Annotated in this window: 37 protein-coding genes, 2 pseudogenes and 1 riboswitch; of the genes and pseudogenes, 28 read left to right on the forward strand and 11 right to left on the reverse strand. The window is 74.8% G+C overall.

Annotation, left to right across the window (positions count from 1 at the left end; all coding sequences use genetic code 11):
* From VKA29_RS13605 to VKA29_RS13625, 5 genes are all read left to right on the forward strand, one after another.
* Nucleotides 1-285 (forward strand): flavodoxin-dependent (E)-4-hydroxy-3-methylbut-2-enyl-diphosphate synthase (locus tag VKA29_RS13605; RefSeq protein ID WP_324785750.1); only part of this gene is annotated, 285 nt, incomplete at its 5' end.
* A gap of 26 nt (nt 286-311) precedes the next feature.
* Complete coding sequence (gene dxs, locus VKA29_RS13610; protein ID WP_324785751.1) at nt 312-2,231, forward strand: 1-deoxy-D-xylulose-5-phosphate synthase; 1,920 nt, start codon at nt 312-314, stop codon at nt 2,229-2,231.
* Nucleotides 2,228-3,613 (forward strand): aspartate aminotransferase family protein, encoded by a 1,386-nt coding sequence (locus tag VKA29_RS13615; protein WP_324785752.1) that lies wholly within the window; start codon nt 2,228-2,230, stop codon nt 3,611-3,613. The genes dxs and VKA29_RS13615 overlap by 4 nt, the downstream gene beginning before the upstream one ends.
* A 99-nt stretch (nt 3,614-3,712) precedes the next feature.
* A complete protein-coding gene (locus VKA29_RS13620; protein WP_324785753.1) occupies nt 3,713-4,342 on the forward strand; it encodes a helix-turn-helix domain-containing protein in 630 nt (209 codons plus the stop codon).
* Nucleotides 4,339-4,458, forward strand: coding sequence for a DUF6126 family protein (locus VKA29_RS13625; protein WP_324785754.1), 120 nt, complete (start codon nt 4,339-4,341; stop codon nt 4,456-4,458). Before VKA29_RS13620 ends, VKA29_RS13625 begins: the two co-directional genes overlap by 4 nt.
* Before the next feature lie 43 nt (nt 4,459-4,501).
* Here the strand turns inward: VKA29_RS13625 and VKA29_RS13630 are convergent, their stop codons facing one another.
* A complete protein-coding gene (locus VKA29_RS13630) occupies nt 4,502-5,299 on the reverse strand; it encodes a tyrosine-protein phosphatase (protein WP_324785755.1) in 798 nt (265 codons plus the stop codon).
* 511 nt (nt 5,300-5,810) lie between these two features.
* A riboswitch (cyclic di-AMP (ydaO/yuaA leader) is annotated at nt 5,811-5,989 on the forward strand.
* Between the two features lie 4 nt (nt 5,990-5,993).
* Here VKA29_RS13630 and VKA29_RS13635 point away from each other — a divergent pair.
* From VKA29_RS13635 to VKA29_RS13650, 4 genes are all read left to right on the forward strand, one after another.
* Nucleotides 5,994-7,034, forward strand: a complete 1,041-nt coding sequence (locus tag VKA29_RS13635) for a LysM peptidoglycan-binding domain-containing M23 family metallopeptidase (RefSeq protein WP_324785756.1) — start codon at nt 5,994-5,996, stop codon at nt 7,032-7,034.
* Between the two features lie 224 nt (nt 7,035-7,258).
* Nucleotides 7,259-8,044, forward strand: coding sequence for an SGNH/GDSL hydrolase family protein (locus VKA29_RS13640; protein WP_324786067.1), 786 nt, complete (start codon nt 7,259-7,261; stop codon nt 8,042-8,044).
* Nucleotides 8,045-8,177: 133 nt separating this feature from the next.
* Complete coding sequence (locus VKA29_RS13645) at nt 8,178-9,071, forward strand: PhzF family phenazine biosynthesis isomerase (protein WP_324785757.1); 894 nt, start codon at nt 8,178-8,180, stop codon at nt 9,069-9,071.
* Between the two features lie 145 nt (nt 9,072-9,216).
* Complete coding sequence (locus tag VKA29_RS13650) at nt 9,217-10,410, forward strand: MBL fold metallo-hydrolase (RefSeq protein WP_324785758.1); 1,194 nt, start codon at nt 9,217-9,219, stop codon at nt 10,408-10,410.
* Between the two features lie 17 nt (nt 10,411-10,427).
* Here the strand turns inward: VKA29_RS13650 and VKA29_RS13655 are convergent.
* Nucleotides 10,428-10,541: pseudogene (locus VKA29_RS13655) on the reverse strand (IS5/IS1182 family transposase); the annotation flags it as partial.
* A 689-nt stretch (nt 10,542-11,230) separates the two neighbouring features.
* On the opposite strand from VKA29_RS13655, the pseudogene VKA29_RS13660 reads away from it, so the two are divergent.
* Nucleotides 11,231-11,326, forward strand: a pseudogene (locus VKA29_RS13660) (helix-turn-helix domain-containing protein); the annotation flags it as partial.
* A 122-nt stretch (nt 11,327-11,448) separates the two neighbouring features.
* Nucleotides 11,449-13,005 (forward strand): ABC transporter substrate-binding protein, encoded by a 1,557-nt coding sequence (locus tag VKA29_RS13665; RefSeq protein WP_324785759.1) that lies wholly within the window; start codon nt 11,449-11,451, stop codon nt 13,003-13,005.
* Nucleotides 13,006-13,065: 60 nt separating this feature from the next.
* Here VKA29_RS13665 and VKA29_RS13670 read toward each other — a convergent pair whose 3' ends face one another.
* A complete protein-coding gene (locus tag VKA29_RS13670; RefSeq protein WP_324785760.1) occupies nt 13,066-14,616 on the reverse strand; it encodes a N,N-dimethylformamidase beta subunit family domain-containing protein in 1,551 nt (516 codons plus the stop codon).
* Between the two features lie 428 nt (nt 14,617-15,044).
* On the opposite strand from VKA29_RS13670, the gene VKA29_RS13675 reads away from it, so the two are divergent.
* From VKA29_RS13675 to VKA29_RS13690, 4 genes are read left to right on the forward strand one after another with little or no spacing between them, the layout of a single operon-like run.
* The gene (locus tag VKA29_RS13675; protein ID WP_324785761.1) at nt 15,045-21,299 is read left to right on the forward strand and encodes a non-ribosomal peptide synthetase; all 6,255 of its coding nucleotides are present in this window, start codon (nt 15,045-15,047) and stop codon (nt 21,297-21,299) included.
* A 51-nt stretch (nt 21,300-21,350) separates the two neighbouring features.
* Nucleotides 21,351-28,667, forward strand: coding sequence for a non-ribosomal peptide synthetase (locus VKA29_RS13680; RefSeq protein ID WP_324785762.1), 7,317 nt, complete (start codon nt 21,351-21,353; stop codon nt 28,665-28,667).
* Nucleotides 28,664-29,947, forward strand: a complete 1,284-nt coding sequence (locus VKA29_RS13685) for a cytochrome P450 (protein ID WP_324785763.1) — start codon at nt 28,664-28,666, stop codon at nt 29,945-29,947. The genes VKA29_RS13680 and VKA29_RS13685 overlap by 4 nt, the downstream gene beginning before the upstream one ends.
* A gap of 46 nt (nt 29,948-29,993) precedes the next feature.
* Nucleotides 29,994-31,247: an MFS transporter gene (locus VKA29_RS13690; protein ID WP_324785766.1), complete on the forward strand. Its 1,254-nt coding sequence runs from the start codon at nt 29,994-29,996 to the stop codon at nt 31,245-31,247.
* Nucleotides 31,248-31,416: 169 nt separating this feature from the next.
* Here the strand turns inward: VKA29_RS13690 and VKA29_RS13695 are convergent, their stop codons facing one another.
* The 4 genes from VKA29_RS13695 to VKA29_RS13710 form a co-directional block, all read right to left on the reverse strand.
* Nucleotides 31,417-32,250 carry an oxidoreductase gene (locus VKA29_RS13695; protein WP_324785767.1) on the reverse strand — a complete coding sequence of 278 codons (834 nt, stop codon included), beginning with the start codon at nt 32,248-32,250 and terminating at the stop codon, nt 31,417-31,419.
* A gap of 273 nt (nt 32,251-32,523) precedes the next feature.
* Nucleotides 32,524-35,439, reverse strand: coding sequence for a helix-turn-helix transcriptional regulator (locus VKA29_RS13700; RefSeq protein WP_324785768.1), 2,916 nt, complete (start codon nt 35,437-35,439; stop codon nt 32,524-32,526).
* 179 nt (nt 35,440-35,618) lie between these two features.
* Complete coding sequence (locus VKA29_RS13705; protein WP_324785769.1) at nt 35,619-35,816, reverse strand: hypothetical protein; 198 nt, start codon at nt 35,814-35,816, stop codon at nt 35,619-35,621.
* A gap of 126 nt (nt 35,817-35,942) precedes the next feature.
* A complete protein-coding gene (locus VKA29_RS13710) occupies nt 35,943-39,167 on the reverse strand; it encodes a type 2 lanthipeptide synthetase LanM family protein (protein WP_324785770.1) in 3,225 nt (1,074 codons plus the stop codon).
* Between the two features lie 544 nt (nt 39,168-39,711).
* Between VKA29_RS13710 and VKA29_RS13715 the strand changes: the two genes are divergently transcribed.
* Together VKA29_RS13715 and VKA29_RS13720 are read left to right on the forward strand one after the other, a co-directional pair.
* Entirely contained in the window at nt 39,712-40,323 is a 612-nt protein-coding gene (locus VKA29_RS13715; protein ID WP_324785771.1) for a helix-turn-helix transcriptional regulator, read from the forward strand.
* Entirely contained in the window at nt 40,320-41,006 is a 687-nt protein-coding gene (locus VKA29_RS13720; RefSeq protein WP_324785773.1) for a helix-turn-helix transcriptional regulator, read from the forward strand. Before VKA29_RS13715 ends, VKA29_RS13720 begins: the two co-directional genes overlap by 4 nt.
* Before the next feature lie 201 nt (nt 41,007-41,207).
* Here the strand turns inward: VKA29_RS13720 and VKA29_RS13725 are convergent, their stop codons facing one another.
* The 3 genes from VKA29_RS13725 to VKA29_RS13735 all read right to left on the reverse strand — a co-directional run bounded on the left by VKA29_RS13725 (nt 41,208) and on the right by VKA29_RS13735 (nt 43,131).
* Nucleotides 41,208-41,948, reverse strand: a complete 741-nt coding sequence (locus VKA29_RS13725) for a peptidase E (RefSeq protein ID WP_324785774.1) — start codon at nt 41,946-41,948, stop codon at nt 41,208-41,210.
* Nucleotides 41,949-42,104: 156 nt separating this feature from the next.
* On the reverse strand, nt 42,105-42,887 hold the full coding sequence (locus VKA29_RS13730) for a 4'-phosphopantetheinyl transferase family protein (protein ID WP_324785775.1): 783 nt from the start codon (nt 42,885-42,887) through the stop codon (nt 42,105-42,107).
* Nucleotides 42,880-43,131 (reverse strand): MbtH family protein, encoded by a 252-nt coding sequence (locus tag VKA29_RS13735; protein ID WP_420718486.1) that lies wholly within the window; start codon nt 43,129-43,131, stop codon nt 42,880-42,882. Before VKA29_RS13735 ends, VKA29_RS13730 begins: the two co-directional genes overlap by 8 nt.
* 282 nt (nt 43,132-43,413) lie before the next feature.
* Here VKA29_RS13735 and VKA29_RS13740 point away from each other — a divergent pair, with 282 nt between their 5' ends.
* From VKA29_RS13740 to VKA29_RS13790, 11 genes are all read left to right on the forward strand, one after another.
* Complete coding sequence (locus tag VKA29_RS13740; protein ID WP_324785777.1) at nt 43,414-45,738, forward strand: lantibiotic dehydratase; 2,325 nt, start codon at nt 43,414-43,416, stop codon at nt 45,736-45,738.
* Complete coding sequence (locus tag VKA29_RS13745; protein ID WP_324785778.1) at nt 45,738-47,225, forward strand: amino acid adenylation domain-containing protein; 1,488 nt, start codon at nt 45,738-45,740, stop codon at nt 47,223-47,225. The genes VKA29_RS13740 and VKA29_RS13745 overlap by 1 nt, the downstream gene beginning before the upstream one ends.
* A complete protein-coding gene (locus VKA29_RS13750; RefSeq protein ID WP_324785779.1) occupies nt 47,222-48,379 on the forward strand; it encodes a threonine ammonia-lyase in 1,158 nt (385 codons plus the stop codon). The genes VKA29_RS13745 and VKA29_RS13750 overlap by 4 nt, the downstream gene beginning before the upstream one ends.
* A gap of 32 nt (nt 48,380-48,411) precedes the next feature.
* Nucleotides 48,412-48,672: an acyl carrier protein gene (locus tag VKA29_RS13755; RefSeq protein WP_324785780.1), complete on the forward strand. Its 261-nt coding sequence runs from the start codon at nt 48,412-48,414 to the stop codon at nt 48,670-48,672.
* Nucleotides 48,673-48,780: 108 nt separating this feature from the next.
* The gene (locus tag VKA29_RS13760; RefSeq protein ID WP_324785781.1) at nt 48,781-51,138 is read left to right on the forward strand and encodes a lantibiotic dehydratase; all 2,358 of its coding nucleotides are present in this window, start codon (nt 48,781-48,783) and stop codon (nt 51,136-51,138) included.
* A gap of 60 nt (nt 51,139-51,198) precedes the next feature.
* Entirely contained in the window at nt 51,199-52,032 is an 834-nt protein-coding gene (locus tag VKA29_RS13765; RefSeq protein ID WP_324785782.1) for a DUF429 domain-containing protein, read from the forward strand.
* A gap of 478 nt (nt 52,033-52,510) precedes the next feature.
* On the forward strand, nt 52,511-54,562 hold the full coding sequence (locus VKA29_RS13770; RefSeq protein ID WP_324785783.1) for an ATP-binding protein: 2,052 nt from the start codon (nt 52,511-52,513) through the stop codon (nt 54,560-54,562).
* An 83-nt stretch (nt 54,563-54,645) separates the two neighbouring features.
* Nucleotides 54,646-55,080 carry a roadblock/LC7 domain-containing protein gene (locus VKA29_RS13775; RefSeq protein WP_324785785.1) on the forward strand — a complete coding sequence of 145 codons (435 nt, stop codon included), beginning with the start codon at nt 54,646-54,648 and terminating at the stop codon, nt 55,078-55,080.
* A gap of 2 nt (nt 55,081-55,082) precedes the next feature.
* Complete coding sequence (locus tag VKA29_RS13780) at nt 55,083-55,454, forward strand: DUF742 domain-containing protein (RefSeq protein WP_324786071.1); 372 nt, start codon at nt 55,083-55,085, stop codon at nt 55,452-55,454.
* Nucleotides 55,432-56,031, forward strand: coding sequence for a GTP-binding protein (locus VKA29_RS13785; protein ID WP_324785786.1), 600 nt, complete (start codon nt 55,432-55,434; stop codon nt 56,029-56,031). The genes VKA29_RS13780 and VKA29_RS13785 overlap by 23 nt, the downstream gene beginning before the upstream one ends.
* Before the next feature lie 58 nt (nt 56,032-56,089).
* Nucleotides 56,090-56,668: a GAF domain-containing protein gene (locus VKA29_RS13790; protein WP_324785787.1), complete on the forward strand. Its 579-nt coding sequence runs from the start codon at nt 56,090-56,092 to the stop codon at nt 56,666-56,668.
* Nucleotides 56,669-56,740: 72 nt separating this feature from the next.
* Here VKA29_RS13790 and VKA29_RS13795 read toward each other — a convergent pair whose 3' ends face one another.
* A complete protein-coding gene (locus tag VKA29_RS13795) occupies nt 56,741-57,373 on the reverse strand; it encodes a GOLPH3/VPS74 family protein (RefSeq protein WP_324785788.1) in 633 nt (210 codons plus the stop codon).
* Nucleotides 57,374-57,671 lie beyond the last annotated feature (298 nt).

Consider the following 57,671-nt stretch of genomic DNA (forward strand, 5'->3'; position numbering starts at 1 on the left):
GTGTACAAGCTGGCGGAGGAGGTCACGGCGGGGCTGACCGGTATGGAGGTCCCGCTGCGGGTGGCGGTCATGGGCTGTGTGGTCAACGGGCCCGGTGAGGCGCGGGAGGCCGATCTGGGCGTCGCCTCCGGCAACGGCAAGGGGCAGATCTTCGTCAAGGGCGAGGTCATCAAGACCGTTCCCGAGTCGAAGATCGTCGAGACCCTGATCGAAGAGGCCATGAAACTGGCGGAGCAGATGGAGCAGGACGGCGCGTCGGGGGAGCCGGCCGTCACCGTGAGTTGAACAGCAGGACCGAAGGGGGCTCGAGCGTGACGATTCTGGAGACCATCCGGGGACCACGCGACCTGAAAGCGCTGGCTGAGCCGGAGGTTCGCGAACTGGCCGGAGAAATCAGGGAGTTCCTGGTGCACGCGGTCGCCAGGACCGGTGGTCACCTCGGACCCAACCTGGGGGTGGTGGAACTGTCCGTCGCGCTCCACCGGGTCTTCGAGTCGCCGGTCGACCGCATCCTGTGGGACACCGGCCACCAGAGCTACGTCCACAAGCTGGTGACGGGACGTCAGGACTTTTCCAAGCTGCGCGGCAAGGGCGGCCTGTCCGGCTACCCCTCGCGCGAGGAGTCCGAGCACGACGTCATCGAGAACAGCCACGCCTCCACCGCGCTCGGCTGGGCCGACGGGCTCGCCAAGGCGCGCCAGGTGCAGGGGGAGAAGGGGCACGTCGTCGCGGTCATCGGCGACGGCGCGCTGACCGGCGGCATGGCCTGGGAGGCGCTGAACAACATCGCGGCCGCCAAGGACCGGCCGCTGATCATCGTCGTCAACGACAACGAGCGTTCCTACGCGCCGACCATCGGCGGGCTCGCCGACCACCTGGCCACCCTGCGCACCACCGACGGCTACGAGAAGGTCCTCGCCTGGGGCAAGGAGGTCCTGCTGCGCACCCCGCTGGTCGGCCACACCGTCTACGAGTCGCTGCACGGCGCGAAGAAGGGCTTCAAGGACGCCTTCGCCCCGCAGGGCATGTTCGAGGACCTGGGCCTGAAGTACGTCGGCCCGATCGACGGACACGACATCGGGGCCGTGGAGTCGGCGCTGCGGCGCGCGAAGCGCTTCCACGGGCCGGTCCTCGTCCACTGCCTCACCGAGAAGGGCCGCGGCTACGAGCCCGCCCTCGCGCACGAGGAGGACCGTTTCCACACCGTCGGCGTGATGGACCCGCGCACCTGCGAACCGCTCACACCCGCCGACGCCCCGTCCTGGACCTCGGTGTTCGGCGACGAGATCGTCCGGATCGGCGAGGAACGCGAGGACGTCGTCGCGATCACCGCGGCCATGCTGCACCCGGTGGGCCTCGGCAGGTTCGCCGCCCGCTTCCCCGGCCGGGTGTGGGACGTCGGCATCGCCGAGCAGCACGCGGCGGTCTCCGCGGCCGGACTGGCGACCGGCGGGCTGCACCCGGTGGTCGCCGTCTACGCCACCTTCCTCAACCGTGCCTTCGACCAGCTCCTGATGGACGTGGCACTGCACCGCTGCGGGGTCACCTTCGTGCTGGACCGGGCCGGTGTCACGGGCGTGGACGGTGCTTCCCACAACGGCATGTGGGACATGTCCGTCCTCCAGGTGGTACCCGGACTGCGCATCGCCGCCCCGCGCGACGCCGACCAGCTGCGCGCCCAGCTGCGTGAGGCGGTCGCCGTCGACGACGCGCCGACCCTGGTCCGGTTCCCGAAGGAGTCGGTCGGACCGCGGATCCCGGCGGTCGACCGGGTGGGCGGCATGGACGTGCTGCACCGCGCGGACCGGCCCGAGGTGCTGCTGGTCGCGGTCGGCGTCATGGCGCCGGTCTGCCTCCAGGCGGCGGAGCTGCTCCAGGCGCGCGGCATCGGGTGCACGGTGGTGGACCCCCGGTGGGTCAAGCCGGTCGATCCGGCGCTGCCGGGGCTCGCCGCCGCACACCGCCTGGTGGCCGTCGTGGAGGACAACAGCCGCGCGGCCGGCGTCGGGTCCGCGGTGGCGCTGGCCCTCGGCGACGCCGAAGTCGACGTACCGGTGCGGAGGTTCGGGATTCCGGAGCAGTTCCTCGCGCACGCCAGGCGTGCCGAGGTGCTGGCCGACATCGGGCTCACGCCGGTGGAGGTGGCCGGGCGGATCAGCGCGAGCCTGGCCGCCAAGGAAGCCGCCGCCGACCCGGCGGGGGCCGCCCCAGTCAAGGAGAGGGCTGAATGAGCAAGGAGTTCGACCTCGGCGCACTCCTGGCCGAGCGCGGAGCCGAGCGCTACGAGCTGCACACCAGGTACCTCAACCACCAGCTCCCGCGCATGCTGCACACCATCGGCTTCGACAAGGTCTACGAGCGCGGCGAGGGCGCGTACTTCTGGGACGCGGACGGCAACGACTACCTGGACATGCTCGCCGGGTTCGGGGTGATGGGCCTGGGCCGCCATCATCCGGTGGTCCGCAAGGCGCTGCACGACGTCCTCGACGCCTCGCTCGCCGACCTCACCCGCTTCGACTGCCAGCCGCTGCCCGGGCTGCTGGCCGAGAAGCTCCTCGCGCACAGCCCGCACCTGGACCGGGTGTTCTTCGGCAACAGCGGCACGGAGGCGGTCGAGGGCGCGCTGAAGTTCGCCCGCTACGCCACCGGCAGGCCCAGGGTGCTGTACTGCGAGCACGCCTTCCACGGGCTGACGACGGGCTCGCTGTCGGTCAACGGCGAGACCGGCTTCCGGGACGGCTTCGCCCCGCTGCTGCCCGACACCGCCGTCCCCCTCGGCGACCTCGACGCCCTGGCGCGGGAGCTGAGCAAGGGCGACGTCGCCGCCCTGATCGTGGAGCCGGTCCAGGGCAAGGGCGTGTACGAGGCCCCGCCCGGCTACCTGCGGGCCGCGCAGGAACTGCTGCGCCGGCACAAGGCGCTGCTCATCGCCGACGAGGTGCAGACCGGCCTCGGCCGGACCGGCGACTTCTACGCCTACCAGCACGAGGAGGGCGTCGAGCCGGACCTGGTGTGCGTGGCCAAGGCGCTGTCGGGCGGGTACGTGCCCGTCGGGGCGACGCTCGGCAAGGACTGGATCTTCAAGAAGGTCTACTCGTCGATGGACCGCGTCCTCGTCCACTCGGCGAGCTTCGGGGCCAACGCCCAGGCCATGGCGGCCGGGCTGGCCGTGCTGTCGGTCATGGAGAACGAGCAGATCGTCGCCAACGCCCGGATGACGGGCGACCGCCTGAGGTCCCGGCTCGCGGCGCTGACCGACAAGTACGAGCTGCTCGCCGACGTCCGCGGCCGCGGGCTGATGATCGGCATCGAGTTCGGCCGGCCCAGGTCGCTGAAGCTGCGCAGCCGGTGGGCCATGCTGCAGGCCGCCCGCAAGGGGCTGTTCGCGCAGATGGTCGTCGTTCCGCTGCTGCAGCGCCACCGCGTCCTCACCCAGGTCTCCGGCGACCACCTGGAGGTCATCAAGCTGATCCCGCCGCTGATCATCGGCGAGCCGGAGGTGGACCGGTTCGTGGCCGCCTTCACGGAGGTGATGGACGAGGCGCACAATGGAGGCGGGCTGATGTGGGACTTCGGCAAGACGTTGATCAAACAGGCCGTCGCCAACCGCTAGCCCGGCCGCCGGTCGAGCAGTCCCTGCCACCGGCCGAGCACTCTTTGCCTCTGAGGCAAGAAATTTGCCCCAGAGGTAAAGCTGCGGCTCAATGGGGGTATGAGCTCCCCGGAAGCCGAGTTCGAGCAGCCGGCGGGACCGGTGGCAGATCTGCCCGCCGTCGCGCCGCAGCTCCGCGCCCTGCGCCGCCGCGCCTCCCTCACCCTGGAGGCCGCGGCCCGCGCGGCCGGACTGTCCCCGGCCCACCTCTCCCGGCTGGAGACCGGGCAGCGGCAGCCCTCGCTGCCGGTCCTCCTCGGGCTCGCCCGCATCTACGGTACGACGGTCTCCGAGCTGCTCGGCGAGACGGTCGCCGACCGTAACGCCGTGGTGCGCGCCGTCGACATGGAACCCACCGCCGCGGGTGGCTGGACCTACTGGCAGGCCGGCGCCTCCGGCCGGGGCATGCAGGCCCTGCGGGTCCACGCGCCGTACGGCACCCAGGGCGACATCGTGCGCGTGCATCCCGGGGAGGAGTGGCTGTACGTCCTCACGGGGCGGCTGTGGCTGCGCCTCGGGGACGCCACACACCGGCTCGGTCCCGGCGACAGCGCGCACTTCGACTCGCTGACGCCGCACCGCATCGCGGCGCTGGACCCCGAAGGGGTCGAGCTGCTGTTCGTCCACACCCTGTTGCAGAGTCCCACGGCCGCGCTGTGCCTGGGCCCGACCATCGGAGACATGCCATGAGCAATTACGAGGAGAAGTTCCCGCGCTCCCTGTGGATCCGCCTCATCATCTACATCGCGGCGGGCCACCTCTTCGCGGGCTTCATCTACCTGCTGTTCTCGGTGGGCGCCAAGTAGCCCGCCGCGTCCTGGGCGGCAGCCCGCCGCGTCCTCGGCGGCGTCAGTCGAGCAGGCGCTCGCGCAGCCGCTCCCGGACCGCCGGAGTGACGCCGAGTCCCTGCGCCAGGTAGGGCTCGACGCCGCCCCACGTCTCCTCGATGGTCTCGAAGGCCGCCGCCAGGTACTCCTCGCGCGCCTCGAACAGCGGGCTGAGCAGCTCCATGACCTCGGGGGAGTAGGCCGAGGCCGAGCTGTCGCCGCGCTGCACCCGGTAGCGGCGGTGCTTGGCGTTCGACTCCAGGTAGTCGGCGAAGATCGCATCCCGCTCCACGCCCACGGCGAGCAGCGTCACGGCGACGGACAGGCCCGCGCGGTCCTTGCCCGCGGCGCAGTGCATCAGTGCGGGCACGCTGTCCTCGGCCAGCGCGCGCAGCACGCGCGTGTGCTCGCCGGTGCGCTCCTTGATGAGCAGGCGGTAGGAGCCGATCATGCGGCCGGCCGCCTTGCCGCCCCCGAGTATCTCGCGCAGCTGGTCGAGGTCTCCGTGCCGGACCATCTTCCAGAACTCGGCGCCGTCCGCCGGGTCGCTCAGCGGCAGGTTCACATTGCGCACGCCCGGCAGCTCGACGTCCGGGCCCTCCAGCTTCTGGTCCGCCGCGTTGCGGAAGTCGAAGACCGTGTGCAGCCCCAGCGAGGCGAGGAAGGCGGCGTCCTCCGCGGTGGCGTGCGCGAGGTGGCCGCTGCGGAACAGCACTCCGTGGCGCACCCGTCGTCCGTCCACCGTCGGCAGGCCTCCCACGTCGCGGAAGTTGCGGACTCCTGCCAGCTCGGGCTCGGTCGACGGAATCTGCTGCGTCACGGGGGCTCCTCCCAGCCGTCCCCGCCGGCGCTGCTCGTCGACGGGCACCTCCTTGACGATACGACACGCACACCCCCGCTCAGCAGGGGTGTGCGGACTGCCCCCTGGGAGTCCATGGCGATTCCGTGGCGAGTCGGTGGCGAGAGTGCACGAATGCCGCGAAACGATTCATGTGTCCCGAAGGTGTTTCCCTGCCGCATCGCCCTTGTCTGAGTCTTCTGTCCGAATTGGCGCTTTGGGTGGATTTCATTCCAACTCGCTCCGGAATGAGGAATGCTGGCGCGAGGTCGCGTGAGCATCGTCATATCGGTCACCGTGAGTCGCCCGTCATGTTCACGTAATGCGTGGTGCTTTTCAAGGAATTTGGCTGCTGGAGCCGGCTCGGAATCGACGGAGGGTGACCGCGGATTCCGGTAAGGGATCAAGGGAAACGTGCGCCTGGCGCGACCTCTTGCTTGTCCCTTCGTGTCGTGGTCGCTTACGTTCGCCACGCAATCCGGGCGGACGCCGAATCCTGCCGCCGCCCGGAATCCCGCACACTCACCCGTGCACGGCAGGAGCGGGGGACCCACAGGTAGAACCGCCTGTCCGGTCTCCGGAACAGGCTTGGGGTCAAGTCGCGCCCACAACGCGGCCGGACATCTCCAGTCCGCACCCGACAGCTCACCTCGCAGGCGCCGGAGAGGAATTCGTCATGCCCGCGAAGGGTAAGCACCGCCGCCCCAAGTCCCAGCGCTTCACCCGCTCCATCGCCGTCGCCGGAACCGGCGGCGCCGCCCTCGCCCTCCCCCTGCTGGGGGCCACCGGCGCCCACGCCGACACCGGGCAGCCGGTTTCGCAGAAGACCGTGCGGTCCCTTTCCGGCGCCGAGAAGACGGCGGCCGAGGGGAAGAAGGCCGCGAAGGGGAAGGCCGCGAACAGTGCGCGGGTGCGGACCTATTCGGTGCGCGAGGGCGACTGCCTCTCGAAGATCGCCGAGGAGCGGGGCGTCCGCGGCGGCTGGAAGAAGCTGTACGCGGACAACCGCCAGGCCGTCGGCGACGACCCGTCGCTGATCCACCCCGGCCTGAAGCTCGTCATCGGCAAGAAGGCCACGAGCGGCGCCACCAAGTCGTCGTCCTCCTCGTCGTCCTCGTCGTCCTCTTCGTCGTCTTCATCGCCTTCGTCCTCTTCGCCGTCTTCGTCGGCCTCTTCGTCGGCCTCTTCGTCTTCGTCCTCCTCTTCGGCTCCCGCGCCTTCCGCCGGCTCCCCGTCCTCCTCCTCCGACGCGTCCTCCGCGCAGCAGGCGACGGTCACCCAGGCCGCCGAGTCCACCGGCACCTCCAGCGGTTACACCCTCCCGGTAGCCGGGTCCGGCGTCGGCACCGGATACCGCGTCGCGGGCAGCATGTGGTCCAGCGGCTACCACACCGGCATCGACTTCGTCGTGCCGACCGGCACCTCGCTGAAGGCCGTGGGCGCCGGCACGGTCGTCTCCGCGGGCTGGGGCGGCGCCTACGGCAACCAGGTCGTCATCCAGCTGGCCGACGGCTACTACGCCCAGTACGCACACCTCTCGCAGCTCTCCGTCTCGGCCGGCCAGACCGTCACCGCCGGCCAGCAGATCGGCCTCTCCGGCGCGACCGGCAACGTGACCGGCCCGCACCTGCACTTCGAGATCCGCACCACGCCGAACTACGGCTCCGACGTGGACCCGGTCGGCTACCTCCGCTCCAAGGGCGTCGCCGTCGGCTGACGGCTCCCCGACCGCCCGGCACGCCGCCGAGGGCCGGACCCCGATCCCCGGGTCCGGCCCTCGGCCGTCGCCGGGCGCGAGGACGGCTTATTCCGGGTTTGGCGAACAATTTAGGCGTGGCTTATCTCACCGTTCGTCAAGCCCTCCCTACGGTCGCGTAGGTCACATTGAACGGTGAATCATGACCTGCTGTGGCAGACGATTCGAAGAGTGACAGCAGATCAGTGATCGGGTCGTACGTCGCGGTGGGGGACAGCTTCACCGAGGGCGTCGGCGACCCGGGTCCCGGCGGGGCGTTCGTCGGCTGGGCGGACCGGTTCGCGGTGCTCCTCGCCGACCGGCGGCCCGAGGGCGACTTCACGTACACGAACCTCGCCGTGCGCGGCAGGCTGCTCGACCAGATCGTGGCCGAGCAGGTCCCGCAGGCCGTCGAACTCGCCCCGGACCTGGTGTCCTTCTGCGCGGGTGGCAACGACATCCTCCGGCCCGGCACCGACCCCGACGAGGTCGCCGAACGCTTCGAGCGGGCGGTCGCACGGCTCACCGAGGCCGTCGGCACCGTCATGGTGACGACGGGCTTCGACACCCGTGGCGTGCCGGTGCTCAAGCGCCTGCGCGGCAAGATCGCCACCTACAACGGCCATGTGCGGGCCATCGCCGACCGCTACGGCTGTCCCGTGCTGGACCTGTGGTCCCTGAAGTCCATCCAGGACCGCCGGGCCTGGGACCACGACCGGCTCCACCTCTCACCCGAGGGGCACACGCGGGTGGCGCTGCGGGCCGGGCAGGTCCTCGGCGTGGAGGTGCCGGCCGACCCCGAGCAGGCCTGGCCGCCGCTCCCGCCGCGCGGCACCCTCGAGATCCGGCGGGACGACGTGCAGTGGGCGCGCGAGTACCTGGTGCCCTGGATCGGCCGGCGCCTGCGGGGTGAGTCGTCCGGCGACCACGTCCAGGCGAAGGGGATGCTGTCCCCGTACGACATCAAACTGCGGATCGAGTCGGTCGCCTGACCCGGCGCTCCGGCGCGTCCCGGGCACGCGCCGCCGACCGGCGACTCCGTACGCAGTACCCCGTCACTCGGTACCCCGTATTCCGTACGGCCGGCCGGGAACAGCCGGTCGGCGGGCGGTGTTCTGCCCGTACATGACGACGAGCGACGCCACCGCGACGGGTGTGCTGCACTACACCGCCTTCTCCGACGACCCCGCCGGGGGCAACCCGGCCGGGGTCGTCCTCGACGCGAGCGGTCTCGGCGACGCCGCCATGCTCGCCGTCGCCGCCGAGGTCGGCTACTCGGAGACCGCGTTCCTGACCCCCGGTCCACAGCGGCCCGGCACCGACCCCGGACGGGTCTTCACCGTGCGGTACTTCAGCCCCAGGGCGGAGGTGCCGTTCTGCGGGCACGCCACGGTCGCGGCCGCCGTCGCCCTCGCCGAGCGGACCGGGCCCGGCGAGCTGCTGTTCGTGACGCAGGCCGGCGACGTCCCGGTGTCGGTGGCGGCCGGGCCGTCCGGCGCCCTGCGCGCGACCCTGACCAGCGTCGAGCCGTACGTCGCCGACGCGGCCGCCGACGACGTCGCCGAGGCCCTGGCCGCCCTGGACTGGCCCGCCGCCGACCTGGACCCGGCGCTGCCGCCGCGCATCGCCTTCGCGGGCGCCCGGCACCTGGTGCTGGCGGCGGCCGGCCGCGCCCGACTGGCCGCCCTGGACTACGACTTCGAGCGCCTCACCGCCCTGATGAACCGTCTGGACCTGACCACTCTGCAACTGGTCTGGCGGGAGCGCGAGGACGTCTTCCACGTCCGCGACCCGTTCCCCGTCGGCGGTGTGGTGGAGGACCCCGCCACCGGTGCGGCCGCCGCCGCGCTGGGCGCCTACCTGCGCACCCTCGGCGCGGTCGCCCCCGAGGCCCGCCTCACCCTCCATCAGGGCCATGACCTGGGGCGGCCGTCCACGCTCACGGTCGACCTGCGGGACGGGGACCCGCGCGTCCGGGTGAGCGGGACGGCGGTGCCCATGCCGGGGGCGCGGTCCTGAAGACGGCATCGCCGGCGGCGGCCGGTCCGTACCGGCCGCCGCATCTTTGGTCTTTCCTTGGAAAGCCCCCGCCGGGCCCGGTGAACCGGGCGTCGTCGGCGGGGCCGACCATAATGGAAGGCCTCCGATCCGACCTGGAGGTCCCGTGTCCGGTTCCCGTCATCTGCGCTCCGGGCTCCGCGCGCTGCGGCCCGCGGCCTTCGGCGCGGACCCGAGCGGTGAGCGCCTCGCGCGCATCCGCAGATCACCGCACTTCAAGGACGGCGTCTTCCAGAACCCCGGGGGTGTCGCGCGCACCCGGCCCTCGGGTTCGACGCTCGACTTCGCGAAGGTCTTCTTCGACCGGGACGAACGGCCCCGCCGCGCTCCCCGGGGCACCGTCCCGGTGCACCCCACCACCCTCGCCGACACCGCCGCGCCGCCCGCCACCGGACTCAGGGTGACCTGGATGGGCCACTCCGGCGTGCTCGCCGAGATCGACGGCCGGCGGGTGCTGTTCGACCCGGTGTGGGGTGCGCGCTGCTCCCCGTTCTCCTTCGTCGGTCCCCGGCGGCTGCACCCGGTGCCGTTGCCGCTGGCCGCCCTCGGGCCGGTCGACGTCGTCGTCGTCTCGCACGACCACTACGACCACCTGGACATGCCCACGATCAAGGCGCTGGCGGACACGGACACCGTGTTCGCCGTGCCGCTCGGCGTCGGCGCCCACCTGGAGCACTGGGGCGTCTCCGCGACCCGGCTGCGCGAGCTGGACTGGCACGAGGAGACGAGGGTGGGCGGGCTCACGCTCACCGCCACCCCGGCCCGCCACTTCTGCGGCCGCGGCCTGCGCAACACCCAGCACACCCTGTGGGCGTCCTGGGCCGTCGCCGGCGAGGAGCACCGGATCTACCACAGCGGCGACACCGGCTACTTCGAGGGCTTCAAGGACATCGGCGCCGCGCACGGCCCGTTCGACGTCACGATGATCCAGGTCGGCGCGTACAGCGAGTTCTGGCCGGACATCCACATGACGCCCGAGGAGGGCCTGCGGGCCCACCTGGACCTCCAGGGCGGCGCCCCGGACGGGGTGCTGCTGCCGATCCACTGGGGCACCTTCAACCTCGCCCCGCACGCCTGGGCCGAGCCGGGGGAGTGGACGCTGGCCGCGGCCGAGGAGGCCGGCCAGGCGGTGGCGTTCCCGCGGCCGGGCGAGCCGTTCGAGCCGAGGGGGAAGCTGCCGGTGGAGGCGTGGTGGCGGGCGGTGTCCGGTCCGATCGCCCGTCCGTGGCGCCGTCCCCGGAGTGCTCAGGGCGTGGTCGAGACGAGCAGGGGTGATCTCGACCTCGCGGGTGAGCGGTAACGTCGGCCGGGGACCAGCTCGGCCGGAGCGCGGATCTTCGCGTGGGACCGGTTCACCGCCTCCTGGCCCGCGGACAGGGTCTCCCCGCTGCCCCGGTGCGGGATGCGGACCCTGCCGCTGACGCCCCGGTAGGCCGGCCGCCCATCGGGCCCCGGCCGTCATGATCGTCCGCAAGGCCAACCGCCTTTGTGCCGTGCGAATCGTCGCACCGGAAAATATCCCCGCTCGCCTTCCACGGCCAAGCGCCGTGAAAGCACGACACCGGCTGCTTCCTTTCGCGGGTACGTGCTCACAAAAGGCGTTCCGGGCGAGGCGTATTCGGTTTTTCCGTCATCACGCTTCCGCGGCGATCCGGTTCTCGCCGGTGAGCTGCTGCTGAAAAGGGCGCAGCGTGGAATTCTCCGCCTCCGACGGCGTCGGAGGATCCGCCGGCCATTCTCCCGGCGTCCCCGGGGCCGGCTCGCACTGGCGGCCCGGATTCAGTGCCGCGGGGTCTCGGGGCTGACCCGGACCGGCGGCGACCTGTCCGGTCGTCGCCTCGGCCTGCGACCGGTGCAGCGCGACCGCGTCCGCCTCGAACCGCGGCCGACAACTCATCATGACCAGGAGATGTCCGTTCTCGGATCCTCGGGATCCAGTGTCTCGTGTGTCCGGGATCAGGAGTCAAGGCCCGTGGGCCCCGCCATGGCAATAGTTCCGGTCATAACAGAACCATCAGGCCCGGCATAAGACTTCACGCAAGAAGTACGACCTAGCCCCACAGGAATCGGCGCGCACGCATAATTCGCTTGCCGTTTCCGCCACACAGCGAGGTGTACTGATGGATCTGCGGCTGCGCCGCCTGCGCATGCTGTGCGCGATCGCGGACTCCGGGAGCGTGGGGCGCGCAGCGGCCGCGCTCGGACTCACACAGCCGCTGTCGGCGCGAGTTCCACCGCCGCAGAAATGGGCCGCATCCAGGCTGGGTGAAACCGTAAGGCGGATCCGGTGAGCTCCCGTTTCGATCGTGAACTTGAGACCCGGAGAGGGAAAATACCGATGAGAACGGCCCGTATACGCGTCCTCGCCGGCTTGCTCGCACTCGCAGGAGTCGCGGCGACAGGCTGGCTGCTGCTGCCGTCGGACGAGCAACCGGGAAAGGTGATCAAGGTCGGCACGACGGACGCCGCCACGTCCCTCGACCCGGCCGGCGGCTACGACGCCGGCTCCCTGGCCCTGTACAGCAACGTTTTCCAGACGCTGCTGACCCTCGAGCCCGGCGGCGCCGAGCCCGTACCGGACGCGGCCAAGAGCTGCGCCTTCGTCGCCGCGGACCTGCGCACCTACCGCTGCGAACTGCGCGACGGGATCACCTTCCCCAGCGGACGCGCCATGACGGCCGAGGACGTGAAGTTCTCCTTCGAACGCGTCAAGAAGATCAACTCCGACGTCGGCCCGTCGGCCCTGCTCGACACCCTCACCTCGGTGGAGGCCGAAGGACGCGTCGTCACCTTCAGACTGTCCGCCCCGGACACCACGTTCCCCTTCAAGGTGGCCACCGGGGCGGGCTCGATCGTCGACTCGACCAAATACCCGGAAGACGCCCTGCGCACCGGTGACCAGGTCGACGGCACCGGCCCCTACACTCTGAGCTCGTACGTCAAGGGCGAAAAGGTGGTGCTGTCGCCCAACACCCACTACAAGGGCGCCGCGAAGGAGTCCGGCCGGCCCATCGAGCTGCGCTACTACAGCACTCCCGGCGCCCTCGACAGCGCCTGGAAGAGCCGCAAGATCCACGTCGCCACCCGGCAGCTGCCCCCCAAAGTCCTCGCCGACCTGGATCCCAGCGACCCCGGACAACACGTATCGGAAACCACCAGCTCCGAGACCCGCAACCTCTATCTCAACGTCCGGGAAGGGAAACCACTGCACGACCTCAGGGTCCGGCAGGCCCTGGCCTGGCTGATCGACCGTCCCCGACTCGCGGCCACCCTCTACGGGGGCACCGTCGACCCGCTCTACTCACTCATCCCCGCGGGCCTCATCGGCCACACCACCTCCTTCTTCGACCACTATTCCAGTCCGGACATCGGCAAGGCGCGCCAACTGCTCACCGAGGCCGGTGTGACCCTGCCGGTGCACTTCACCTACAGCTATGCCGAGGGCCGCGGTGCCGCCGCCGAAGAGGCCGCGGAAATCAAACGGCAGCTGGAGACCGGCGGCCTGTTCAGAGTCAAGCTCAACGGATTGCAGTGGACTGAGTTCCAGAAGCGGTGGGCGGGCGGCACGCTCGACGCCTACGCGGTCGGCTGGGTCGCCGACTACCCCGACCCGGACACCTTCGGCAGCCAGCTCGTCGGCACAGGCGGCACGATGAACACCGGTTACAGCAGCGGGACCGTGGACCGGGCAATCGCCGTGAGCCAACGCTACGCCGACCGGGCCAAGGCCGACGACACCCTGAAAGAGCTGCAGGAGACCGTCGCTCGCGATGTCCCCGTCATCCCCCTGTGGCAGGCGAAGGAGTACGTCGTCACCAGTGAAGACGTCGGCGGCGGCCAGTACTTGTTGGACGGCACGGGCGCATTCCGCCTGTGGCGCCTGACCTGGCTCTGACCTGACAAGCCGGGCGGGCCCGCCGGCGACGACGCCGGGGCGGGTGACCGGGCCGGGCGGTCAGCTTCCGTAGACGCGGCTCACGTTGTCGCGCGGGGCGGGCCGGGACCTGCGGGCCGGTCCCGTGGCGAAGCCGTTCAGCAGGTTCTGCGTGACCTCGACGACGAACTTCCTGGTGCGGGTGTCCATCGAGTGGTCGCGGCCGCCCTCGGGGGTCCCCGCCATCAGCCCCTCCACCCAGCGCATCGTCCCCGTCGCGAAGACGCCCGCGCCGCTGGGCACCGTGTAGTACGCCGAGTCCGAATGGCTGTGGCGGCCCTTGCACACCAGCGGGGAGTGGGCCACGATCTCGATCGGCGCCGGAGTCGGGAAGCCCGGGCTGACCCGGTCGTACTCGACCCCGACCAGGTGCGCGAAGCTGTCGCCCTTCCGCACGCCGGTGCCCTGGAAGACCCAGTGCCCGGCGTTCTCCACCCGGTAGGGCGCATCGGTGGGGAAGCCCTCGTAGATCACGCCGGTCAGCGAGGACTCCGGGTCGGCACCGGGTCCGGCGCGGAAGTCGGTGGTGGCCATCGTCGGGTGCCGCTCGAGGTACGGATCGAGGAGGTAGTCGGTCTTGTAGCAGACCACCGTGCGGACACCGCCGTGCGGGCCGGGCTCCAGACGGACCCGCCGGAAGCAGGTGTTGGCGCCGAGGAAGGCCAGGTTGGTGCCCGCGTCACGGGCCTCCGTGACGTACCGGCGCTGCTCCGGCGTCCAGTACTCGTCGTGGCCGAGCGTCACCACCGTGGTCGCACCGCGCAGCACCCGGGGGTCGAGGTGGACGTCGATGCCGGTGGTGTACGCCAGGGGTATGCCCAGCCGCTCGGCCAGGACCACCGCTGCCCGCTCGTAGACCAGGAACTTCTCCGCGCCGGTCCGGTCGTACGGCCGGTCGAAGCTGACCGCCAGTGAGCGGGAGGCGTACGAACCGTCCGCGCCCTCGTAGAGGCTGTAACCGCCCCACCGGTTGTACGCCTGCCACGTCGCCGGGGCGTGCACGAGCAGGGTCCGGCCCACGGCCGTGGCGGAGCGGACGATCAACGGCACGTAGCGCTGGTGGCCGCTGTCGGCGTCCAGCCGCAGCAGGTAGGCGCCCTCCGGCCAGCCTTCGGCCCTGACCGTCAGGCTGCGCTCCCAGCCGGCCCGCACGGTCCGGGTGTCCCGGCTCACCTCGCTGCCGCTCTGGACCCGCCCGGGGGTCCGTCCGGACCGCCAGACCAGCCCCGCCTGCGCGCCGCCGTACCAGCCCACCCGGAACGCCGAGACGCGGAAACTCCGTGCGGTGGTCGACACGTACAACCCGAACTCCTCACCGGGCCGGACGCTGATCCGGTCCGCGTACCCCTGGACCGCGTCGGCCGGACCGGCCGACGCGAGCTGCCAGCCCGGCTCCGCCGCGGCGCTTCGCCGCACCGCACCGGGCCGGCGGGCACTCGGCGCGGCACGATCGCAGCCGCTCAGCACGGCGGCTGTCATCCCGGCGGCGCCCGCCGCCGCGGCACCGAGCAGGCGCCGCCGGCGAAGACCACCGGGACCCTGACGAGCCCGGTCCTCCGGATTGCCAGTCATCGCACCGATCCCGTCCGTTCCGTGCGCTTCCGTCCTGCCGTGACAGCCCGATCCTGTGTCAGCGCACACCACCGGGCAAACCCTGTCCCGGCCGTCCCGGCCGTGCGGCAGGCGCTGACCGGCGGGCCGGAGCCGGGGCGGGCCTTCCGGTTCACCCCTTCGGCCGCTGCCCGGTCGGCGCAGGCACGACCGGAGCGGTGCCGTGGCCGACCGGTCCCCGGGCGCGCCGCAGCCCGCGCGGTGGGCCGGCCGCGCCACCGGCGTACGGATCCCGGACGCCGCCCGGCCGGAACGGCAGGCCGGTCTGCCGGTGGTGCTGCGTCTTCTTCCCTATGGGCCGCGCCGGGCCGGCGGCAGTCTGCTGCCACGACTCGGCTGGGAGGCTCACAGTGACAACAGGCCCGGCCCCCAAGGGGGCACCGAACTACGTGGACACCCGCACGGCGTCCTTCGCCCAGCGCCGGCTGTGGTTCCTGGACCAGCTGGCGGGCTCCTCCACCGGATCGATGCTCCCGCTGGTGCTGCGGCTGCGCGGCCCCCTGGACGCGGGCCGGCTGGAGCGGTCGCTGTCCGGGATCGTGGACCGGCACGAGGTGCTGCGCACCCGGTTCACCGCCGTCGACGGCGAACCGGTGCCGGTCCTCGACCCGCCGACGGGCATGATCCTGGAACACACCGAGGCGACCGGCCCGGCCGACCTGTTCGACCGCTGCCTCGGCCGCCCCGTGGACCTGTCCGCGCAGGCCCCGATCCGGGCGACGCTGGCCCGGGTGACGCCCGAGGAGCACCTGCTGCTCGTCGAGGTGCACCACATCGCCGTGGACGGCTGGTCGTGGGGCGTGCTGCTGGACGAACTCGCCGCCGGCTACCGCGGCGAACCCCTCGCCCCGCCCGCCCTGCGGTACGCCGACCTCGCCCGCGCACAGGCCGAACGCCTCTCCGGCGAGCGCCTGGAGCGCCTGCTCGCCCACTGGCGGGACCGGCTCGCCGGACTCGGTCCGCTCGACCTGCCCACCGACCGGCCACGCCCCCGCGTCTGGGACGGCTCCGGCGACGTCGTCCGCTTCGACCTGCCCGCCGACCTGGTGGCCGCCGTCGACACGCTGGCCCGGTCCCGGCGCGCCACCCGCTACATGCTGCTGCTCACCGCCTACCAGGCACTCCTCGGCCACTGGTCGGGCCGCACCGACGTCGCCGTGTGCAGCACGCTCGCCGACCGCGCCCAGCGTGGCGCCGACACGCTGATCGGCCCGCTCGTCAACACCGTCGTCCTGCGTACCGACCTGTCCGGCAGGCCCGGCTTCGCCGCGCTGCTCGACCGGGTGCGCGCCCGGGTCCCGGCCGACCTCGCGCACGCCGAGGCCCCCTTCGACCTCGTCGTCGGCGCGCTCGGCGGCTCCCGCGACCTGTCCCGGCACCCGCTCGCCCAGGCCTCGTTCACCCTGCTCAACAACCCGATCCGCCCGATACGGATGCCCGGCCTGGAGGTGACCCTCGTCGAGCCGCCGCTCGCCGAGACCCCGCTGGACGTCTTCCTGGACCTGACCCTGCGCACGGACGGCAGCATCGCCGCCGTCCTGCAGTACGCCACCGCGCTGTTCGACGCCGGCACCATGCGCGCCTTCGCCCGCGCCTACCCGGCACTGCTGCGGGCCGTCCTGGCCGACCCCGACGCACCCGTGCAGGACCTGCTCCGCGACCTGCCCACCGGGCCCGGGGCGCCGGCCCGTCCGCGCCCCGAGTGGCACCGGGCCGCCGACCGGCCGTCCGGACCGCCGGCGCCGGTCGCCTTCGCCGGGCGGCCCGACGCGACCGCCCTGCGCTGCGGCGCCGACAGCGTCACCTACGCCGAACTGGACGCGATGACCGGCGGACTCGCCGTCGCGCTGCGCGCGGCCGGAGTCACCGCGGGCACCCCCGTGGGCGTGCTGCTGCGCCGCGGACCGTGGTCGGTCGCCGCCATCGAGGGCATCTGGCGGGCGGGCGGGGCATACGTCCCCCTCGACCCCGAACTCCCCGCCGAACGGCTTGAGTTCATGGCGCGGGAGGCCCGGCTCGGCTGTGTGGTCACCGACCCGGCGACGACCGGCGCCGCCGCCGGACTCGCCCCCGCCACGGTCGACGTCACCGCCGTCGCGGCCGCCGCGGACGGCCCCCGCCACCGGCCCGATCCCCGCGAACTCGCGCATGTCATCTTCACCTCCGGATCCACCGGCCGGCCCAAGGCGGTCGGCGTGGAGCACGCGGCGCTCGCCTCCCACGTCGCCGCCGCCCGGCGACGCCTCGGCATCACCGCCGCCGACCGGGTGCTGGCGTTCGCCTCCTTCTCCTTCGACGCCTCCCTCGACCAGGTGCTGCCCGCCCTCACCACCGGCGCCACCGTCGTCATGCGCCCCGACGAACCCTGGCTGCCCACCCAGGTCCCCGAGATCGTCCGCCGGCACGAGGTGACCGTCGTCAACGTGCCGCCCACCTACTGGTCGGAGCTGACGCTCTCCCTGGACCGCCGGCAGGCCGCGGACCTGGCCTCGCTGCGACTGCTGGTCCTCGGCGGCGAGGCGGTCCCGGCCGACACCCTCGCCGCCTGGCGCGCCGCCGTCCCCTGGGTACGCGTGTGCAACGCCTACGGCCCGACCGAGACCACCGTCACCGCCACCACGTACGACGCCGACGAGCCCCCCGAGGACAGCGTGCCCATCGGCAGACCCCTCGGCGACCGGCGGGTGTACGTGGTCGACGCCGACGGCGAACCCGTGCCGGTCGGCGTCTGCGGCGAACTCCTCATCGGCGGCACCGAAGTGGCCCGCGGCTATCTGAACCGGCCCGCGCTGACCGCCGAACGCTTCCTGCCCGACCCCTACGGGCCGCCCGGCGCCCGCCTGTACCGCACCGGCGACCTGGTGCGCTGGCGGGCCGGCGGAGACCTGGAGTTCGTCGGCCGCACCGACGACCAGGTCAAGATCCGCGGCTTCCGGATCGAACTCGGCGAGATCGAGACCGTGCTGCGCGCCTGCCCGCTCGTGGGCGCCGCGGCCGCCCGCCCCGACCGCGCCACCGGACGCAGCCTGACCGGCTACGTCGTACCGGCGCCGGACGCGCCGCGGGCGCCGGACCGGGCGGAGCTGCGCGCCTGGTGCGAGCGCCGGCTGCCGCACTACGCCATCCCCTCCGACTTCGTCGTCCTGGACGCGCTGCCGGTCGGCGTCTCCGGCAAGCTCGACCGCAACGCCCTGCCCGACCCGGTCCGCACCCGCGACGCCGGCGACCCACATCTCACCGCGCCGCGCGACGAGACGGAGCGGATCGTCGCCGAGGTGTGGGCCGACGTCCTGGGCGTGGACCGGATCGGCATCGACGACAGCTTCTTCGACCTCGGCGGGCACTCGCTGCTCGCCACCATGGCGGTCTCCCGGATCGCCCAGCGGCTGGGCCGCGACATCGAACTGCGCACCGTGTTCGAGCATCCGACCGTCCGCGGCTTCGCCCCCCGGGTGAGCGCCGCGCGCGCCTCCGGGGCGGCCGAACTGGTCCCGGTCGACCGCGACCGGCCGCTGCCGCTGTCCTTCGCCCAGGAACGCCTGTGGTTCCTGGACCGCACCTCCGACCGCGGCGACTCCTACCTGCTGTGGTACTGCTGGCGGGTGCGCGGCGGCCTGGACCGCACCGCCTGGCAGCAGGCCCTCGACGACCTGGTGACCCGGCACGAGGTGCTGCGCACGGCGCTGGTCGAGTCCGACGGGCGTCCCGTGCAGCAGGTGTGCGACCCGGTGGGCGTCCCGCTCCACTGGGAGCCGGCCCCCGCGGCCCCGGACGAGCCGTCCCGCCTGGAGGGGGTGCGCCGGGCCGCCGCGGCGCTCGCCACCCGCCGCTTCGACCTCGCCCGGCCGCCCCTGCTGCGGGCCGGCGTGTGGGAGCTGGCCGACGACGACCACGTCGTCCTGCTCGCCCTGCACCACGCCGTCACCGACGGCTGGTCCAAGGGCGTCCTGCTGGACGAACTCGCCCGGCACTACGCGGCCCGCCGCACCGGCCGCGGCGCGCAGCTGCCGCCGCTGCCCGTGCAGTACGCCGACTTCGCCGCCTGGCAGCGCGAGCGCGCCGACAGCGGTGGCCTGGAACCCCAACTGGCCTACTGGGAAAGCACACTGGACGGCGCGGCCGCCCTGGAGCTGCCCACCGACCGGCCCCGCCCGGCGGTGTTCACCGGCCGGGGCGGCGCCGTCGAGATCGACCTGCCCGCCCACCTCGTGGAGCGCGTGGACGCGCTCGCCCGCGCATGCGGCGCCAGCCGCTTCATGGTGCTGCTGGCCGTCGCCCAGGCGGTGCTCGCCCGCTGGACCGGACAGTCGGACGTGTCCGTCGGCACGCCCGTCGCCGGCCGCGGCCGGCTCGAACTGGAGCCGCTCGTCGGCTTCTTCGTCAACACCGTCGTGCTGCGCACGGACCTGTCCGGGCGGCCGACGTTCGCGGGCCTGGTGGACCGGGTGCGGGAGGTCGTCCTCGGCGCCTTCGACCACCAGGAGGTGCCCTTCGAACGGGTGGTGGAACGGCTGCGGCCGGAACGCGACCTGTCCCGCAACCCCCTGTTCCAGGTCATGGTGGACGTCCAGGACGCCTCCACCGGCGGCTCCGGCCTGCCGGGACTGGACGCGACCGACTTCACGCTGCCGTGGGGCTCGGCCAAGTTCGACCTGACCGCGACCTTCGTGGTCCGCCCGGACCGGTTCGCGCTCAACGTCGAGTACGCCGCCGACCTGTTCGACCCGGCCACCGCCGGCCGGTTCGCCCACCACGTCGGCCGGCTGCTGGAGGCGTTTCTCGCCGATCCCGCGACCCGCGTCGACGAGGCACCGCTGCTCACCGCCCCCGAACGCGACCGGCTGGTGACCGCGGCCGGGACGGACGCCGCGCCGGCGCCCCGGTTCCGCGTCACGGGCCGGGCGGACGCGACCGCCGTCGTCTGCGACGACACCACCCTCGACCACGCGCGCCTGGACGCCCTGACCGGCGGGCTCGCCGCGGCCCTCGCCGGCGCGGGCGTGGCCGCGGGCGACGCGGTGGGGGTGTGCGTGGGCCGGGGCGTGTGGTCGGTGGCCGCGATGCTCGCCGTGTGGCGGGCGGGCGGCGTGTACGTGCCGCTCGATCCGCGGCTGCCCGGGGAACGGCTGCGTCACATGCTCCGGGAGGCCGGCGTACGGCACGTGGTGTCCGACGCCCGCACCCGGGACACGGTGACGGCGCTCGGGGCGACGGCGGTCGACGTCCGCGACGTCCGGCCGGACCCCGACGGGCCCCGCCACGACCCCGACCCCGGCTCCCTCGCCTACGTCATCTTCACCTCCGGCTCCACCGGGCTGCCCAAGGCCGTAGGCGTGGAACACCACGCCCTGGACGCCCATGTGGCCGCCGCCCGCGAGAGGTTCGCGCTCACCTCGCGGGACCGGGTGCTCACCTTCGCCTCCACCTCGTTCGACGCCTCCCTGGAGCAGATCCTCCCGGCGCTGAGCACCGGGGCGACGGTGATCGTCCGCCCGGACGAGATATGGACCCCGGAGCAGCTCGCCGCCCGCGTCGCCCGGGAGCGGGTGACCGTCATGGAACTCACCCCCTCCTACTGGGCGGAACTGGTCGCCCGCCTCGACACCCTGGCGCCCCGCCTCACCTCGCTGCGGCTGCTGGTCACCGGAGGGGAGGCGCTGCCCGCCGACCCGCTGGAGCGCTGGTTCGCCCACCTGCCCTCGGTCCCGGTGGTCAACACCTACGGGCCCACCGAGGCGGTGATCTCCGCGACCGCCCACACCGTCGACGCCCCGCCGGCCGGCCGCGTGCCCATCGGCCGTGCCCTCGGCAGCCGCCGCACCTACGTGGTGGACCCCCTCGGTGAGCCCGTCCCGGACGGCGTCCCCGGTGAACTCCTCGTCGGCGGACCGGAGTTGGCTCGCGGGTACCTGGGGCGGCCGGCGCTGACCGCCGAGCGGTTCGTGCCCGACCCGTTCGGCCGGCCCGGCGGGCGCCTGTACCGCACCGGCGACGTCGTGCGCCGACTGCCCTCGGGGGAGCTGGAGTTCCTCGGCCGCAACGACGACCAGGTCAAGATCCGGGGATTCCGCGTCGAACCCGCGGAGGCCGAGGCGGCGCTGCGCCGGCACCCCGGGGTCACCGGCGCCGCGGTCGTCGTCCGCACCCTGCACGGCGAGGCCGCCCTGGTGGGATACGCCGCGGGCAGCGGACTGTCGGAGGAGTCCCTGGCCACGCACTGCCGGGCCCACCTGCCGCACTACCTGGTCCCGTCCGCGTTCGTGCTGCTCGACGCCCTGCCGCTGACCGTGCAGGGCAAGCTGGACACCGCGGCCCTGCCCGAGCCCGCCGCCCGCGCGCCGCGACGCTTCGTGGCGCCGCGCACCCCCGCCGAGACGGTCGTCGCACAGGTCTGGTGCGAGGTCCTCGACCTGCCCCGGGTCGGCGTCCACGACGACTTCTTCGCGCTGGGCGGCCACTCGCTGCGCGCGGTGGCGGTCGCCTCCCGGCTGCGCACCGCCTTCGACTGCCCGCTGGCCGTCCGCGACCTCTTCGAGCACCCCACCGTGGAGCGGCTGGCCGCCGAGGTGGAGCGCCGACTGCTGGAGCTGATCTCCACGATGAGCGACGACGAGATCGACCTGTCGCTCACCGCCGACTTCTGAGGGCGCCACCGCCCCGGCCCATTACCCCAGTTCCGAGATCGGAGTGCCCTCATGACCACATCCGACGTGCGACCCGGCCCCCTGTCCCCGGCGAACGCCCCGGCTCCGGCGAACGCCCTGTCCCCGGCCGCCCGACGGCTGCTGGAGCAGCGGCTGCGCGGCCAGGGCGCCGTACGGGACGACGGGCCCCGCCGGGTCCGTCCCCGCCCGGACCGGATCCCGCTGTCCGCGGCCCAGCAGCGCCTGTACTTCCTCGACCGGCTCGACCCCGGCGCCCACACCTACCTGCTGCCCGCCGCCTGGCGGCTGACCGGCCCGCTGGACGTCCCGGCCCTGCGCGCCGCCGTCGCCGACCTGGTCGCCCGGCACGAGCAGCTGCGGGTCGTCTTCCCCGAGCACGAGGGCATCCCGTACCAGCGCGTGCTGCCCGCCGGCCGGGCGGACCTCGACCTGGTGGAGGTGACCGGACCGGCCGGCGACGCCCGCGAGCGGCGCCTCGCGACCGCCGTGCACGCCGCCGCCACCCGCCGCTTCGACCTGGCCCGCGAACCCGCCTTCCGGGCCACCCTGGTCCGCGCCGCCGACGACGACCACGTCCTGGTCCTCGCCATGCACCACATCGTGTCCGACGGCTGGTCCCTCGGCCTGATCGTCCGCGACCTCACCGAGCTGTACCGGGCCCGCACCGGGGGCCGCAGCGCGCGGCTGCCCGAACTCCCCCTCGACTACACCGACTACGCCGTCTGGCAGCGCGAGAGCGACCAGTCCGCGGCGCTGGAGCACTGGCGCACCCGGCTGGCCGGTCTCACCCCGCTGGACCTGCCCACCGACCACCCCCGCCCCGACACCCCCGGCAGCCTCGGCGCCACCCACACCCTCACGCTGCCCGCCGAGCTGACCGAAGCGCTCGACGCCCTCGGCCGGCAGGCCGGCACCACGCCGTACATGACGGTGCTGGCCGCCTTCCAGGCCGCGCTGGCCTTCCACAGCGGACAGCACGACATCGCCGTCGGCACCGTCGTCGCCAACCGGGAGCGGGCCGAGACCGAGCAACTCGTCGGATTCTTCGTCAACACCCTCGTGCTGCGCGGCGACTTCTCCGACGACCCGACCCCGGCCACGCTGCTCGCGCGCACCCGGGACCGCGTCCTGGAGGCGTTCTCGCACCAGTCGCTGCCGTTCGAGCAGGTCGTCGACGCGCTCAGCCCGGACCGCGACCTGGCCCGCAACCCGCTCGTCCAGGTCCTCTACACGCACACCGACGCCACCGGCACGGACCTCGCCCTGGGCGACGCGACCGGGACGCCGTACCGGATCGACCTCACCACCGCCAAGTTCGACCTCACCCTGGACCTGCGCGACGGCGACGGGCGCACCGACCTCGTCCTCGTGTACCGGCCCGAGCTGTTCGACGAGGCCTCCGTCGCCGCCCTGGCCCGGCACACCGCCGCCCTGCTGGAGGCGTTCCGCGCCACCCCCGACCTGCCGCTCAGCGCCGTCGACCCGCTCACCCCGGCCGAACGCGCCCAGCTGCTCGGCCCCGACGGCCCCGCGAACACCGGCCACCGGCTCGCGTCCGCCCCGCGCACCGCCCCGGACCGGCTCGCCGAGCACGTCCGCCGCACCCCGCACGCGGCCGCCGTCAGCGGATCGGGACGCACCCTGACGTACGCCGGGCTCGACGCCGCCGCGAGCGGCCTGGCACGCCGGCTGCGCGCCGCCGGGGTGACCCGCGGCTCCCTCGTCGGCGTCTGCCTCGACCGCACCCCCGACCTGGCCGTGGCGCTGCTCGCCGTGTGGCGGGCCGGCGCCGCCTACCTGCCGCTCGACCCCTCCCACCCGCCGGCCCGCCGCGCCTTCACCGTCACCGACTCCGGCATCGACCTGGTCGTCACCGACACCGCCACCCGCCCCGCCGTGGCGGACCTGCCCGTCCGGCTCGTCGTCCTCGACGCCGAGCCGGCCGACGCGCCGGGGGAGAGCGACGACGTCCTGCCGGACCCCGACGACCTCGCCTACGTCATCTACACCTCCGGCTCCACCGGCCGTCCCAAGGGTGTCGAACTCACCCACGCCAACCTGGCCTGGCTGCTCGACGCCGCCGACCGGCACTTCGACTTCGGGCCCGCCGACGTGTGGACGCTGATGCACTCGCCCGCCTTCGACTTCTCCGTGTGGGAACTGTGGGCGCCGCTCACCAGCGGCGGACGCGTCGTCGTCCTCACCGGCGACGAGGTGCGCGACCCGGCCGCCGTGCACCGGGTGCTGCGCGAGGAGCGCGTCACCGTCCTCAACCAGACCCCGGCCGCCTTCAAGGGCCTGCGCGCCCATCTCGCGGACGCCGGCGCCTCCTTCCCGGACCTCGCGCTGCGCACGGTCGTCTTCGGCGGCGACGCCTTCGACGTCCGCGACTACCGCGACTGGTTCACCGCCCCCGGACCCCGGCCCGCCCTGGTGAACATGTACGGCATCACCGAGACCACCGTGCATGTCACCATCCGCACCATCACCGAGGAGGACGTCGACGGGACGGTCCGCTCACCCATCGGCCGGCCGCTCGCCGGGCAGCACGGCTACGTCCTCGACCCCTGGGGCCGGCTCGTGCCGCACGGCAGCGTCGGCGAGCTGTACGTCTCCGGCGGCGGCGTGGCCCGCGGCTACCGCAACCGCCCCGGACTGACCGCCGAACGCTTCCTGGACGACCCCTTCGGCCCGCCCGGCGCCCGCATGTACCGCACCGGCGACCTGGTCCGGGTGTTGCCCGACGGCCAGCTGGCCTACGTCGGCCGCGCCGACCACCAGGTGAAGATCCGCGGCTACCGCATCGAACCCGGCGAGATCGAGACCGCCCTGCGCGCCCTGCCCGGCGTCGCCGACGTGGCCGTGGTGGCCCGCCGGGACGGCGGCACCGCCCGCCTGGTCGCCCACGTCGTCACCCCCGAGGGCCGCCCCCTCGACCCGCCCGCCCTGCGCGCGGGCCTCAGGCTGACCCTGCCCGACTACATGGTCCCGGCCCTGTTCGTCCGCCACGAGAAGCTGCCGCTGACCGCTAACGGCAAGGTGGACCGGGCCGCGCTCACCGCCGTCGCACCCGCCGCCACGCAGCGGCGCACGCACGTCCCGCCCGAGGGCCCGGTGGAGCAGGCCCTGGCCGGGGTGTGGGGCCAGGTGCTCGGGGCCGAACACGTCAGCCGCACCGACAACTTCTTCGACCTGGGCGGCGACTCCATCCTGGCCCTGCGCCTGGTCGGCCTCGGCCGCCCGGCCGGGCTCGGCTTCACCGTCGCCGACGTGTTCCGCGCCCGCACCCTGGCCGACCTGGCCGCACTCGTCACCGACGCGGCCGACGCCCCGGAACCGGTCGCGCCCTTCTCCCAGCTCGACCCCGCCGACGCCGGCCGGCTGCCCGACGGGCTCGCGGACGCCTACCCGCTCACCATGCTCCAGGCGGGCATGCTGCACGAGATGCTGGCCGACCCCCGCCGGGGCGCCTACCACAACGTCACCGACCTGAAGATCACCGTGCCGGAGGGCTTCGACCTCGACGCCTTCCAGGCCGCCGTGGACGCGGTGGTCGCCGGACACCCCATCCTGCGCACCTCCGTCGACCTCGTCACCTACCGCGAACCCCTCCAGCTCGTCCACCGCACCGCCCACCTGCCCGTCGGCTACACCGACCTGCGCGGACTGGACCGCGAGGAGCAGCGGGCGCGGCTGCGCCGGTTCGTCGACGAGGAGTTCGAGCGCCGCTTCGACCTCGCCGCCGCGCCCCTGGTCCGCATCCACCTGCACCACATCACCGACCACGACCTGCGGCTCGTCCTCACCGACTGCCACATCGTGCTGGACGGCTGGAGCCTGACCTCCCTCGTCGCCGACCTGCTCGCCCTGCACCGCGAGGCCGTCGCCCACCGCACCGCCCCCCGGCCGCCCGAGGCCCCGGCCTTCGCCGAGTACGTCGCCCTGGAACGCGCGGCCCTCGGCAGCACGGAGTCCCTGGACTACTGGCGCGAACGGCTCGCCGAGCTGCGCCCGGTGACCTTCCGGCGGCGGCCCGCGGGCGAGGCCGACGGGCAGCCGCCGGTGCACGAGGTCCGCCGCTCCTACGCCCACCTCGCCGAGGGCATCGGCGCGCTGGCCAGGAAGGCCGGCGTGCCCCGCCGTACCGTGCTGATCACGGCCTTCCACCACACCATGAGCCTGTTCGCCGACCGTGACGACAGCGTGTCCGGCCACAGCATCGGCCTGGTCACCAACGGCCGGCCCGAGGTGCCCGGCGCCGACCGGATGCGCGGACTGTTCCTCAACACCGTGCCGTTCGGGGTGGCCCGGCCACGCACCGACTGGCTCGCCTACCTGCGGGACGTGTTCGCCGCCGAGCAGGAGATGCTCCCGCACCGCAGGGTGCCGCTCGTCCGCATCGCCGCGCTGCGGCCCACCGAGCCCAGCCTGACCGACGCCGTGTTCAACTACGTCAACTTCCACCGGCTTTCGCACGACTCCTGGGACGACTCCCTGGAGATCGCCCGCACCATGTTCCCGCTGCTGGTGAACGCGAGCGTCAACGCCTTCACCCTGGACGCCGACCCCGCGTTCGTCGCACCCGCCACCGCCGAGCAACTGGCCGACGTGTACTGCGCCCAGCTGGCGGCCATGGTGGCCGAGCCGCACGCCCGGGTCACCCGGCCCGCGCTCACCGGCGCGGCCCGTGCCACCGCCCTCGACGTGTGGGCGCGCGGACCGGAACTCCCCGCCTCCCCGCTGCTGTTCCACCAGCACGTCGCCGGCCACGCCGCCCGGACCCCGCACGCGGTCGCCGTCGAGCACCGGGGGCAGCCGCTGACCTACGACGAACTCCACGAGCAGGCCGGACAGTTGGCGCACCGGCTGCGGCGGCTCGGGGTGGGCCCGGAGACCGTGGTCGGCATCTGCGTCGAACGCGGCCCCGACCTGGTGCGCGCGGCTCTCGGCGTGCTCCGCTCGGGTGGTGCCTTCGTGCCGCTGGACCCGCAACACCCCACCGAGCGGCTGGCGTTCATGGCCGAGGACAGCGGAATGCGGGTGCTGCTGACGCAGCGGGCGCTCGACGGGACGGTGCCCTTCGGCGGACCCGTGATCCACCTGGACGCCCCCGCGCGGCCGGCGGACCCGGTCCCCGGCGCCTTCGCCGCGGAGCCGGACGCCTCCGGTGCGGAGCCCGGCGCCTCCGGTGCGGAGCCGGACGCCGACACCCTCGCCTACATCATCTACACCTCCGGCTCCACCGGCACCCCCAAGGGCGTGGCGATACCGCACCGGGGCCTGTCCAACATGATCGAGGGCCAGCGCGACCTGGTGCGCCCCACCCCCGAGGACCGGGTGCTGCAGTTCGCCTCCTTCGGCTTCGACGCCTCCATCCTGGAACTGACCTGGTCCCTGGCCAACGGCGGCCGGCTGGTCACCGCGCCCAAGGAGGACCTGCGCCCCGGCCCCGACCTGGCCCGCACCCTGCGCGAGGCCCAGGTCACCTGCGCCATGCTGCCGCCCAGCGCCCTCGCCGTGCTCGGCGACGACGACTTCCCCGGCCTCCGGGTGCTCCAGGTGGCCGGTGAGGCGTGCCCGGCCGAACTGGCCGACGTCTGGGCCCGCGGCCGGCGCTTCCACAACGTCTACGGCCTGACCGAGACCTCCGTCTGGTCCGTCGCCGCCGAACTGAGCCCCGGCCGGGGCACCCCGCCCATCGGCACACCCATCCGCAACACCCGCATCCACGTCCTGGACGACGACCTCCAGCCCGTCCCGGTCGGCGTACCCGGTGAGATCTACCTCGGCGGGCAGGCCGTGGGCCGCGGCTACCTCGGCCGGCCCGCGCTCACCGCCGCCACCTACGTCCCCGACCCCTACGGCGCGCCCGGCGAACGGCTGTGCCGCACCGGCGACCTCGGCACCCACCGGCCCGACGGCTCGGTGGAGTGGCTCGGGCGCCGCGACTCGCAGGTGAAGCTGCGCGGCTTCCGCATCGAACTCGGCGAGATCGAGCACGCGCTGCGGCAGCTGCCGGAGGTCCGCCAGGCCGTCGTCCTGCACCGCACCGACCTGCCCGGCGAACCGGCCCTGGTCGCCTACCTCGTCGTACACGGCCCGCAGCGGCCCGCCCCCGAGGAGCTGCGCCGCGCCCTGCGCTCCTCGCTGCCCGCCTACATGCTGCCCGCCCGGTTCCTCGTCCTGGACGAGATGCCGGTCAACCGCAGCGGCAAGATCGACAAGCGGGCGCTGCCGCTCCCGCCGGCCGAACTCGACCGGCGCGACGCCGAGTACGTGGCCCCGGCCACCCCGGCGGAGAAGATCCTCGCCGAGATCTGGCGCGAGGTGCTCGGACTGTCCCGTATCGGCGTCCACGACGACTTCTTCCGCATCGGCGGCAGCTCGCTGTCCACCGTCCGGGTCTCCCTGATGGCCGCCGGACGCGGGCTCGCGATCTCCGTCGGCGACCTGATCGAGCACCCGACCGTCGCCCAGCTCGCCGCCCACGCCACCCGCACCGCGGGGGAGGGGCTGCCCGCCGCCGTCACCTCCGAGGTGCGGCTGCGCCCCGGCACGGGCGAGCCCCTGTGGTGCGTGCACCCCACCGGCGGCAGCGCCGCCTGGTTCGTGCCGCTCGCCCGCGCCCTGCCGCCCGGCAGGCCGGTGCACGCCTTCCAGGCGCGCGGGCTGCTCGGCGGGATCGACCCGAGCACGGTGAGCGGCATCGCCGCCAACTACGTCGCCGAGATCACCGACCGGGAGGGCACGGGCCCGCACGCCCTGCTCGGCTGGTCCATGGGCGCCAACATCGCCCTGGAGATGGCCACCCAGCTGCACCGCGCCGGGCACGAGACCGCGCCGCTGGTCCTGATCGAGCCGTACCTGCCCAACAGCGCCGCGCGCGCCCGGCTGAACGGCGTCACCCAGGACCTGCGCACCGCCCAGCGCCTGCGCGACAGGCTGCGCGGGATGCCGCCGTCCCCGCAGCGCGACCGGGCCACGGCGGAGCTGACCGCGACCCTGCTCGGCGCCGGCATGAGCCCCGCCGAGGCGGCCCTGGTCGAGGGCGCGCCGATCGAGGTGTGGCACTCGCTGCTGGCCGCGCTCGCCGCCTACGAGGTCCGCCCCTACCCCGGCCACATCCACCTCGTGGTCGGCAGCGAGGCCGCCGGACTGCCGCGCGGCCGCACGATGCCCGGCCTGGACGTCGACTACGACACCTACGTCGAACGCTGGCGCGAGACGGCCGGCGGCGGGCTCACCCTGCACATCAGCGACGGCGACCACATGTCGATGATGGCCGAGCCGAGGGTGGCCGGCATCGCCGCGCTGGTCGCGGCCCTGGAGACGGAGACCACCCGATGACCACCATGGCCCCCACCCCTGCCCCTGCCTCGGCCCCTGCCCCTGCCTCGGCCCCGGGCTCGGCCCCCGTCTTCTCGGAGCGGTATCTGCTCTCCCCGGACATGGTCGCGGACCCCTACGGGCAGCTCGACGCCCTGCGTGAGCATGCGCCGGTGCACTGGAGCGCGATGCACCACGCATGGCTGGTCAGCGGCTACGACCAGGTGATGCGCTGCCTGCGCGACCCCGCAGTCTCCGCCGACCGGGTACGGCCCCTGATGGACGCGGTCCCGCAGGGCGCCCGCGAGGACGCCGAACGGGCCTTCGGGATCCTGTCCCGCTGGATGGTGTTCAACGACCCGCCGCAGCACCGCAGACTGCGCCAGGTCTTCCAGGAGGCGTTCGCGGCGCGGGCGGTGGCCCGCTACCGCACCTTCACCGAGAAGGCCACCCGCGCAGTCCTGGCCCGCAAGGCGGTCCCCGGCCGCGACGGCGACCTCATGGCCGACGTGGCGAAGCCGCTGCCCGCGCTGGTCTTCGCCCGCTGGCTCGGCATCCCGCGCACCGACGCCCCCTCCTTCTGGTACTGGAACGCCCGCGTCGCCGACCTCGTGCTCGGCACCGCGCAGGAGGAGAGCGAGTTCCGGGCCTCCCTGCAAGCGCTCGTGAGCCTGGAGGACTACCTCGCCGGCCTCGTCGCCCGGCGCCGCGCCGAACCCGCCGACGACCTGATCAGCCAGGTGCTGCGGGAGGGCCGGGTGGGCGATTCGGTCACCGAGGAGGAGTTCGTCGGCATGCTCACCCAGATGGCGTTCGCCGGCGGGGAGACCACCAGCAACCTGATCGCGAACACCGTCCTGGCCCTGCACACCCGCCCCGGCGCCCTCGCGGCCGTCCGCGAGGACCCGCGGCTGGCGCAGGGCGCGGTGGAGGAGACACTGCGGCTGGACGGGCCGTCGAAGATGTCGATCCGCACCGCCGCCCGCGACTTCGAACTCGACGGCCGCACGCTGCGCGCCGGTGACCGGATCTTCCTGGTCACGGCCGCCGCCAACCGCGACCCGGCCCGCTTCCCCGACCCGGGCCGGTTCGACGTCCGGCGCACCGGCACCACCCACCTCGGCTTCGGCTTCGGCGCCCACTTCTGCATCGGCGCCGCACTGGCCCGGCTGGTCGCCGTGGCCGCCGTCGAGACCCTGGTCCGCGACCACCCGGACCTCACCCTGGACGACCCCGCCCGGCTCACCTGGCAGCCCTCCCTGCTCAACCGCAGCCTCACCGCCCTGCCCGTCCGCTACTGACCGGCCCCCGGACGCGTCCGCACGACGACATGACGAAAGGCACACCATGGCCACCACCCTCGCCGGAGCCGGTCCGCGGCTGTGGGCACCCGCCCGGCACCGCCCCTTCCGACTCCTCTGGCTGGGACAGTCGTTGTCCCTGCTCGGCGACGGCTTCAGCGTCGTCGCCTTCTCCTGGATCACCCTCGGCCTGACCGGATCGACCCTCACCCTCGGCTACGTCCTCGCCTTCCAGGCCATACCGCGGGCCCTGCTCACCCTGGTCGGCGGCAGCCTCGGCGACTCGCTGTCCACCCGCACCCTGATGATCGGCTCCAGCTGGACCCGGGCCGGGCTGATGACCGGGGTCGGCGTGGCCGGCCTGACCGGGCACCTGACGGTGTGGATGCTGTGCGCGGCGGCCGCCGCGTTCGGCGCCGTCGACGCCTTCTTCCAGCCGGCCCGCGTGTCCATCCTGCCGTCCGTGGTGGACGAGAGCCTGCTGACCCCGGCCAACGCGCTGCTGGGCGCCGGGTCGAGGACCGCGGCCGTCGTCGGACCGGCCGTCGGCGGCCTGGTCATCGCCATGACCCAGGCACCGGTGGCGTTCCTCGTCGACGCCGTCTGCTTCGCCCTGTGCGGCTGGTGCGTGGCGTGCATCCGCACCCGGTCCCGCACGGCCGACGGGGAGAAGGACGCCGCCGCCCCGCGACCGCGGGCGTCCCTGGCCGCCCGGATCCGCGAGGGCGTGACCTTCACCCTGCGCGACCCCCGGCTCCGCACCGTCGTCGCCCTCGACACCGCCGTCAACTTCTGTTACGCCGGGCCCTTCACGGTCGGTTTCGCCACCCTCGCCGACCAGGTGCTGCGCGGCGGCTCCGCCACGCTGGGCGTGCTGAACGGCTCCCTCGCCGGCGGCGCCATGCTCGGCACGCTGGCGGGCGGCGCGCTCGGCGGCCGGCCCCGGGTCGGCCTGCTGGTGGCCGCGCTGGCCGGCTGGCTGGCCGCCGGCATGGCCGTGCTCGGCCTGGTCCACAGCACCCCGGCCGTCGTGGCGACGGTGCTGGCCATGGGCTTCGCCATCGGGTTCCAGGGCGTGTTCGGGCTCAGCTGGATCCAGCGGAACATCCCCCAGGACGTGCTCAGCCGGGTCGTGTCGGTCGACATGGTCCTCGGCTACGCCGCCGCCCCGCTGTCCCTGATCGTCTGCGGCGCGCTGGCCCGCGTCGGCGCCCTCCCCCTGTTCGGGGCGGTGGCCGCGGTCCTCGCCCTCACCGGCCTCGCGGTCCTCGCCTCCCGCCCGGTACGCGAGATGCGCTGACGTTCCGCCGGCCGTGCCGGGGGTGTGCCGTGTCGTGCGCCGGCCGGCTGCGGCGCCGTCGTGGCCGGCCACGCGGTTCCCCGCGCCCCTTCGGGGCGCTGCCCGACCGCGGGTCGGGCGGTGTGCGGAGCGGGCCCCGGCAGGCGCCGGAGCCCGCTCCGCACCGTTGTCAGTCGTCGAAGTCGGTGGACCGGGCGAGCTTCTCCCAGGTGTCGAATTCGGCGCGGGCACGGTCGAGGTGGACGGTGATCACGTCGGCGGCGTCGTTGCCGAGCGGCAGACGCAGCGGCGGTTCGTCGGCGTCCAGAGCGGTGAGGACGGCGGCCGCGGCCTTGGCCGGGTCCCCGGGTTCCTTGCCGCTTCCGCCCGGCAGCGCGGCGAGGAGGGGGCCCACGGTGTCCTGGTAGGCGTCCATCGCCGCGGGGGGCCGCAGCGCCGCGGCGTCGGCGAAGCCGGTGCGGAACGCGCCGGGCTCGACGATCAGCACCCGGATGCCGTGCGGGGCGACCTCCGCGGCCAGCGCCTCGGAGAGCCCCTCCAGGGCGAACTTGCCGGCGCAGTAGGCGCCGACTCCGGCGAAGGCGAGCCGCCCGCCCATGCTGCTGAGCTGCACGATGGCGCCCGAGCGCTGGCGGCGCATGTGCGGCAGCGCGGCCCGGGTGAGCGCGGCCGGACCGAAGAAGTGCAGGTCCATCAGGTCCCGCAGTTCCGCGTCGGTGGTCTCCTCGACCGCCCCCACCATGCCCCGTCCGGCGTTGTTGACCAGGACGTCGATCCGGCCGTGCCGGGCCACCACGCCGTCGACCGCGGCCTGGGCGCCCGCGATGTCGGTGACGTCCAGCGGCAGCGCCTCCACCCGGCCCGGGTGCGCGGCGACCAGGTCGTCGAGCAGCGCGGTGCGGCGGGCGGCGGCGACCACGAGGTCACCCGCGGCGACCGCCGCCTCGGTTATCGCCCGGCCGAACCCGCTGCTCGCCCCGGTGACCAGCCATACCTTGTCCATGTTGTTCTCCTTGCTGCCGGGCGATCCGCCGTCCCCGGCGGTCTGTCGTGAACCACCTTGCAGGGCAATCCAGTTGCCCGCCCAAGATTCGCTCTGAATGCCGGTGATCAGGTATGTTCACGAACAGGACCGGCGCGAAGCGCCCCTGCACGCGGTGCGTGCAGCGCCACTGCAGAGCGCCCTGAACAGGGGCGCGGGGAACTGCGCGACCGGCCACGACGGCGCCGCAGCCGACCGACGGCACCACACGCACTCCCAGCGGAGCGCTCACGCTCAGGTGTCGCGCAGCGCGGCCGACCGGGCGCACAGGTCCGTGCGGTTGACGGCGCCCGTCTTCGTGATCAGGCTCGCGATGTGCTTCTCCGCCGTGCGCGGTGAGATGAACAACCGGTCGGCGATGTCCTTGTTGGTCAGCCGCTCCGCGAGCAGCCGGAACACCTCGAACTCCCGCACGGTGACGCCCTGGGCGCGCAGCTGGTCGGGGATGCCGCTGGTGCCGGTGCGGTGCTGGTGCACGGAGGCGCCGAGCCGGCGCAGCCCGGCCCGGCAGGCACCGGTGACCGCCTGTACGTCCCGGTCGTGGAAGTAGTGCTCCGCCCGCCGCAGCCAGCCCACCGGATCGCCCCAGCCGTCCTGGTGCGCCGCGTCCGCGACCAGCCGCAGTCCGAGGTGCCGGGCCAGCGGATACGGTTCGGCCACCGTCAGCGCGGACTCCACCGTCGCCGCCGCCCGCTCGCCCGCGCCCTCGCGGCCCAGCAGCACGGCGTCGGCGAGCAGCACGAACTGGCGGTTCCAGCGCATCCGGGCGACCGCGGTGTCCGTGATCTCCTCGTGCCGGGCCCGGTCCGCGTCCCCGGCCAGCACGTCCAGCAGCAGCCCCAGGCCGTGGGTGCCGCTGAGGTGGTACGTGGAGGGGTTGCCCGCCTCGATCTCCAGCACCTGCCGGAGTTCCTCGCGGGCGAGTTCGCGGTCCTCCTCCAGCAGCGCGCAGAAGACGCGGGCCAGGCCGCGGCCGAGCGGCTCCTCCTGCGAACCGGCGCCGTCCCACTCGGCGAACGCCGCCAGCGCCCGCTCCATCGCGGCCCGGTCCCCGTGGTGGGCCTCCAAGACGGCCTGCGCCATCAGGACGTACCGCACGGCGGGCGCGAGGCGCAGCCGCCGTACGACGGCCAGGCACTCGGCGGCGGCGGACCGGGCGGTGTCGTGGTCGCCGCGCAGCACCGCGTCGAGGACCAGGATGCCGTCCACCGTGTGGACGATGTTCACCGAGCCGAGCCGCAGTGCCTCCTCCCGGGCCGCCAGCAGCCCCGAGGCGTCGCCGTCGGCGAGCCAGGCGTTGCCGCCGAGCCGGGTGGCCGCGTACATGCGCTGCAGCGGCAGGCGATGGCGTTCCGCCGTGGCGAGGGCCTGTTCGAGCATCGCCTCCGACTCCTCCGGGTCCCGCTTGCGGGCCACGGTCGCGAGGAGTTCCAGCGCCTGGCAGGCGACGACGGGCAGCCCGTACCGCTCGGCGGTGTCGGCGGCGGACCGGGCGAGTTTCTCGGCGTGCTGGGTGCGGTCGGGGCCGGGTGTGTCCAGGGCCAGGTAGGCGGCCGTGACGTCGACGGCCGCGATGGCCGGCTCGTCCGGGGCGGCCGCCAGCACCTCGCGTGCGCGGGCTGTCTGCCGGTTGCCGTCGCTCCACCGGCCCGCGGTGTGGGCGACCTTGGCCAGCCGGGTGTGCAGCGTGGCCAGGCGGACGGGGCTCAGCCCGGAGCCGTCCAGCGCGTGCAGGTCCTCGGCCAGGTCGAAGGCGCGGGCGAAGTCGCCGGCCTCGGCCAGGGCCGGCAGCAGGTTCTCCAGCACCGCGGCCCGCGCCTGCGGGTCGCCCGCGTCGGCCAGCAGGCGCTCGGCCCGGCCGAGCAGGGTCACGGCGGAGCCGAGCGCCCCCGCCGCCAGCGCCCGCCCGCCGGCGTCCGCGAACAGCAGGCCGGCCCGCACCTTGTCGCCGGCCTCGGCGCGCAGCCCGGCGGCCAGCGTGCACCAGTCGCCGGTCAGACCGGGGTGCAGTTCCTCGATCGCCTCCGCGCCCCGCCGGGCCAGCTCCGCGCGCCGGGTCGGGGTCATCTGCGTGAAGAGGGCCTCCACGGTGAGCGAATGCCGGAAGGAGTACCAGTCGGGGGCCGGCTCGTCGGGAACCACCAGCCGCGCGGCCACACCGGCGTGCAGATGGCTGAGCAGGGCCCGGTCGTCGACGCCGGTCATGCGCTGCAGCACGGTGAGCGGGAAGCGCCGGCCGAGCACGGCTGCGGCCGACAGCAGGGTCAGGCCCTGCGCGCCGAGCCGGTCGATGCGGCGCAGTATGCCGCGCGCCAGCGTGGACGAAACGTCACTGCGGAGGTCGCCGACGGCCCGCCAGCCCTCCGGGCCCTGCACCAGCGTGCCGGCCCCGATCATCGACTGCAGCAGTTCCTCGATCAGGTACGGGCTTCCCGAACTGTCCTCCCACAGCCGTTCCAGCACCGCCGCGGGCACCTCGTCCGGACCCTCGGCACCGAGCTGGGCCGCTATCATCTCGTACGCCTGGGGGCGGGTCAGCGGCGGCAGTTCCACCAGGGTGGCGGCGCCGCGCCGACGGGCGGACTGCGCGAGGTCGAGGGCGTCGCTGAAGTCGGTCCGGACCGTGGCCAGCAGCAGTACGGGCGTGTACTCGAGGTTGTCCACCAGGTATTCGAGGACGCCGAGCGTCTCCGGGTCGGCGTCGTGCAGATCCTCGAGGAGCAGCAACTGGCCCTGCCCGCGCCCGGCGGCGATGAGCAGGCGCAGCACCGCCTCGCCCAGGATCACCATGGAACTGCTGTCCCGTTCCCCGGTGTTCCACTCCGGGATCAGCCGCCCGAGAACCGGCCGGTAGGGGCCGAGGGCGAGGTCGTCCATGGGTTCGCCGCCGCGGAACAGCGACATCAGTGCCTCGGTCAGCGGCCGGAACGGTACGGCCGGACCCGTGGTGCTGCTGCGGCCCCGCAGCACCCGCATCCCGGCGCCCAGTGCCTCCCCGACGGCCTCCGCGGCGACCCGCGACTTGCCGACGCCCGCTTCTCCCATCAGGAAGACGACACCGCCGCGGCCTTGTCGCGCATCGGCCAGGGCACGTTCGAGCAGGGCCAGTTGGGAGTCCCGTCCGACCAGGGAAGGCGCATGGGAACGCATGAGCGCAGATAGTAACCGGAACACCGGGTCCGGCGGCAGGTCGCACGGCCCCCGAACGGTCCGCTGCCGCCGCCGCTTCGGCCGGCCGCCGCCACCGCCGCTCCGGCCCCGTGCGGACACGGCGGCGCGGGCCCGCCGGGCGGGCCCGCGCCATCATCCGGGTCAGGACTGACGGTGTGTCACTGCGGGGCGGAGACCGAGGTGTCGAGCGTGCTGAGGGTGATGACGATGCCGCTGGTGAGCACCATGCCGGCCAGGACGCGGGCGCGGGCGCAGGCGCGGTTGCGGCCCTTGAGTGTGATCCCGCCCGCGGCGTCCTGCTCGTCGGCGGCGGTCTCGGTGACGTCGGCGGCGGTGGCGGCGAGGTGCTTGTCCATGACGGTGAGATCCCCTTCTGGCGTCCGTGCGGTCGAGCACGGGTGGGAGGTGGCGGAGGTGCCGTGGTGCCGTGGTGCGGAGGAGCGGAGGAGCGGAGGAGCGGAGGAGCGGAGGAGGGTGTGCGGTCAGTGACCCGGCTGTCCCAGGAGCAGGACGGACGGGACGGTTTCGGGGCGGGCCAGGCGGAGCAGTCCGTAGCCGATGCCGGACAGGCCGGTCAGCAGCCCGGGGGAGGGAACGTGGTCGGGGGTGGCGCAGCGGTGGCTCTGCGCCTCGACGAGCGCGAGCACCTGTCCGGTACGCCGGCTCAGCGTCGCGGCGGCGGTCGCGTCGCCGCGCCGGGCGAGCACGGCCAGGGCCTCCAGCGTGCCGAGGGTGCCCCGCCCGAGGCTCAGACCGGGGCCGACCTCGACGTCCGCCAGCCCGGGCGACAGCGCGGACGCCGGCCCGGCAGCCGGTCCGGCCGACGGCGCGCCGGCTGCGGGCAGTGCGGCGGCGGCCGCCACACCGGCGGACCCGGAGAGCCAGGAGGGGTCCGCGTGCGCGGCCGGCACGTCCCGGACCGCGGCGCGGAGCAGGGCGTCGGCGGCGCCCGCGTGTGCGGCGGCGCGCTCGGGGCGGCGGCCGGCGTAGCGCCGCAGCGCCCAGCCGATCCCGGCCGCCCCGTCGGCGAAACCCGGGCCGCGGACCGGGGCCGCGCTGCCCGCGACCGCGCTCGAACCCACCGCACCCGCACCCGCACCCGCACCCGCGGCCCTGGTTCCGGTTCCGGTTCCGCCGACGGTCCGGTCCGGCCCGCAGGCCGTCACCAGCAGCAGGTCCGCCACGGTGTCCGCCAGCCGCAGGGCCTCGGGCGACCCCGTCGCCTCGTGTACGGCGACGGCGGCGGCCAGCGCACCGGCCGTGCCGGCGGCCAGCCCCGGGTCGGCGCAGGCGGCGACCGCGTGCCCGAGCGCGGTGAGCGCGTCGGGCAGGCACGTCGTCAGGTCCTCTCCGAGCAGCGCCGACAGCCTCGGGAGCGCGTAGACGATGCCGGCCAGCCCGTCGTAGGCGCCGGGTCCGGCCGCCGCGCTCAGCTCGGGGTCGGCGGCCAGTGCCTTCATCAGGGCGGGCAGCGGCAGGACCGCCTCCCGCGCCAGCGCGGCGTACCGCCCGGCCCCGGTCAGCGCGTCCGTCTGGGCGAGGAACAACGCCACGCCGCAGTACCCCTGTCCGAGCCCGGCGCCCATCGGCAGCACGGCCCAGTGCGGTCCCGACACCTGCTCCAGGCCCAGCCAGTTGGTGCGGCCGCCGCCGCGTATCGCGCGGGCGGCGATCTCGTCGGCGATCCCGCACACGGCGGCCAGCAGCCGCGAGGTGTCGGGCACGACCTCCGGGACCGGGGCGAGGGCGAGTTCGGACCGCCGTGCCAGGGGTGAACCGGCACCGCGCGCCGCCAGCGTGGCCGAGATGATCCACTCCTGGTCGTGGCAGTCGACCTCGTCCATCCGGGCGAGCTTCGCACCGACCGCGGCCAGGCTCGCCACGGGCAGCACCTCCGGCAGCCAGGCGCCGTCGGCCGCCCGGACCCCGGTACCGGACGGCCGGTGCACGAACAGCGGCACGTCGCCGCGCCACAGGTCGGCGGTCTCCTGCTCGACGAGCCGCCGGCGCGCCTCGTCGTGCTCGGACTCGGTCCACAGCACCGCGAACACGCCCTCCCGGGCGAGCGCGTCCCCGAGCAGGGACGGGTGCGTGGACTCCTCCAGCAGCGTGGCGTACAGGCGGGTGGAGCGGACGATCAGCCGGGCCGGGCTGTCGGCGCGCATGGCCAACGGCCCCTCCGGGGCGAGCAGTTCGCGACCGTGCGTGGCGAGGGCCGCGTAGCCGGTGCGGAATCCCTCCAGCAGCGCCGCCCGGTGGTCGGCCCCCTCCAGGGGCGCCCCGTCGGGCAGCGGCTGGTTCTGCGCGGCGGGGCTGGGCAGCGGCGCCCGTACCGCCCGCATCGTGTCCCTGCCGCTGTCCTCCCAGTGCAGGCCCTCGCTCGGGAAGGTGCCGTCGGTGGACCGGCCGAGCGCGGAGATGTCCAGCGCGCCGTGCTCGCCGATCAGCAGGTGGGGCAGCAGGCAGGTGCGGTGCACGGAGGCGTGCAGGGCGTCCGCGGCCGGGTCGGCGCCGGCCGTCATGGCCTGCGGCAGCCCGGTGTGCAGCAGGGTCTCGGCGTCCACCAGGACCGGCTGGTCGCCGCAGGCGATGACGTTCTCGTAGTGCATGTCGGCGCCGTCCACCGCGTACAGCAGGGCCAGCAGCGCCCCCTGGCGCCGGTAGAAGGCGTTGGTCTCGGCCATCGACCGGCACCAGCGGTGCTCCACGAACTCCAGCCAGCCGTACGCCGGCCGGCGCACACTGCGCGGCGTGCGCAGCGCCAGACCGGGCACCTTGGCGTTGAGCCAGGCCGCCAGGTCGTCGAGCAGCGCGTGCTGGCCGAGCGGGCGGGGCTTGTAGACGACCCGGTCCCCGCCGGTGAAGCGCAGGATCGCGACCGCCCGGTTGCCCTGGTGGGCGTCACCGAGACCGAGGTCGACCCCGGCCAGCGCACCGGGCTCGCGCCCGCCGAGCAGGCCGGCGACCAGGTCGTCCCGGTCGGCCCGGAACCGCGCCACCAGCTCCGCCGCCGCGTCCGCCGCGTCCAGCGCGGTCTGCGCGAGCATCCGGGCCAGCACCGGGTAGGCGGAGACGAGCGCCGACAGCCCCTGCCGGGTGCCGGTCGCGGCGACGAACGAGGCGAACCGCTCGCTCGGGTCCGCTCCGGCGAGCCGCCGGGCACGCCGGGCGAGGGAGAGTTCGTGGACCAGGGTACGGGCGGCCTGCCGGACCAGCTGCTCGGTCAGCCGCCGCTCGAACGCCCTCTGCCACACCGCCTGTTCGGCGACGGGAACGCCCGGCAGCAGAGCGGCGAGGCGGTCCGCGGCCGGGGCGACGAACGGCCGTACGACGGTGGCGAAGACCTCGGGACCCACACCGTCCGCGGCCGGCTCGACCTCGGCCGGGCTCTGCGGGGCGGAGTCCAGGGCCGCTTCCGCGTACCCGGCCCAGCGGGGCTTGGCCGCGCGGGCGGCGAGCAGCTCGGCGGGTTCCGCCGCGAGAGCCGCCGCGGTCGCCGCGTCCACCCGGAGGTGGGCCAGCCGCAGCGCGAAGCCCTCGCTGTCCCCGGCGGCCCAGGGAGCGCGCCCGGAGGCGGCGGAGCCGGCGGACGCCGCCGGGAGTCCGGGGGCGGCGAGCCGTTCCGCGAGGGACAGCGCCGGGGCCCACCAGGAGAGCGGCAGGCCGGCGCTCCGGGAAGTCGGGAGGCTGGTGGCGGTCTCAGTCACGTCACCGAAGGTGGCAGACGCCCTACGACCCCCACATGGGGAAGTGACCCCCATATTCCCTGCCGACCCGCCCCACCGGGTGGGTGACGGCCGCCGCGACGACACCGCGCGGTGCGGACGACCGCCCGCCGTACCGGGGAGAACCGCACGTCAGCGCCCCTGCCCGGCGTCCTGGGCCGGGGGCGGGCCGACCACCGTACGGGCGCTGCCCAGGGGCGCCGCGTACGGGGGTGTCCCACCCGCTCCGGGCGGCCCGACCCCCATCCCGGCCCGCCGCGCCCGCCTCGTACGGGTGCCCGCCGCGCCGCCCACCGCAGGACCGGGCCCGAGCGGGCCTGAGCGGGCCTGAGCAGGCCCGGACGGGCCCGCCGCGCGCGGGGTGGCCGGAGCCGGGCCGCCCGCCCGGTGGGAGGGGGACGGAAAAGGTGGGGACCGACTACCGATGCTCCCGCGGCCCCGCCGGGCGCACGGTGTCGTCCAGAACCCCCCCCCAGACCGCCCGCCGTGCTCATCACGGGGCGGACGACCTTCCAAGGAGCAGCAGATGGGAGCACCTGTACCCGTCGGTGTGGTCGCCCTCGACCCGGTGCTGGAAGCCGGCACCCGCAGTACCCTCCTCGCCTGCGGGGAACTGACCCTCTGCGAGCCCGGCGACGCCCGGGTCGCCGTACTGACCGTGGACCGGCTCGGACCGGCCGAGCTCGACATGGTGCGCGTCACCCGGGCCTGCCCGCAGCGCCCCGCCGTCGTCCTGGTGGCCGGCGCCCTCGCCTCCGGCGACGCCCTGCACGCCCTCGCCGCCGGGGCCCGCGGCCTGCTGCTGCGCCGTGAGGCCGACGCCTCCCGCCTCGGCCACGCGGTGCTGGCCGCCGCCGAGGACGACTGCACCCTCCCGACGGACCTGCTGGAACAGGTCCTGGACCGCCCGGCCGACGCCCGGCACGGCAGCGGCGGCTGGGCCGGCGGAACCCTGTCGGACCGGGAGCGGTCGGTGCTGCGGCTGGTCGCCGACGGGCACGAGACGGCGGAGATCGCCCAGCGCCTCGCCTACTCGCCGCGCACCGTCACGACCGTCGTGCACGACATCACCCAGCGCTTCCGGCTGCGCAACCGCGCGCACGCGGTCGCCTACGCGCTCCGGGCGGGTCTGCTGTGACGGCCACCCTGGCGCCCGCGGCGCTCCTGGAGTCCCGCACGCCCGTTCCGCCGGCCGGCCACGTCAGACCCGCGGCGCCCGCCGGGCCCGCCGTGCCCCCGGCTTCGGCGGCCCTGTGCGTGCTGCCCGCACGCGGCGCGGACCGGGTCCGCGCGCTCGCCCGCCGCGCGGGCCTGAGCTGCGTCGACGGGCACCCGGAGGCGGGGACCGTGACCGTGGTCGTCGCGCAGGACGCCGAAGAGGCCCTGCGCGGCCCGTGGAACGGCGGACCACTGCTGCTGGTGTGCGACACCGTCAGCCGTACCGGCCTGCTGCGGGCGCTGCGCGCGGGCGCGGTGGTCCTGCGGAGCGAGGACCTCACGCCGGAGGCCCTGACGGCGGCCGTCCGGCGCGCCGGGCACCCGCACCCGTCCATCCCCTACCCGGAACTGTCCCACCTGCTGAACGGCGGCCCGGCACCCCGCCGGCCGGACCGGAGCGGCAGCCGGCCGCCGACCCTGACGGCGCGTCAGACCTCCGTGCTGCGCCTCATGGCGGAGGGGCACGCCAACGCGGACATCGCGCGGCTGCTGGACTGCTCCGAACACACCGTGAAGAACGTCATCTACGAGATCATGGCGCGCCTGCAGGCCCGCAACAGGGCCCACGCGGTCGCCCACGCGGTCCGCCACGGGCTGGTCTGACCGGAGCCGGACGCCGGACGCCGGACGCCGGACGCCTGACGGATCCCGGACGACGGACCCCGGGATGACGGGCGACGGCAGACGGGCGACGGCAGACGGGCGACGGGCGACGGGCGACGCAGACGCGGGGGACGGGAGAGGTGGCCGGCGGGCAGGGGAACGCCGCGCCCGTCGCCCCGCGCGCCGTCGCGGTGGACCGCGTCAGAACCGGGGCGTGGGCAGCGACCGCGGTTCGATCCGCTCCTCCACCGCCCCGTCGCCCTCGCGGCCGACCAAGTAGGCTCCCCTGCCCGGCAGTTCCGTCACGGCCTCGACCAGCTCGGTGCCCCGGTAGACCAGGCCCACCCCGTCGTCGGTGCAGTGGGCCGTGCGGAAGGCGCCCTCGGCGACCAGCCGGTGGATCAGCGGGCGCCGGCCCGGGTCGGAGTCGTAGTGCACGCCGTTGCCGTACGGCAGCAGGCCCAGCCCGTCGGTGAACGGGCGCAGTCCGGGCCCGAAGGAGTCGGTCGCGCCGCCCTCGAACCAGCAGAGCGAACCCGCGCTGACCCCGGCGAGCACCACGCCCGCCCGCCACGCGCGCCGCATGATCGCGTCCAGGCCGTGCACCCGCCACACGGCGAGCAGGTTGGCCACCGAACCGCCCATCACCCAGACGACGTCCTGGTCCAGGACCGTGCCCTCGACGTCCTCGACGTTCGGCATGGGGAACAGGTACAGGGGGGTGAGGTCGAAGCCCGCCGCCCGGGCGGCCTCCGCCGCCCGCGCCGTCACGTGCTCGGCGTCACCGGTCGCGGTGCCGACGTACAGGACACGCGGACGCCTGCCGTGCACGCCGGAGAGGTCGACCGCGTGGTGGACCAGGGCGTCGAAGAGCAGCCGGGTCCGGGTGCCGACGCGGTGGCCTCCGGAAGTGGCGAGGATGGTCGGTTCGGCAGCGCTCACGCGCGCGAGCGTAGCGCGCCCGCCCCCGCCCCCGGGGGAAATCCGGGAAGCGGGGCGCACGCCGGCGTACGCCCTCGGGCGCACCGAGACGGGCACACAGCGAAGAGAGCGGGGACCGGCCACCGGCCGGTCCCCGCTCTCCTGTGCCGGGCGCTCTCACTCCGTCCGCAGGGCCACCGCCGCCGCGTACCCCGCCGGGACGAGGACGTCCCGCAGGGTCCACTCCGGCGCCGGAGCGGCCGGCCGAAGCCCGGTGCCGACGTAGTCCAGCGCCGGATCGCGCACCAGCCCGGTCCCCAGGCCCTTGAGGTAGGCCTCCTTGCGGACCCAGGTGCGGGTGAACGCCGCCGGGCGCTCGTGCGCGGGCAGCCTCGCCAGCTCCGCCGCCTCCGCCGCGTGCAGCGCCGACTGCGCGCCGAGCACCGCCTGAGCGGTGGCCAGCCCTTCCACGTCGACGCCGACCGGGGTGGGGGCGAGCGCCACCATCACCAGGTCCCCGCTGTGCGACAGCGAGAAGTGCACCCCGCGGGTGCGCAGCGCGGGCCGGCCGTGCGGACCCCCGCAGCCCGCGCACGGCTCGCGCACCAGCGGCAGCGCGTCGGCGGGGACGCCCAGCAGCAGGCTCAGCACGCCGCGCAGGGTCGCGTGCGCCACCACGTACGCGTCACGGTCCCGGGGCCGGTGGAAGGCGCCGGCCCGCGCCCGCTCGTCGGCGTCCAGCAACTCCCGCGCCCGCCGCAGCGCGAGGGGGTCCTGCCGTCCCACCTCGGCCAGGTACAGCTCCACCGGCCGGCGCGGCGTGCGCGGGCCCGGCAGGCGGCCGCCGGAATGCAGTCCGGACAGATCCACGACGTCCGGGCACAGCCGTCCGGGCGGCGGCTCCCCCGGCGGGGCGTGTGCCGACAGGGCGAGCGGCGGACCCGGGCGGGACTCAGACATCGGCCCCGGCCGGCCGACGGCGCAGGCTGAGCGGGCGCATGTCCGTCCAGACGACGTCGATGTGGTCCAGGCACTCCTGCCGGGTGCCTCGCCGGCCCTCCGGGTGCCAGCCGGCCGGCGGCTCGCGGTCCGCCCGCCAGATCGAGTACTGCTCCTCGTCGTTGCGCACCACGAGGTACACGTCCTCGGCGCCCGGGCGGACCTCCTCGCCGCCCGTGCCGGTCGCGGAATCGGTTTGCGTCACGGTGACCTCCCGCAGGTGATGGGGCCGGCCCGCGGGTCAGGGCCGACGGGGTCAGCGTGCCCGCCGCCGGCCGCGCCGGTCAGGGACGAACACGCCGAACCCGAGGCACCCGTTGCTGCCGGATCTTCTCTGGTGACGGACGGCCGCGGCGCGGGACCGTGCTGTCCGGTCGCGGGGCGCCCGGCACCCCGGCGGCACCCGCCGTCCGGCACCCCGGGGGCGCCCGCCGCCCGGCCGAGCCGCGCGATTCCCGCGCACCCCCCGTTTCGGAAGGAGCACGCGATGTCGGACGAGCACGCACCTGTCCTGCTGCCGGGCGGAGGCTGGCGGCTGTGGGAGCAGTTCGCGCTGCGCGGCCCCGGCTTCCCCGCCGACGGCGTGCTGCGCCTTGCCCCGCCCGGACTCGCCGAGGCCGCCGACAAGTTCGGCCCCGGCGCCGAGCTGTCCGGACCCGAGTGGCAGGCCTTCGCCGACGACCTGGCCACGGCCGCCGTCGGTACCGCCCGGCACCTTCAGGAGATCGCCGCCCAGCCGCGCTTCCAGGCGGCCCTCGCCTGGCAGAACCCCGCCGTCCTGCGCACCGGCATCGCGCCGTTCCTGCGCTGGACCCCGGGCACGGACAGCCGCAGCAGCATGCCCCGCCAGCGCGAGGAACTGGTCGCGCACTACTGGCAGCGGTTCTGCGTCAAGAACGACACCATCGGGTTCTTCGGTCCGGTCGGCTGGGGCCGGTGGGACCCGTCCGCGCCGGGAGCCGTCGCCGTGGACCCCGGGCGGGACTTCCTCGCCGCGCACGAGGTGTACTTCTCCGGCTGGGCGATCGACGCCCTCGCGAAGGTGCTCGCCGAGGATCCGGAGCTGATGCGCTGGATCCCGCCGCGCCGGGTGTCCTTCGTGCGCTGCGCCGACGGCACGGTCCACGTCCCCGGCCGCCCCGCCCAGCCGATCGGCGCGGCCGAGCTGGCCGTGCTGAAGCTGTGCGACGGCACCCGGCACCCGGCCGCCATCGCCGCCGAGCTGGGCCTGGACGAGGACGAAGCGGCCCGTACCGTGAGCGAGCTGGTGAAGCGCCGCTGGGTGCAGTGGCGCCTGGAGGTGCCGGCCGCCACCCACCCCGACCACGCCCTGCGCCGCATCCTCGAACGCGTCCCCGACGAGGCCGCCCGCACGCGGGCACTGGACCGGCTCGCCGTGCTGGAACGCGGCCGGGACGCGGTACGCGCCGCCGGCACCGACGCCGCCGCGCTGACCGCCGCGATCGGCGCCCTGGAGGCGGACTTCGCCGCCCTCACCGACAGCGAGGCGCAGCGGGCCAAGGGCGAACGGACCGCGCCGTGCCGGGGACTGGTGTACTCCGACGCCCGGCGGGCGGCGACCGCCACCGCCGGCGCCGGACTGCTGGCCCACCTGGAGCCCCTACAACTGTGCCTGACGGCCGCCCGCTGGATGACCAACCGCTTCGCCGACGCCGTCCGCGTCCGCCTGCGCACCGTCCACGACCGGCTGAGCGCCGCCGGCGAGCCGGTGGACCTCGGCACCCTGTGGCTGCACACCCTGCCCTCGCCGCACCCCGACGCCGGCCGGCTGATCGACGCCGTCCAGGCCGAACTGCGCGCCAAGTGGGCCCGCGTCCTGGACCTCCCGGCCGGCGTGCGCCGGGTCCGGCTCGCCACGGCCGACCTGGCCGAACGGGTGCGCCAGGAGTTCGACGAGCCCGGCGACGGCTGGTCGCTGGCCCGGTACATCAGCCCCGACGTGCTGGTCATCGCCGACGACGAGGCCGCCCTGGCCCGGGGCGACGTGCAGCTCGTCCTCGGGGAGATGCACTGCGCGCTGAACACGATGGGCGCCTCCCTGTTCGTGCACCAGCATCCGGACCGCGGCGCGCTGCTCGCCGAGACCACCCGCGACTTCCCCGGCCCGCGCCTGCTGCCCATGCTGCCCAAGGAGCTGCCGCTGAAGTGGTCCACCCGCAGCAGGCCCTCGCTGGACCGGCCCGAGGACCACTACGTGGCCCTGGTCGACCAGACCGGCGACCCGCACCGCCCGCGCACGCTGCTCGGCGCCGACGTCATGGTCGAGGACCGGGACGGCCGGCTGACCGCGGTGCTCCCCGACGGCACCGCGTACGACCTGCTCGACGTCTACGCCAACACCCTCACCCAGCGGGTCATGGACCGCTTCACCCTCCGCCCCGAGGGCGCCCACACCCCCCGGATCACCCTCGACCGCATGATCGTCGCCCGCGAGACCTGGCAACTGCCCGTCGCCGAGGTCGACTTCGCCGACGAGAAGGCGGAAGCCGCCCGCTTCGTGCGCGCCCGGCACTGGCAGCGCCGGCACGAGCTGCCCCGCTTCGTGTTCGTGGTCTCGCCGACCGAACCCCGCCCGTTCTACGTCGACTTCGACAGCCCCGTCTACGTCACCATCCTCGCCAAGGCGGCCCGGCGGCTCGCCCGCAAGGACCCGGAAGCCCGGCTCAAGGTCAGCGAGATGCTGCCCACCCCCGAGCAGGCCTGGCTCACCGACGCCGAGGGCCGCCGCTACACCAGCGAACTCCGCTTCGTCGCCGTCGACCGGACCGTCACCGGTGAGGGGGACGCGTGATGCGCACCGTCGCCGACGACATCGCCGCACACGCCGCCCGGCACCCCGACCGCGTCGCGCTGAGCACCCCGGCGGGCGAGGTGACCTACGGCCGGCTCGCCGCCCGCATCGAGGAGATCGTCCGCCTGCTGCGCGCGCACGGCACCGGCCCGGAGACGGTCTGCGCCGTGGCCGTCGAGCACGGCACCGACGCCGTCGCGGCCATGGCCGCGGTGCTGCGCTGCGGCGCCGCCTTCCTCACCCTGGACGTCGGCCAGCCCCACGACCGGCTGACCGAATTCGTCCGCGGCGCGGGCGCCCGCCTGCTGCTGACCCACGAGGCCCTCGCCCCGGCCCTCGACCCGGGCGTCCCCGCGGTCCTCCTGGACCGGCCCGGAACCGTCCAGGGCCCGCCGCCGGGGCCGGTCGACCCGCGGGCGCTCGCCTACGTCAGCCACACCTCCGGCAGCACCGGCCGGCCCAACGCCGTACTGGTCGAACACGGCGCCCTCGACGCCTACCTGCGCGACACCGCCGAGGCGTTCGGCCTCGGCCCGGACACGGTGGCCCTCCAGACGGCACCGCTCGGCTACGACGCCTCGATCCGGGACACCTTCGCACCGCTGCTGGCCGGGGCCCGCCTGGTGATCGTGGACCGGGCCAGGCTGCTGCGCCCCGAGGAGTTCGCCGGCACCGTCCGCGAGCACCGGGTCACGGCCCTGCTCAGTGTCACCCCCTTCTTCCTGTCCCACCTCGCGGCGCAGCCGCAGCTCACCGACCCGCTGGCCGGCGTCACCCTGGTCGCCTCCAGCGGCGAGTCCCTGCGGCCGTTCCTCGCCGCCGGCGGACGCCGGACCGTCCCCGGCCGGCTCGTCAACCAGTACGGCCCGACCGAGTGCACGATGACCACCACCCGGTACAGCGTCCCCGCCTCCCCGGACCCCTCCGCCGACCTCGTGGGCACGCCCCGCGCGGGCGCCGTGGTCCGGGTGCTGGACGCGGACCTGGCCCAGGTCCCCGACGGCACGGTCGGCGAGGTGTACATCGGGGGAGTGGGCGTGGCCCGCGGCTACGGGGGACGCCCGGCCCGCACGGCCGAGTGCTTCGTACCGGACCCCTACGGCCCGCCCGGCGCCCGCCTGTACCGCACGGGCGACCTCGGCTGGTGGGGGCCCGGGGGACTGCACTACGTCGGCCGCACCGACCGGCAGGTCAAGATCCGCGGCTATCGCGTGGACCCGGCGGAGGTCGAGGGCTGCCTGCTGGCCCACCCCGGCGTCACCGGGGCGGTGGTGACGGCGCACACCGACGACCGGGGGCGCGTGCACCTGCTCGCCCACCTCACCGGCGACCTGTCCGGCACCACGGACGCCGAGCTGCGCGGCCACCTCGCCCGGTCCCTGCCGCCGCACCTGATGCCGCGCCGGTTCCTGCGCCTCGACGCCCTGCCCACGACCCGCGGCGGCAAGGCGGACCGCCGGCTCCTGGCCACCGGGAGCACCGCATGACCGCCCTCGACCTGCGTCGCGCCGCGACGGCCCCGCACTCGTCCCCCGCGGCCCCGCACTCGTCCCCCGCAGCTCCGCAACTGTCCGCCACGGCGCCGAAGTCGGGCGTCGCGGCGCCGAAACCGTCCGCGCCGAAACCGCCCGCGTCCGAGCCGGGCGTCGCCGCCGCCCCCGGTCCCGACCCCGGTCCCGGCGTCGCGGACCTGCGTGCCGCCGCCGCCCGCATCGCCCCCTACGTCGTCCGCACGCCGCTGCTCCGCGGCCCGGCGGCCACCGCCCTCGGACCCGGCCTGCTGCTGAAGGCCGAACACCTCCAGCACGGCGGCTCCTTCAAGATGCGGGGTGCGGCCAACGCGGTCCTCGCCCTGGGCGCCGACCGGATCGTCACCGGCTCCTCCGGGAACCACGCGCTCGCGCTGGCCCGGCTGGCGCGCACGCTCGGCATCCGGCTCACCGTCGTCCTCGCGGCGGGAGCGGCACCCGCGAAGGCCGCCGCCGTCCGCGCCCTCGGCGCCGAGACCGTCCAGGTGGACGGAGGAGTGGCCGAACGCGAGGAACGCGCCCGCGCCCTGGCGGCCGAGCGGAACGCCGTCCTGATCCCGTCGTCCGACCACCCGCTGGTGGTCGCCGGGGCGGGCACGGTCGGCACCGAACTGCTCGCCGACGCACCCGACACCGAGACCGTCTACGTGCCCACGGGCGGCGGCGGGCTGCTCGCCGGGGTCTGTCTCGCCGCCCTGCACCGCCCGGTCCGGGTGGTCGGCGTGGAACCGTCCGGCACCCCGCGCTACGCCCGCTCCCTGGCCGCCGGCCGCCGCGTCCAGCTGCCGCCCGGCACGACGGTCGCCGATGGTCTGCGCGGCCAGTGCCCCGGGGCCGTCCCCTATCCGATCGTCCGCGACCGTGTCGACGAGCTGATCGCCGTCGACGACACCGAAATCCTCGCCGCCGTCGCCCTGTTGGCGCGGCACGGCGTCGACGCCGAACCGAGCGGCGCGGTCGCCCTGGCCGGAGCGCTGCGCGCCGGCCGCCGCGAACGGGCCGTGGCCGTCGTCTCGGGCGGCAACACCCCCGCCCGTCTGCGCCCCCTCCACCACGACCCCACCCGCACGCACGACGACAGCGACAACGACAGCCACACCACGACCGACTGACACCACGTCATCTCGCCGAAGGAGCAAAGGACATGACCATGAACACCGCCACCGCCACCGCCCAGAACACGGTCGAGGTCCTGGTCGGCATCTTCCGGGACGTGCTGCGCCTGCCCGAGCTGACGCCCGACACCGACTTCTACGAGGCGGGCGGCGACTCGCTCACCGCCTTCCAGATCACCGGCCGGCTGCAGGAGATCCTCGGCGCGGACGTCCCCGTCTCGCTGGTCTTCGCCTACCCCACGCCGCGGGAACTGGCCGAGGTCGTCGACGCGGACTACGGCACCGCCTGACCGGCCGGCCCGCCGAACCGTACCGGCGGCACCGCCCGTACCGCCCCTCCACGCGTCGGCCGCGTCGGCCCGTACCGTCCATCCGCGCCACCCAAGGAGAGCCGTGCCATGACCGAAGACCTCGTGCCGTCCCTCGGCCGCTGGCGGCTGTGGGAGCAGTTCGCCCTGCGCGGGCCCGGCTTCCCCGCCGACGGCGTGCTGCGGCTGGCTCCCGCCGGGCTGGCGCAGGCGGCCGACAAGTTCGCCGCCGACGACCCCCTCGACGGCGACCGCTGGGAGGACTTCTCCCGGCTCTTCGCGGATGCCGCCGTGGAGACCGCGCACACCCTCCAGGACATCGCCCGCACACCGGCCTTCCGGCAGGCGGTGGCCTGGCAGAACCGCCCGGTGCTCAGCTCCGGCATCGCGCCGTTCCTGCGCTGGACCCCGGGCAGGGACAGCCGCAGCAGCATGCCCCGCCAGCGCGAGGAACTGGTCGCGCACTACTGGCAGCGGTTCTGCGTGAAGAACGACACGATCGGTTTCTTCGGCCCGGTCGGCTGGGGCCGCTGGGACCCCGCCGCGCGGGGACTCGTCGTCGACACCGGCGAGGGGCTGACCGAGGCCTCGACCGTGTACTGGGCCAGTTGGGGCATCGACGCGCTGGCGCGGACCCTGGACGCCGACCCCGGCCTGCGGGAGTGGATCGCCCCGCGCCGCGTGCCGTTCGTCTCCCTCGACGGGGACCGGGTCCGGATACCGGGCCGGCGCCCGGTGACCGTGTCCGCCGAGGCGGCGGCCGTCCTCGCCCGCTGCGACGGCGTCCGGCCCGCCCGTTCCATCGCGGAGGAACTGCCCGGCACGGACGTGCCCGCCGTACTGGCCGACCTGGTGGCCCGCCGCTGGGTGGTGTGGCGGCTGGAGGTCCCGGCCGGCACCCATCCGGACCGCGACCTGCGGGCGTGGCTGGAAGGCGTCGGCGCGAGCGAGCCACGACGGCGGGGCCTCGCGGCACTGGACCGGCTGGAGCGGGGCCGCGCCCGGGTGGCGGCGGCCCGGGACGTGGACGGCCTGGTCGACGCCATGGCGGAGCTCGAGCGGGAGTTCACCGACCTCACCGCCACCGCCGCCGTGCGCGAGAAGTCCGCGTCGACGGCGCCCTGCCGCGCGCTGGTCTACTCCGACACCCGCCGCTCCGCCACCGTCCGGCTCGGCCCGGCCGTCCTCGACGCGCTGCGCCCGCTGCGGCTGCTGATGGACAGCGCCGGCTGGCTCACCTCCCGGCTCGCCGCCGCGGTCACGGCCGAGACCCGCCGCGTGTACGACCGCCTCGCCGCCGAGGGCGGTCCGGTCGATCTGGCGTCGTTCTGGTTCGGGTGCCTGCCGGTGCTGCACGGCCCCGCGCGCGCCACCGCCACCGAGCTCCAGCGGGAGTTCGCCACGCGCTGGCAGCGCATCCTGGCGGCGCCGGCGGACGCCCGCCGGGTGACCGTGCGGTCCGCGGACATCGAAGCGGCCGTGCGCGCGGAGTTCGGCGACACGGCCGGCGGCTGGACGGCGGCCCGCTATCTGAGCCCGGACCTGATGATCGCCGCCGACGGGGCGGAGGCGGTGGCACGCGGCGACTTCACCGTCGTGCTCGGCGAACTCCACGTCGCCTCCAACACGCTGGGCGCGTCCCTGTTCACCCATCAGCACCCGGACGTGTCCGAACTGTTCCGGCTGACCGACCGCGACCATCCGGGCCCACGCCTGATGCCGCTGATCCCCAAGGAACACCGGGCGCGCCTCTCGGCGCGGGTCCGCCACACCCTGGTACGCCCCCAGGACCACCAGGTCGCCCTGGCCGACCTCACCGCCGACCCGGCTCGCACCCGGGTCGTGCGCTCCGCCGACGCCACGGTCGAGGAACACGGCGGCGACCTCGTCGTACGGCTCCCCGACGGCTCGCGGTTCCCGGCGGTCGACGTGCTCTCCCACGTCCTCACCACCCTGGCGATGGACCTCGTCCGGGTCCTGCCCCAGGCGGAACACACCCCCCGGGTCACCGTCGACCGCATGGTGATCGCCCGGGAGACCTGGCGGCCGTCCGCGGCGGGCGCGCGGTTCGCCGACGAGAAGGACGAGGCCCGGCGCTTCGTCGGGGCCCGCCGCTGGCGCACCGAACTGGGCCTGCCACGCTACGTCTTCGTCGTCTCCCCGACCGAGTCCCGGCCCTTCTACGTCGACTTCGACAGCCCGGTCTACGTCACCATCCTCGCCAAGGCCCTGCGCCGCCTGGCCCGCAAGGACCCCGAGGCCGTCGTCACGATCACCGAGATGCTGCCGACGCCCGAGCAGACCTGGCTCAGCGACGACCAGGGCCGCCGGTACACCTCCGAGTTGAGGTTCGTGGCCCACGACTCGGCACCGGACGCCCCGGGCGGTCCGCCGGACCGGTTCGAGACGGGAGGCGGAGGGGAACCCGACCCGGTGGCGGCGGGCTGACCGCTCGCGCCACCCGACGGCACCGGGCCGGACGGTGGGGGACAGGACGGACGGCAGCCCGTGGACAGTGTGGACAGTGCAGAGAGCCCGGACGGTCCGGCGGCGCGGACGGTGACGCTCGGCGTCGACCTCGCCGCGAGCGCGCGGCGTACCGCCGTGTGCCGGGCGGTCTGGACGAGGGAGGGCCTGTCGGCGGCGGAGTTCGTCGTGCCCGACGGGGACGAGGACCTGCTGGCGATGGTCCGGGAGGCCGACAAGACCGGCCTGGACTGCCCGCTCGGCTGGCCCTCCGACTTCGTCGCCACGGTCGTCGCCCACCACCGGGGCCTGCGGCTGCCGCCCCCGGCACACTTCGCGGAACGGACGGACGGCGGGCCCGGCCTCGACCCGCTGCGGTACCGGCTGACGGACGACCTGACCTGGAAGGCGACCGCGACGCGTCCTCCGCTGTCCGTCTCCACCGACCTCCTCGGAGTCGTGGCCCTGCGCGCCGCCCGTCTCCTGGACGCCCTGGCCGCGGCCGGAGCCCCCGTGCCGCGGGACGGGTCGGGCGCCGTCGCCGAGGTCTACCCCGCCGCCGCGCTGCGGCTGTGGGGCATCCGCCTCGACCGCAGTTACAAGAGCGCGGCTCCCGAGGCCCGCTCGGCCCGGGAGCACGTCGTCCGTTCGCTGGAGGCGGGCCTGGCCCGCCCGCTCCCCGAGCCGCTGCGCGCGCGGTGCGCCGACAGCCACGACCATCTCGACGCCCTGCTCTGCGCGCTGGTGGCGCGCGCCGTGCTGGCCGGGGACACCCGGTGGCCGCGGTCCCCCGAGGAGCGCGCGGCCGCCCGGCGGGAGGGGTGGATCCATCTGCCGGGACCCGATCTCGGCGCGCTGTGCCGGAGCGCGGGCTGACGGCGCCGGCAGCCGCGCCGTGGCGCGTCGAGCGCCGCGACCCTCGACGAACACGCTCGGTGACACTCAGGGGAGGGGTCGGGTGCCGTCGGCGGTCTCGGACGGTCCGTCGGGCATTGCCGGCCGGACGGGCGGGGCGGGGGCGGAGGACAGGACGGTGAGGGGCGGGGAGCGGGAGTCGCCGCTCCCCACCGTTCCGTCGTGACCGCTTCTGAACAGGTCTGATCGCTCGATTACGCCTACTGAGCGAGCCGCGGAAGGGCTGCTCGCTCTGTCGTGCGAGAGTTCATACCAGAGCGGGACGCTTCCCGGGAGACTTTGCCGACTGCCCACCGCGCACGATCCTCAGGCAACTACTGTGAGTGTCCGTCGGGCGACGTGGGGCCGAATCGCCGGCCCCTCGGCCGACACCCATGGCGCATGCCCGGACAGCGCGGACCGTGCGCCCCGGCACCGACGGACCAGTACGAGGACACCGATGTCTCAGCTTCGCGCACCGGCCGCACGCGCAGACCGCCGCGAGGGCGGGCGGCACGGCCGGCCGGTCGCCCGACCCGTCACCGTGTCGCCCGAGACCCGGATACGGCCCCAGCTGCTGCGGCTCGCCGTGCTGCCACCCGTCGCGGTCGCGCTCGGCGCCGGCGCCGCCGTCCTGTTCACCGTCCGCTCCACCGGCGCCCGGCCCGGCCCCGCCCTGTGGGGCGTGCTGGCCGGCGCCGCCTCCTTGGCCGTCGCCGGAATCCTGGTCGCGGCCGTGGCCGCCGACCGCGCCGCCCGCTCCGTCAGCGACCGCGTCGGCGCCCTGCGCCGCAGCACCAACCGAGGCGAGGCCGACCTGCGCGCCGTCGTCGAGACGCTGCGCCGCGGCGGCGGCCCGCCCGAGCGCAGGCCGCGCAGCGGACCGCCCGAAGGCGCCGACGACTTCGAACTGCTCGCCGCCGACCTCGCCCGCGCCCACGACGGCGCCGTCACCGCCGTCGTCCAGGCCGCCCAGCTCTCCAGCCAGACGGGCAGCGAGCAGAAACTCGAGGTGTTCCTCAACCTCGCCCGGCGCCTGCAGTCCCTGGTGCACCGCGAGATCTCCGTCCTCGACGAGCTGGAGAGCGAGATCGAGGACCCCGACCTGCTCAAGGGCCTCTTCCACGTCGACCACCTGGCCACCCGCGTCCGCCGCCACGCCGAGAACCTGGCCGTGCTCGGCGGCGCCGTCTCACGCCGGCAGTGGAGCCACCCGGTTCCCATGACCGAGGTGCTGCGCTCCGCCATCGCCGAGGTGGAGCAGTACTCCCGGGTCAAGCTCGTGCCCCCGATCGAAGGCGAACTGCTCGGGCACGCGGTCGCCGACGTCATCCACCTGCTGGCCGAACTCGTGGAGAACGCCACGGTGTTCTCCGCCCCGCACACCCAGGTCCTGCTGCGGGCCGGTCTCGTCACCGCCGGGCTCGCCGTCGAGGTCGAGGACCGCGGACTCGGCCTGCCCGCCGGTGAACAGACCAAGATGAACGCCCTGCTCGCCGACCCCGACCAGGTCAACGTGGCCGGCCTGCTGGCGGACGGCCGCATCGGGCTGTTCGTCGTCTCGCAGCTGGCCCGGCGGCACGGCATCACCGTCCGGCTGCAGACCAACATCTACGGCGGCGTACAGGCCGTGCTCGTCGTGCCGCAGAGCCTGCTGGGCGCGGCGCCGGGCGTCCCCGGCGCCGGGGCGCGGCCGGGCGGCGAGGCACAGCCGGAGGCGGCAGCGCCGCACGGGGCAGCGCAGCCGCCGACGCTGCCGCCCGGCTCCGGTTCTGGCGCCGGATCTGGTTCCGGATCTGGTTCCGGTACCGGTTCCGATGCCGTCGGACAGCACGGCGCGCCCGCGCACACCGCACCGCGGCGTCCCGGCGAGACCGCCCGTTCCGCGCCCCACGTGCCGGACGGCGGCGCACCCGCACCGCTGCCGGTGCGCGGCGCCGACCAGGAACGGCCCACCCCCGCGGACGCGCTGCCCGGCATCAGGCCCGACGTCCGGCATCTCCTCACCGAGCACATGGGCACCCCGCCCAGGCCCCGTGTCGGCACCGTCCGCGGCACCATGAGCAAACCGCGACTGCCCCGGCGTCGCGCCCAGGAACACCTCGCCCCCCAACTGCGCGACGGGCCGCTGCCGCGCCGGGACAGCGAGCACGTCGCCGGTCACGACCCGGACCTGATGGCGGCGTTCCAGCGCGGCGTCGGCCTCGCCGAGGCCCAGCAGCACCTGGACGCCGGGTTCCTGACGCCCGCCCACCCCAGCTCACACCCCCTGACACCACCTCACCCGACGACGCTCGACATGGAGGCGCCCGACATGGGGTCGCCCTACACGGCCGCGCCGCACATGGCCCCATCGGACATGGCCCCATCGGACATGGCCGCGCCGCACATGGCCGTACCTGACACAGCGTCGGCCCCCACCGACCCGCTCGGCGGGGAGCCGGCGCCCCTGGAGGCGCCGCGCGGCACCGACCATCTCACCCGGCACGACGGGAGGGCGCCGGCCGGATGAACACCCCCCTTCCCGCTTCCGACCCCGCCCCCAGCGCCCCCGGCGCTCCCGCGGACCTTCGCACCCCGAGGAGTCGATCCACCATGGCGACCGACGCGCCGACCGGCCACGCAACCGATCTCGACTGGCTGATGAGCGGCCTCGTACAGCGCGTACCGCACACGGCCAGCGCGGTACTCCTGTCCTGCGACGGACTCGTGAAGTCGGTCCACGGCCTCGACGCCGACAGCGCGGACCACATGGCCGCCCTGGCCGCCGGCCTCCACTCCCTCGGCCGCAGCGCCGGCATCCGCTTCGGCGACGGCGGGGACGTCCGGCAGGTCGTCGTCGAACTCGACTCGACCCTGCTGTTCGTGACCACCGCCGGATCCGGCACCTGTCTCGCCGTGCTGGCCGGCCGTGAGGCCGACGCGGCGGTGCTCGGCTACGAGATGGCGATGCTGGTCAAGAGCGTCCGCCCCTTCCTGGTCACCGCGCCCCGGCGGCACGCCGTCGAACCCACGGCGATGACGCCTTGAGCGTGGTGGCGGCCGGCGACGGGCCCTGGCTGGACGACGCGGCCGGACGCCTGGTGCGCCCGTTCACGGTCAGCAACGGCCGCACCCGGCCCAGCGTCGCCCTGGACCTCATGTCACAGGTGATGGTCACCGGAGCCGGCCCCCTGGGCCATCTCGGGCCGGAACACGCGCAGGCCCTCGACCTGTGCCGCGCGCCCGTTCCGGTCGCCGAGGTCGCCGCCCATCTCAGGCTGCCGGCCGCGGTCACCAAGGTGCTGCTGTCGGACCTCGTCGACTGCGGGGCGCTGACCGCCAAACCACCCGCGTTCCACGACAACCCCACTGACCGGGCCCTTCTGGAGGCGGTGCTCGATGGACTACGACGACAGCTGTGACCCGTTCCCGAAGGCACTGAAGATCCTGGTCGCGGGCGGGTTCGGGGCCGGCAAGACCACCTTCGTGGGAGCGGTCAGCGAGATCCCGCCGCTCAGCACGGAGGAACTGCTCACCACGGTCAGCGCCGCCACCGACAGCCTCGACGGGGTCGAGAACAAGGCCGGGACGACGGTGGCCATGGACTTCGGCCGCATCACCCTCGACCGGGAACACGTCCTCTACCTGTTCGGCACGCCCGGGCAGAAGCGGTTCTGGTTCATGTGGGACGAGTTGTCCGAGGGTGCGCTCGGCGCGGTCGTCCTCGCCGACACCCGGCGCCTGGAGGAGTGCTTCGCGGCCGTCGACTTCTTCGAGCGGCGCGGCCTCGGCTTCGTCGTCGCGGTCAACGAGTTCGACGGCGCCCACCGCTACGACCCCGAGGAGGTGCGCGCCGCCATCGACCTGGCCCCCGGAACACCGGTCGTGCGCTGTGACGCCCGCATCTCCAGTTCCGGCGTGCAGACGCTGCTCACCCTGGTCCGGCACCTCATCGCCCAGGCCAAGGCGCCCGCACCGAGCCAGAGCGCCCACAGGTGAAACCCGCACACCCCACGGAGCCCCGTATGACACGCGTCCACAGGGACGGAGCCCGCACATGAGGTACGACCCGTCGCTCCCGGCCGCTCGTCTGCTGCTCACCCCGGAGGACAAGGAGGCCCCGGCACGGACCCGGCACCTGCGCCGCCTCGGCCTCGGCGAGCACCCGGATCCGGCGCTCGACGCCTACGCGGACCGTCTCGCCGAGCTCAGCGGCGCGTCGTACTCCATGGTCAACTTCATCGACGAGGAACGGCAGTTCTTCGCGGGCCTGCACGTCCCGGCCGACGGGCCGCCGGTGGTGAGGGCCGACGGCAGCAGGCCGGAATGGGGCCGTCTGCTGCCCCGCGACCACGGGTTCTGCCCCCATGTGGTGGTCCGGCGCAAGGCGCTGGCCCTGGAGGACGTCCGCGACTACCCGCGGTTCGCCGGCAACCCGGTCGTCGACGAGTTCGGCGTCCGCTCCTACCTGGGCGCGCCGCTCGTCGACGGCACGGGGATGACGCTCGGCACGGTGTGCGTCGCCGACGTGCGGCCGCGGGCCTGGGGGCAGCCCGGTCTGGAGACCATCAAGTCGGCGGCGGCCGAACTCGTCGCACGTCTGGAGCGACGGCGGGCCGACGGGCTTCCGCTGTGACGCGGAGGACGCGGAGGACGCGGAGGACGCGGTGGGCGCGGTGGGTGCGGTGGCCGGGCGCCCGTCGGCCCGTCACTGGCCTCGCCAGAGATTGGCGTAGGCGGACTCCTCGACGGCCCGCCGCTGCCGTACCGCCTCCAGTTCCATCACCGCGTCGCCGACGGCGGCCAGCACCGTCGTGACCACGTCGTCGGCGTCGGTGACCTCGTCGGGGAGGGGGCCGGTCGGACCGCTCGAACCGGTCGGCCGGTCCAGGACGCCGGCGGCCGCAGCCAGCGCGGCGAGGACGGGTTCGCCCGCCGTGCGGCGCGCCACGGCGCGGCTGCGGGCCGGCGAGTCGACCAGCACCGTCCGCCCGGTGCGCAGCGGAATGCGGCGGCCACGCGGCCGGGTCGTCAGCCCCTCGCGTTCCATGGCGTCGGCATAGGCCGCGGACAGTCCGCGCCCCCGGCGCCACAGCCAGTCCTCGACGGACTCGTACGGCTCCTGCCGCACGAGCGAGGACGCGGCCCGGTCCAGGAGGGGGTCGCCCGTCACCGACTGCGCGGCGGGCACCAGACGGTCACCGTCCACGAAGAGGGCCAGGGCGTCGACGAGGTCGAGCACCTCGGCGCCGGCGAGTGCGAGCGAGAGGTCGCCCTGTTCCACCGGGTGGCCCGGTGCCACGTCCAGGGCGAGGATGGCGAGGTCCCGTGCGGTGTTCATGAGCGGCTCCACGTCGGTCGGCCGGGTGCGGTGCGCGGGGGAGCGGCCGACCCGCGCGGACCGGTCCTCCCGCGTCGATTGTCGCCGCCGGCCGGGCGCGGTGCCGCGCGTTCACGGACACGCGCGCCGCGCACCCGGTCCGCCACGCCGGACGCGAGCACCGGCCGGAAGCGTCCCCGCCGGTGCGGCGCGGATGACGGAAGGGCGGAAAGCCGTCGCGCCACCGCGTCGACGGGCCGAGGCCTGCCGCACACGGCACGGCAGGCAGCACACGGCAGGCGGCACACGGCAGTTGGCA

It is taken from the genome of Streptomyces sp. H51 (assembly GCF_035656535.1).
GTDB lineage: Bacteria > Actinomycetota > Actinomycetes > Streptomycetales > Streptomycetaceae > Streptomyces.

Bases quoted from the DNA above. Each gene is read 5' to 3' on its own strand.
- VKA29_RS13790 (WP_324785787.1), top strand. From the start codon at position 56,090: ATGAGGTACGACCCGTCGCTCCCGGCCGCTCGTCTGCTGCTCACCCCG.
- VKA29_RS13755 (WP_324785780.1), top strand. From the start codon at position 48,412: ATGACCATGAACACCGCCACCGCCACCGCCCAGAACACGGTCGAGGTC.
- VKA29_RS13705 (WP_324785769.1), bottom strand. From the start codon at position 35,816: ATGGACAAGCACCTCGCCGCCACCGCCGCCGACGTCACCGAGACCGCC.
- VKA29_RS13665 (WP_324785759.1), top strand. From the start codon at position 11,449: ATGAGAACGGCCCGTATACGCGTCCTCGCCGGCTTGCTCGCACTCGCA.
- VKA29_RS13750 (WP_324785779.1), top strand. From the start codon at position 47,222: ATGACCGCCCTCGACCTGCGTCGCGCCGCGACGGCCCCGCACTCGTCC.
- VKA29_RS13760 (WP_324785781.1), top strand. From the start codon at position 48,781: ATGACCGAAGACCTCGTGCCGTCCCTCGGCCGCTGGCGGCTGTGGGAG.
- VKA29_RS13635 (WP_324785756.1), top strand. From the start codon at position 5,994: ATGCCCGCGAAGGGTAAGCACCGCCGCCCCAAGTCCCAGCGCTTCACC.
- VKA29_RS13775 (WP_324785785.1), top strand. From the start codon at position 54,646: ATGGCGACCGACGCGCCGACCGGCCACGCAACCGATCTCGACTGGCTG.
- VKA29_RS13690 (WP_324785766.1), top strand. From the start codon at position 29,994: ATGGCCACCACCCTCGCCGGAGCCGGTCCGCGGCTGTGGGCACCCGCC.
- VKA29_RS13695 (WP_324785767.1), bottom strand. From the start codon at position 32,250: ATGGACAAGGTATGGCTGGTCACCGGGGCGAGCAGCGGGTTCGGCCGG.
- VKA29_RS13785 (WP_324785786.1), top strand. From the start codon at position 55,432: ATGGACTACGACGACAGCTGTGACCCGTTCCCGAAGGCACTGAAGATC.
- VKA29_RS13645 (WP_324785757.1), top strand. From the start codon at position 8,178: ATGACGACGAGCGACGCCACCGCGACGGGTGTGCTGCACTACACCGCC.
- VKA29_RS13745 (WP_324785778.1), top strand. From the start codon at position 45,738: ATGCGCACCGTCGCCGACGACATCGCCGCACACGCCGCCCGGCACCCC.
- VKA29_RS13685 (WP_324785763.1), top strand. From the start codon at position 28,664: ATGACCACCATGGCCCCCACCCCTGCCCCTGCCTCGGCCCCTGCCCCT.
- VKA29_RS13680 (WP_324785762.1), top strand. From the start codon at position 21,351: ATGACCACATCCGACGTGCGACCCGGCCCCCTGTCCCCGGCGAACGCC.
- VKA29_RS13715 (WP_324785771.1), top strand. From the start codon at position 39,712: ATGGGAGCACCTGTACCCGTCGGTGTGGTCGCCCTCGACCCGGTGCTG.
- VKA29_RS13770 (WP_324785783.1), top strand. From the start codon at position 52,511: ATGTCTCAGCTTCGCGCACCGGCCGCACGCGCAGACCGCCGCGAGGGC.
- VKA29_RS13700 (WP_324785768.1), bottom strand. From the start codon at position 35,439: ATGCGTTCCCATGCGCCTTCCCTGGTCGGACGGGACTCCCAACTGGCC.
- VKA29_RS13615 (WP_324785752.1), top strand. From the start codon at position 2,228: ATGAGCAAGGAGTTCGACCTCGGCGCACTCCTGGCCGAGCGCGGAGCC.
- VKA29_RS13730 (WP_324785775.1), bottom strand. From the start codon at position 42,887: ATGTCTGAGTCCCGCCCGGGTCCGCCGCTCGCCCTGTCGGCACACGCC.
- VKA29_RS13625 (WP_324785754.1), top strand. From the start codon at position 4,339: ATGAGCAATTACGAGGAGAAGTTCCCGCGCTCCCTGTGGATCCGCCTC.
- VKA29_RS13795 (WP_324785788.1), bottom strand. From the start codon at position 57,373: ATGAACACCGCACGGGACCTCGCCATCCTCGCCCTGGACGTGGCACCG.
- VKA29_RS13620 (WP_324785753.1), top strand. From the start codon at position 3,713: ATGAGCTCCCCGGAAGCCGAGTTCGAGCAGCCGGCGGGACCGGTGGCA.
- VKA29_RS13670 (WP_324785760.1), bottom strand. From the start codon at position 14,616: ATGACTGGCAATCCGGAGGACCGGGCTCGTCAGGGTCCCGGTGGTCTT.
- VKA29_RS13740 (WP_324785777.1), top strand. From the start codon at position 43,414: ATGTCGGACGAGCACGCACCTGTCCTGCTGCCGGGCGGAGGCTGGCGG.